The organism is Azospirillum canadense (assembly GCF_025961225.1).
Classification (GTDB): Bacteria; Pseudomonadota; Alphaproteobacteria; order Azospirillales; family Azospirillaceae; genus Azospirillum; species Azospirillum canadense.
The window spans coordinates 544,835-602,505 of record NZ_JAOQNG010000004.1 but is presented as its reverse complement, the minus strand read 5'-3'; the positions used below and the strand labels follow the sequence as shown (position 1 = coordinate 602,505).

At 69.3% G+C, this 57,671-nt stretch carries 34 protein-coding genes (2 of these 34 running past the window's edge); 14 read left to right on the top strand and 20 right to left on the bottom strand.

What is annotated here, in order from left to right; all coding sequences use genetic code 11:
* The 4 genes from M2351_RS24245 to M2351_RS24230 all read right to left on the bottom strand — a co-directional run.
* Window positions 1-19,861, bottom strand: partial view of a VCBS domain-containing protein gene (locus tag M2351_RS24245; protein ID WP_264658618.1) — the 5' portion only. It extends 4,736 nt beyond the left edge of the window; the window shows 19,861 of its 24,597 coding nt (coding positions 1-19,861); the start codon lies at window positions 19,859-19,861; the stop codon falls past the left edge of the window.
* Between the two features lie 589 nt (window positions 19,862-20,450).
* Window positions 20,451-23,342: a PAS domain S-box protein gene (locus M2351_RS24240; RefSeq protein WP_264658617.1), complete on the bottom strand. Its 2,892-nt coding sequence runs from the start codon at window positions 23,340-23,342 to the stop codon at window positions 20,451-20,453.
* 5 nt (window positions 23,343-23,347) lie between these two features.
* Window positions 23,348-23,830 (bottom strand): response regulator, encoded by a 483-nt coding sequence (locus M2351_RS24235; RefSeq protein WP_264658616.1) that lies wholly within the window; start codon window positions 23,828-23,830, stop codon window positions 23,348-23,350.
* On the bottom strand, window positions 23,827-26,127 hold the full coding sequence (locus M2351_RS24230) for an ATP-binding protein (protein ID WP_264658615.1): 2,301 nt from the start codon (window positions 26,125-26,127) through the stop codon (window positions 23,827-23,829). Before M2351_RS24230 ends, M2351_RS24235 begins: the two co-directional genes overlap by 4 nt.
* A gap of 413 nt (window positions 26,128-26,540) precedes the next feature.
* Between M2351_RS24230 and M2351_RS24225 the strand changes: the two genes are divergently transcribed.
* Both M2351_RS24225 and M2351_RS24220 read left to right on the top strand, forming a co-directional pair.
* Window positions 26,541-26,921: a nuclear transport factor 2 family protein gene (locus M2351_RS24225; protein ID WP_264658614.1), complete on the top strand. Its 381-nt coding sequence runs from the start codon at window positions 26,541-26,543 to the stop codon at window positions 26,919-26,921.
* Between the two features lie 97 nt (window positions 26,922-27,018).
* The gene (locus tag M2351_RS24220) at window positions 27,019-27,855 is read left to right on the top strand and encodes a helix-turn-helix domain-containing protein (protein ID WP_264658613.1); all 837 of its coding nucleotides are present in this window, start codon (window positions 27,019-27,021) and stop codon (window positions 27,853-27,855) included.
* 16 nt (window positions 27,856-27,871) lie between these two features.
* On the opposite strand, the gene M2351_RS24215 is transcribed toward M2351_RS24220, so the two are convergent.
* The gene (locus M2351_RS24215; RefSeq protein WP_264658612.1) at window positions 27,872-28,972 is read right to left on the bottom strand and encodes a branched-chain amino acid ABC transporter substrate-binding protein; all 1,101 of its coding nucleotides are present in this window, start codon (window positions 28,970-28,972) and stop codon (window positions 27,872-27,874) included.
* Between the two features lie 198 nt (window positions 28,973-29,170).
* Here M2351_RS24215 and M2351_RS24210 point away from each other — a divergent pair, with 198 nt between their 5' ends.
* Both M2351_RS24210 and ccoG read left to right on the top strand, forming a co-directional pair.
* Window positions 29,171-29,878 (top strand): Crp/Fnr family transcriptional regulator, encoded by a 708-nt coding sequence (locus M2351_RS24210; RefSeq protein ID WP_264658611.1) that lies wholly within the window; start codon window positions 29,171-29,173, stop codon window positions 29,876-29,878.
* A 127-nt stretch (window positions 29,879-30,005) separates the two neighbouring features.
* Window positions 30,006-31,517, top strand: coding sequence for a cytochrome c oxidase accessory protein CcoG (gene ccoG / locus M2351_RS24205; protein WP_264658703.1), 1,512 nt, complete (start codon window positions 30,006-30,008; stop codon window positions 31,515-31,517).
* A 134-nt stretch (window positions 31,518-31,651) separates the two neighbouring features.
* On the opposite strand, the gene M2351_RS24200 is transcribed toward ccoG, so the two are convergent.
* The 4 genes from M2351_RS24200 to M2351_RS24185 are packed head-to-tail and all read right to left on the bottom strand — an operon-like array spanning window position 31,652 to window position 35,759.
* A complete protein-coding gene (locus M2351_RS24200; protein ID WP_264658610.1) occupies window positions 31,652-32,488 on the bottom strand; it encodes an ABC transporter permease in 837 nt (278 codons plus the stop codon).
* 5 nt (window positions 32,489-32,493) lie between these two features.
* Window positions 32,494-33,405: an ABC transporter permease gene (locus M2351_RS24195; protein ID WP_264658609.1), complete on the bottom strand. Its 912-nt coding sequence runs from the start codon at window positions 33,403-33,405 to the stop codon at window positions 32,494-32,496.
* Complete coding sequence (locus M2351_RS24190) at window positions 33,402-34,508, bottom strand: ABC transporter ATP-binding protein (RefSeq protein WP_264658608.1); 1,107 nt, start codon at window positions 34,506-34,508, stop codon at window positions 33,402-33,404. The genes M2351_RS24195 and M2351_RS24190 overlap by 4 nt, the downstream gene beginning before the upstream one ends.
* Window positions 34,509-34,559: 51 nt before the next feature.
* Window positions 34,560-35,759 (bottom strand): ABC transporter substrate-binding protein, encoded by a 1,200-nt coding sequence (locus tag M2351_RS24185; protein WP_264658607.1) that lies wholly within the window; start codon window positions 35,757-35,759, stop codon window positions 34,560-34,562.
* 316 nt (window positions 35,760-36,075) lie between these two features.
* Here M2351_RS24185 and M2351_RS24180 point away from each other — a divergent pair, with 316 nt between their 5' ends.
* The 3 genes from M2351_RS24180 to M2351_RS24170 all read left to right on the top strand — a co-directional run bounded on the left by M2351_RS24180 (window position 36,076) and on the right by M2351_RS24170 (window position 39,749).
* A complete protein-coding gene (locus M2351_RS24180) occupies window positions 36,076-37,137 on the top strand; it encodes an HlyD family secretion protein (protein WP_264658606.1) in 1,062 nt (353 codons plus the stop codon).
* Window positions 37,134-38,726 (top strand): MFS transporter, encoded by a 1,593-nt coding sequence (locus M2351_RS24175; RefSeq protein ID WP_264658605.1) that lies wholly within the window; start codon window positions 37,134-37,136, stop codon window positions 38,724-38,726. The genes M2351_RS24180 and M2351_RS24175 overlap by 4 nt, the downstream gene beginning before the upstream one ends.
* 87 nt (window positions 38,727-38,813) lie before the next feature.
* Entirely contained in the window at window positions 38,814-39,749 is a 936-nt protein-coding gene (locus M2351_RS24170) for a GH12 family glycosyl hydrolase domain-containing protein (protein ID WP_264658604.1), read from the top strand.
* A 4-nt stretch (window positions 39,750-39,753) separates the two neighbouring features.
* Here M2351_RS24170 and M2351_RS24165 read toward each other — a convergent pair whose 3' ends face one another.
* From M2351_RS24165 to M2351_RS24125, 9 genes are all read right to left on the bottom strand, one after another.
* Window positions 39,754-41,028: a CynX/NimT family MFS transporter gene (locus tag M2351_RS24165; protein WP_264658603.1), complete on the bottom strand. Its 1,275-nt coding sequence runs from the start codon at window positions 41,026-41,028 to the stop codon at window positions 39,754-39,756.
* 94 nt (window positions 41,029-41,122) lie between these two features.
* Window positions 41,123-41,707 (bottom strand): protocatechuate 3,4-dioxygenase subunit alpha, encoded by a 585-nt coding sequence (gene pcaG / locus M2351_RS24160; protein WP_264658602.1) that lies wholly within the window; start codon window positions 41,705-41,707, stop codon window positions 41,123-41,125.
* Between the two features lie 3 nt (window positions 41,708-41,710).
* Window positions 41,711-42,424, bottom strand: coding sequence for a protocatechuate 3,4-dioxygenase subunit beta (pcaH, locus tag M2351_RS24155; protein ID WP_264658601.1), 714 nt, complete (start codon window positions 42,422-42,424; stop codon window positions 41,711-41,713).
* Window positions 42,421-43,809 carry a 3-carboxy-cis,cis-muconate cycloisomerase gene (locus tag M2351_RS24150; RefSeq protein ID WP_264658600.1) on the bottom strand — a complete coding sequence of 463 codons (1,389 nt, stop codon included), beginning with the start codon at window positions 43,807-43,809 and terminating at the stop codon, window positions 42,421-42,423. The genes pcaH and M2351_RS24150 overlap by 4 nt, the downstream gene beginning before the upstream one ends.
* 5 nt (window positions 43,810-43,814) lie before the next feature.
* Window positions 43,815-44,210 (bottom strand): 4-carboxymuconolactone decarboxylase, encoded by a 396-nt coding sequence (pcaC, locus tag M2351_RS24145; protein ID WP_264658599.1) that lies wholly within the window; start codon window positions 44,208-44,210, stop codon window positions 43,815-43,817.
* Complete coding sequence (gene pcaD, locus M2351_RS24140) at window positions 44,200-44,997, bottom strand: 3-oxoadipate enol-lactonase (protein ID WP_264658598.1); 798 nt, start codon at window positions 44,995-44,997, stop codon at window positions 44,200-44,202. Before pcaD ends, pcaC begins: the two co-directional genes overlap by 11 nt.
* A 140-nt stretch (window positions 44,998-45,137) precedes the next feature.
* Window positions 45,138-46,337, bottom strand: a complete 1,200-nt coding sequence (gene pcaF, locus M2351_RS24135) for a 3-oxoadipyl-CoA thiolase (protein WP_264658597.1) — start codon at window positions 46,335-46,337, stop codon at window positions 45,138-45,140.
* Window positions 46,338-46,339: 2 nt separating this feature from the next.
* Entirely contained in the window at window positions 46,340-47,152 is an 813-nt protein-coding gene (locus M2351_RS24130; RefSeq protein WP_264658596.1) for a CoA-transferase subunit beta, read from the bottom strand.
* Window positions 47,152-48,018, bottom strand: coding sequence for a CoA transferase subunit A (locus tag M2351_RS24125; protein ID WP_264658595.1), 867 nt, complete (start codon window positions 48,016-48,018; stop codon window positions 47,152-47,154). The genes M2351_RS24130 and M2351_RS24125 overlap by 1 nt, the downstream gene beginning before the upstream one ends.
* A gap of 190 nt (window positions 48,019-48,208) precedes the next feature.
* Here M2351_RS24125 and M2351_RS24120 point away from each other — a divergent pair, with 190 nt between their 5' ends.
* The 6 genes from M2351_RS24120 (at window position 48,209) to M2351_RS24095 (ending at window position 53,986) form a co-directional block, all read left to right on the top strand.
* Window positions 48,209-49,066 (top strand): IclR family transcriptional regulator domain-containing protein, encoded by an 858-nt coding sequence (locus M2351_RS24120; protein WP_264658594.1) that lies wholly within the window; start codon window positions 48,209-48,211, stop codon window positions 49,064-49,066.
* A gap of 232 nt (window positions 49,067-49,298) precedes the next feature.
* Entirely contained in the window at window positions 49,299-50,495 is a 1,197-nt protein-coding gene (locus tag M2351_RS24115) for an ABC transporter substrate-binding protein (RefSeq protein WP_264658593.1), read from the top strand.
* 162 nt (window positions 50,496-50,657) lie between these two features.
* Entirely contained in the window at window positions 50,658-51,527 is an 870-nt protein-coding gene (locus M2351_RS24110; protein WP_264658592.1) for a branched-chain amino acid ABC transporter permease, read from the top strand.
* Window positions 51,524-52,531 (top strand): branched-chain amino acid ABC transporter permease, encoded by a 1,008-nt coding sequence (locus M2351_RS24105; RefSeq protein WP_264658591.1) that lies wholly within the window; start codon window positions 51,524-51,526, stop codon window positions 52,529-52,531. The genes M2351_RS24110 and M2351_RS24105 overlap by 4 nt, the downstream gene beginning before the upstream one ends.
* On the top strand, window positions 52,528-53,289 hold the full coding sequence (locus M2351_RS24100) for an ABC transporter ATP-binding protein (protein ID WP_264658590.1): 762 nt from the start codon (window positions 52,528-52,530) through the stop codon (window positions 53,287-53,289). Before M2351_RS24105 ends, M2351_RS24100 begins: the two co-directional genes overlap by 4 nt.
* Complete coding sequence (locus M2351_RS24095) at window positions 53,276-53,986, top strand: ABC transporter ATP-binding protein (protein WP_264658589.1); 711 nt, start codon at window positions 53,276-53,278, stop codon at window positions 53,984-53,986. Before M2351_RS24100 ends, M2351_RS24095 begins: the two co-directional genes overlap by 14 nt.
* A 30-nt stretch (window positions 53,987-54,016) precedes the next feature.
* On the opposite strand, the gene M2351_RS24090 is transcribed toward M2351_RS24095, so the two are convergent.
* Both M2351_RS24090 and pobA read right to left on the bottom strand, forming a co-directional pair.
* Complete coding sequence (locus M2351_RS24090) at window positions 54,017-54,391, bottom strand: hypothetical protein (RefSeq protein ID WP_264658588.1); 375 nt, start codon at window positions 54,389-54,391, stop codon at window positions 54,017-54,019.
* 86 nt (window positions 54,392-54,477) lie between these two features.
* On the bottom strand, window positions 54,478-55,686 hold the full coding sequence (gene pobA / locus M2351_RS24085) for a 4-hydroxybenzoate 3-monooxygenase (protein ID WP_264658587.1): 1,209 nt from the start codon (window positions 55,684-55,686) through the stop codon (window positions 54,478-54,480).
* Between the two features lie 253 nt (window positions 55,687-55,939).
* Between pobA and M2351_RS24080 the strand changes: the two genes are divergently transcribed.
* Window positions 55,940-57,671, top strand: partial view of a sigma-54-dependent Fis family transcriptional regulator gene (locus M2351_RS24080; RefSeq protein ID WP_264658586.1) — the 5' portion only. The gene runs 200 nt beyond the window's last position; only the first 1,732 of its 1,932 coding nucleotides appear in the window; the start codon lies at window positions 55,940-55,942; the stop codon falls past the right edge of the window.

Here is a 57,671-nt window from a genome sequence, read left to right as displayed (position 1 = left end):
CGTAGAGCGTCTGCGGCGCGATGGTGCCCAGCGAGTCGCGGTCGAAATCGTTGGCGAGCACGTTGCCGGTGGCCGGGGCCGCCCCGTCCTCCAGGATGCCGTTGCTGTCGTTCGCCGCCTCGATGGCGTCCTCCACCGCGGTGACGGAGGTGCCGAGCGTGACCGTGGCCGCGGACCATTGGTTGGTGCCGCCGATGGCCAGGGTCTGGCCGCTGGCGGCGGCGTTCACCGTGGTGTCGGACAGGCGCACCGTCAGGCCGCCCGGCGTGCCGTTCCAGTCCGCCGCCGGCACAAAGCGCAGGCTGGCGGTGGTCGGCAGGACCAGCGCATTGCTGTCCGACAGGTTGGCGGGCAGCTGAGTCCAAGTCGTGCCGTCGGTCGAATACCACCACTGGCCCTGGGCCGCCGTCGCGGCGTTGCCGACGATGGCGACGCCGGCCAACGTGTGGGTGCTGGCGTCGGCACCGCCGGTGACGCCCGTGCGGTCGTCCGCCGCGTCACCGTAGAGCGGGCCGAACAGGCTCGCCACCGTGGCGCCGAGGATCCCAGCGACCGGCGTATCCTCGGCGATGGCCGGCAGGATGGCCGTGCCGCTGGCGGTCGGTGCGTCGTTGACGTTGCCGACGGTGGGTTGCAGGTCGACGCTGCCCAGCGACCAGCGGCCGGTCAGGCCGGTGCCGCCGTCCACCGAAAGGTCCTTCAGGTCCGTGACGGAACCGCTGGCCGTAACCGGGTTGGCGGAGCCGTCGGCCAGCCGCAGGGTCAGCACGCCCGGCGCGCCGTGGAAATCGGTGGCCGGGACGAAGCGCACCTGCGTGGTGGCGTCGAGCACCAGCGCCGACGCGGCGGACAGGCCAGTGGTGGGGATGTTGGTCCAGGTCGTGCCGTTGGCGAGATACTGCCACGTGCCCTGCCCGGCCACCGACGCGTTGCCGACGATGGCGACGAAGCTGAGCGCAGTCGCGTCGGCGGAGCCACCCTTGGCGGTCTGGTCGTCGGTGGCGTCGGTGTAGCGGCCGGCCAGCAGGCTGGTGAAGGTGGCGCCGGTCGGGGTCGTGTCCTCCGTCACCGCGATGGCGACGGGGCCGCTGCCGGTGACCACCGGGCGGTCGTTCACCGCCGTGACGCTGGTCGCCAACGTCAGCTGGTTGGCCGCGTCGGCGATGTGGCTCTCGGCGCCCGTCGCCGTGGCGCCGCTGAGGTCCACGACCGTGCCGCCGCTGAGCGCAGCACCACCGTCCTCGACAAGGCGGATCCCGAGCTGCGGCGCCGGGCCGTTGAAATCGCCGGCCGGCTGGAAGCGCAGCCGGTCCCCGGACCCGAGCAGCAGCGCGGTGGCGGGCGTCCGGTCGCCGACATCGATCCAGGTGCCGGTGCCGCCGATCTGGTACTGCCACTGCCCCTTGGCCGTGTCGGCGATCCCAGACACGATGGCGATGCCGGCGAAGCTGTTGGCGCTGCTGCCGTTCGTCACGGCATCGGGCGCGTCCGTCAGGCGGGTGGCGAACAGGTTGCCCACTGTGGAGCCGGTGTTGGCCGTGCCGTCGATGTCCTCCGCCACCGGAGCCAGCGTGACGGCGGCGGTCGAGGTCGCCGTCGGGGCGTCGTTCACCGCCTGCACCGTAAAGGTGACGGTGTCCACGTCCTGCAAGGCACCACCGCTGCCGTAGTTGCCACGGTCGTTGGTGGTGATGGTGATGCTGTCGGTGCCGTTGAAGTTTGCGTCGCCTTTGTAGGTGACGGACGCCAGCAGCGCTTGCAGGTTGGCGAGCGTGCCGGTCGCCGTCACTGTGGCGTCGGTGACGCCGTCGCCGCTGGTGAAGGTCACCCCGGCCCGGCTGGTCGCGTCACCCAGCGTCAGCACGCCGTGCTGCGCGGTCAGGGTGATGGTCAGCGTGCGGTTGGCGACGTCCGGATTCTCGTTCACGTCGACGTCGGCGATGGAGAAGGCGTTCGACCCGCTGAAGGTGAAGGCCGTGTCTTCCCGAATGCCGGTCAGCGTGGTGGGCACCGTGTTGACCGGCGCGTCGTTGACCGCGCTGACACGGGCGGTCAGCACCACGGTGCGGTCGCTGAACTGGTCGTTGTCGCCCTTGTTGCGGTCGCCGTCGGTGGTGTTCGCGTCGTCGGCGGTGGTGTCCGTGTCGGTGCTCGTGCGGTCCCACAGCTTCAGCGTCAGCCGCGCCCCGGCGTCGCCGTTGAACAGGGCGGTCGGCACGAAGCGGACGCGGTCGGTCGGGTTCAGCAGAAGCGCCGCGGTGGCCGAGGTGCCGGCCGGGATGTCGGTCCAGCTCGTGCCGTCCGTCGAATACTGCCACCGCCCGTCTGTGTTGAGCACGCCCGTGACGGCGAGGCCCAGCCCGTCGGTCGGCGTGCCGACGCCGCCCGCGCGGTTGTCCGCGTCGTGGGCATCGGCGCCCAGCAGGGCGACCAGCGAGGAGACCGTGTCGCCGCCGTTGGAGTAGGTGCCGGTGCCGTTCCACTCCGTGATGGTGGTGCCGAGGATGGTGCTGCCATCGGCGCGATCAATCACCGGGGCGTCGTTCTCCGGCGTGACCAGGACGGTGTTGGTGAACAGGCCGGTCGCGGTCTGGGTGGTGGCCGCCCCGACGGCGCCGTTGCGCACGTCCACCGAGACGGTGCGGATGGCCGCGGCCCCGCCGACCGGGTCGTCGCTGCCGTTGACGAAGGCGATCTGGCGGATCAGCGCCTGCACCGCCGCCGGTACGGCGTTGCCGTTCAGCGCGACGGTCAGCGGCGTGGCCGCGTCGGTGCCGCCCGAAAGCGTGCCGATGACGACCGGCGCTCCGGCGCCCGCCCCGTCGGCGTCCCACAGCACGTTGGCGCCGGACACACTGATCCAGTTGGACGCCGCGTCGCCGCTGCCGACCACGACCAGCCGGTCGGACGCCTGCCCGCCGCTGGTGAAGCTTGCGGTGACTACGCCTCCGTTGAAAGTGGAGTTGTCGTTGTCGGTGATGGTCACCGCCGCGTCGTTGAACAGCCGCTGCGGGGCCGCGTTCTCGGCGTAGGCGAGCCGGGTCAGGATCGGGGCGGTGCCCGTGCGAATCGGCTCGTTGACCGGGACGATGGTGACGGAGGTGGTGGCGGTCGCCGCAAGCGCGCTGCCGTCGCCCTGGTTCACCTGCGCCGCGCCGTTGCGGTCGTCCACCGTCAGGTCTATGGACACCGGTCCGGCCGACACGCCGTCCACATTCTCGCTGAGGTTCGTGTAGGTGACCGCCTGGACGACCCGGCTGGCGACATCCTGCGTCACCGCCGCCGTGCCGCCCAGCGTGATGCGCAGACGGCCAGCGGTCGTCGTGTCGATGCTGCCGATGACCAGGTCGTCCGACGGATCCGCCGTGCCGTTGGCGAGCCGCAGCTCCGTCCCCACGGCGTAGATGGAGTTGGTGGTGGCGGCGCTGCCGCTGAAGCCGAAGCGGTCGTCGGCGTTCGGCGTGCCGCCGCTGCGCTGGAACGTCAGGGTCACGCCGCGGTAGTCGTTCGGCCCGCCGCTCGCGTCGCCGATGTCGGCGTCCAGCAGCGTGGCGTCGGCGTCCAGCACGACGGCCGCGCCATCCTCCGTGAAGGTTGGGCCGCTGGCGCCGAAGCTGCTGATGACCGGCCGGTCGTTCTCCGGCACCACGGTCAGGGCCAGCGTCGTCGTGCCGGCGATCCCGGCGCCGCCGTCGTTGACGGAGATGGTCAGGGTGCGCGGGCCCGGCGTTGGGCGGTCGCTGCTGTTCTGGTAGGTCAGCGCCTCGATCACGCGCTCGACATTGGCGACGGTGCCGTAGGTGGCCGCGTCAGCGCCGTTGATGGCGATGGTCAACGTGGCCCCGTTGCCGCCCGACAGGGTGCCGACGCTGCGCCAGTCGCCGTTGGCGTAGACCTGGACGGTCGTGCCGCCGCTCAGCCGCACGGCGCCATCCGTCGCCGTCACCGTCGTGGGCAGCGACAGCACGTCGTCGGCCGCGAGGCCGGAGACGGTGATGGAGCCGCCGACGTAGTTCGGGCTGTCGGCGTCGTTCAGCGTCACCGCCGCCGGGTTGCCGATCAGCGCCACCGGCGCGCCGCCGGTCACGTTCACCGCGTTCTCCCGTGCCGTCAGGTCCTGGTAGCTGCCGGAGAAACGCGGCTGGTCGTTGACCGCGACGAAGGAGATGGTGGTGGTCGGCAGGTTGCTCACCCGCTCGTCGTCCGCCGCGATGGCGTCGTCCGTGCCGGCGTCGGTCACCTGCACCTTGACCGTGCGCGTGCCCGACGGGTTGTCGCTGGTGTTGCTGTAGGTGATGCCCTGCAGCAGGCTGGCAAAGTCCGCCTTCGTGTCCACCGTGGCGGTCGAGCCGGCGCCGAGCGCGCGGATGTCCACCTGACGGTCGCTGCCGGCCGTCGCGATGGTCACGCTGAAGCGGCCGAGCGCCCCGGCGTCCACGATCTGCGCGGTGACATCCGTGCCGATGGCGAAGCGCGTGCCGCCGATGGTCAGGAACTCGTGTGCGCCGTCGGCGACGGAGCCGACGGTCAGCACCATCCGCGTCAGGTTGGCGTTGTCCACGTCGGCCAGGGTGGCCGCGGCGGCGATGGCCAGCTCCGGCTCCGTACCGTTGGCGACCTCAGTGTAGGTGACCGCGTTGTCGGACCCGGCGGCGGCGCCGTTCAGGTCGACCACCGGCGCCTCGTTGGTCGTCACCACCGTCACCGTGGCCGTCGCCGTGTTGCTGGCGAGGCCGGTGCCGACCGGCGTGCCGTCGTCGTTGCTGCCGGCGTCCGTCACCTGCACGGCGAAGCCGCGGGTGCTGCCGGTGTTCGGCTTGTCGGACGTGTCGCGGTAGGTGATGCCGGATAGCAGGGTCGCCGTGTCGGCCAGAGCCATGGCGCCGCCGCTGGCGGGCGTGATGGTGATGGTGGCACCGGTGCCGCTGGCGACCACGCTGACCTGGAAGCTGGTGGCGCCGGCCGTAACAGTGACCGGGCTGCCCGTGCTGGTGGCGAGCGCGAAGTCGGTGCCGCCGATGCGCAGGATCTCGGCGTTGCCGTCCAGGATGTTGCCGGCGGTGATGGTCAGGCTGGCGAGTTTGCCGCTGTCCGGGTCGGACAGGGTCGCCGACGGCCAGAGCGCGCTGCCTGTGCTGCTGTCGGTGCCGTCCACCTCCGTGTAGGTCAGGGTGGTGCCGGTTCCGGCGACCGCGCCATTCAGGTCCACCACCGGCGCGTCGTTCAGGCCGTTGATGGTGATGGTCAGCGTCGCCGTCTTCGCCGCGCCGAGCTTGCCGGTGTCGTTCACCGTGTAGGTGAAGACGTCGGTGCGCGTCTGCCCGTCGCGCAGGAACTGCACCGACGCGGTGTCGAGTTGATAGGTGTAGGAGCCGTCCGCGTTCAGCGTCAGTTGCCCCCAGGTCCCGGTGACCGCGCTGCCGACGCCGGTGCCGTTGGTCAGCGCCGTACCGGTGTTGCCGGTGGCCACGCCCTGAACGCTCAGCGTCTGTTCCAGGTCCACGTCGCTGTCGTTGGACAGCACGCCGGTGGCCGCGGTCTTGGAGACGCTGGCCGTGTCCTCGGTCAGGCTGTTGGTGTCGTTGGTCGGCACCGTGTCGTCGCTGACCGGGGCGACGTTCAGGATGATCACGCCGGTGCGCGTCGCCGCCGTGGCCCCCTGGTCGGAGCTGTAGGCGGTGATGGTCAGCGTCGGTGCGGTCTTGCCCGGCTGCTGCGCGTTCCAGTCCTGCGGCGGCCGGATGGTCAGGGTTGCCAGCTTGTCGCCGGTCAGCACGCCCGTGTTGAAGGTGCCGTCGCCGTTGGCGACCAGGGTCAGCGGCGTGCCGTTGTCCTTCACCACCCAGCCGGCCGGGATGCCGTCCAGCTTGAAGCTGATGGTCTCGTCCACGCCCAGCGTGTCGGTCTCGCCGATCACCGTGGCGATGGAAATGTCGCTGTCCTCGTTCCCCGTCACGGTGATGGCGGAGGACGGATTGAGCGTACCGTTGATGGTCAGGTCGGGCGTGTCGGAAACCGGATTGACGGTGATCGTCTTGGTCGCCGTGCCGCTCAGCACACCGGTACCGCCGTTCCCGCCGTCGTTGACTGTCAGCGTCAGCGTGTCGGACCCGCTGTAGTCGTGGGTCGGGGCGTAGGTCAGGTTCTGCAGCGCCGTGTTGATGGCCGTGATCGTCCCGCTCAGCGTCAGCGTCGCCGCACCGTTGCCGCTGGTCAGCGTGCTGGTGTCGCTGCCCAGCGTCAGCGTGCCGTGCGCCACCCCCACCGTCACCGTGATCGTCGCGTTCGCCACGCTGCCGAACGGCACGTCCAGCGCGTCGCTCACCGCCAGCGTGCTGCCCAGCGCCAGCGTGCTGTCCTCGTTCACCGTGTAGGTCCCGGTGATCGCCGCCGCCGGCGCGTCGTTCACCGGCGTCACCGTCACCACGAAGCTGCGCGTCGTCTTCAGCTTGGCGTCGGTCGAGCCGCCCGAGGTGTCGACATACTCGTAGTCGCCGTTGCCCGTGGTCGCGTCGTTGCCGTCGCCCTCCAGCGTCGCCGGGCGGCCGCCCAGGTTGCCCAGGTCCTCCACCACCACCGTCACGGTGATCGCGCCGTTCCAGTCCGCCGCCGTCGCCCCGCCCACCACCGGGTAGGCGATGGTCAGCGCCTTCAGCCGCGCGTTCAACTGCGCCAGCGTGATGCCGGTGAAGGTCAGCGTGCTGGTCCCGGTGCCCGCCACCGTGCCGCCGCTGCCGCCCACCGCGCTGAAGGTGCCGGTGCTCAACGTCACCGTCGCCTTGATCGCCTGGCTGGTCACGCCGTCGACCTCGGCCACGGTGATGTTGGCGTTGGTCGCGTCCAGGACCAGCGTCGCCGCACCCTCGCCCACCGTGACGTTGCTGGCGGTGACGCGCGGCGCGTCGTTCTCCGGGTTCACCGTGACGGCGATGGTCGCCGCCTGCGTGGTGCCCGCCCCGCCGGCCTCGGTCAGCGTGACGCTCAGCGTGCGCGACAAGGTCGGCGCGTCGGAGCCGTTGCGGTAGGTCAGCGCCCCGATCAGCGCCTCGACCCGCGCCTTGGTGGCGTTGGCGTTCAGCGTGATGGTGAAGGTGGTGGAGGTGTCGGTGGAGACCGTGCCGATCTGCACCCAGGCCGCACCGTCGTAGGCGTAGACGCCGGTGCCGGCGCCCGAGCTGTCGCGCCAGATCTGGTTGGTGGCCGGGTTCGCCGGCGCGCTCGCCGCCGCGGGAATGGAGACGTGGTCCTCGCCCGAAACCATGCCGGTGACGGTCAGCGTGCCGTTGTTGTAGGCCGTGCTGTCGGCGTCCACCAGGGTGATCACACCGTCCGCGTCCAGCCGCGCCGCCGCCTTGATCGCGTCCTCGCCGAACGTCGCCGTCGTGCTCAGCCCCGTGATCCGCGGCTGGTCGTTGTTCGCCACGATGGTGATCGTGGTGCGCGGCGTGTTGCTGTCGAGGCCGGTCGCGCTGGCGTCATCGTCGTTGGCGTCCGTGACATAGACGTCCACGGTCCGGCTGGTGCCCGTGGGATCGTCGTCGGTGTTGAGGTAGGTGATCCCCCGCAGAAGCGTCTGGAAGGCGGCGACCGTCGCCATGTTGCCGCTGCCCGGCAGGATGGTGAAGGTTCCCGTCGACGCGACGTAGCTGACCTTGAACGCGCCGGCAGTGACGTTGGAGTAGTCCTGGTTCAGCGTGAAGGACACGCCGCCGATGGTCAGCGTCTCGAAGGCCCCGTCCTGGAGGCCGCCGACCACCAGGTGCATGCTGGACAGGTTGCTGTTGTCCGGGTCGCTCAGCGTCGCCGAGGCCGCGATGTTCACCGCAGCCGGGGTCCCGTTGGCCGGGTCGGTGAAGGTGACCGTGTTGTCGGATCCGGCACTCGCGCCGTTCAGGTCCACCACCGGCGGGTCGTTCACCGGGGTGAACTGGATGGTCGCCGACACGAAGGGCGACGGGTTGGTGGACAGTGCCGAACCGCCGGACTGGTTGTTGTTGGCGCCGTCGCTGAAGGTGAAGTTCACCGTCCGGCTGTTGTGCGTTCCGTTCGCGGTCGGGTTATCGCTGGTGGTGCGGTAGGCGATCGCCTGGATCACCGCCTGCACGGCCGCCGCGTCGGCGCTGCTGTTGAGCGTGATGCTCAGCGCCGTGCTGCCGCTGCCGCCCGCCACCGTGCCGACAACCGTGCCGTCGACCTTGACCTGGCCGGAGGCATAGGTGACCGCCTTGCCCGAATAGGTGCCGTCGACGACGGTCAGCGTGTCGCCCGTGTACCACGTGGCCATGGTGGCGCCGATGACGCCGCCACCGAAATTGTCGCTCGCCAGATACAGGAAGTCGGCCGCGTCGTCGACCGCGCTGACGGTCACCAGCAGCTGCGAACTCGACCCGGTGCCGACGCCCGCCGCCTCCGCCAGCGAAATGGGGGAACCCAGCGCGGCGGCCGTGATGGTGGGCGCGTCGTTCACCGGCGTGACGGTCACGCCGATGGCGGTCGTGGCGTCGCCCGACCAGCGGCTCGTCGCACCCAGGCTGCCGGTCAGGTCGACGCCGACCGACACGGCGGTGATCGCAGCCCCCTCCCCGTCGGCAACGCGGACGGACAGCGGCGTCACCGTGCCGTTGAAGTCCGTTCCGGGCAGAAAGCGCAGCTGCGCCGCGGCCGGCAGGATCAGCGCCGAAGCATCGCTGTAGGTGTTCGCGGCGATGGTCGTCCAGGTCTCGACACCGCCGTCGTTGTAATCGCCGTCCTGGTTGGCGTCGTACCGGTACTGCCAGACACCCTGCGTGGCCGGCGTGGTGTTGCCGACGATCGCGATGCCCGCCAACGCGGTCGAGTCGTTCCCGCCGCCCACGGCGGTTTGGTCGTCGGCGGCGTCGGAGTATTTGCCGGTGAAGAGGCTGCTCACCGTGCTGCCGGTCGGGCTGGCCGTGTCCTCGGCCACGTTCGGCAGGTTGGTGTCGCTGGCCGTCGGCCGGTCGTTGACCTTGACCACCGACGTGTTCAGGGTGACGGCGTTGCTGCTGTTGCTGTAGGCCGTCGATCCGCCGCCGCTTCCGATGTTGACGGTGGAGCCGGCCGTCGGGGGCGTGCCGGTATCGTCGATCAGGCGAACCGTCAATCCGGTCGGGGTGCCGAACCAGTTGGCGTTGGGCAGGAAGCGGATGGCGTCGTACTTGTCGAGGATCAGGGCGCTCGACGTCGTCTGGCTGCCGATGGTGATCCAGGAGCCGTCTAGGGTGCCGTCGTTGTCGGTGTCCAGGCGGTACTGCCAGACGCCGCCCGACACTGTGCCACTGCTGACCACGGCCACGCCGTAGAACTGGTTGGCGCCGGACGCGCCGGCAGCGTCCACCGCGTCGCTGAAGCTGCCCGCGAACAGCGTGCTGACCGTCGCGCCGGGGGGGCTGGCGGTGTCTTCCTGCGTGTTCGGCAAGGTGGTGACCGTCGCAGCGCCGCTGCGGATCGGCGCGTCGTTCACGTTGGAGACGGTGACGGTGATCGTGCGGGTGGTGGTCAGGCTGGCCGAGCTGCCGTCGGTGTAGGACACCTGGCCCGGGTTGCTGGTCGCGTCGGTGCCCAGGCCGCTCAGATCGCCCGGTCGCTGGCCGGTGTTGCCCATGTCCGTCACCGCGACGGTGACGGTGAAGGACCCGTTCCAATCCGCGCTGGTCGCGGGGCCACCGGCGCCGTCCGGATCGGGCAGCGTGATGGTCAGGGCGCGCAGGCTGGTCTGGATGTTGGCAAGACTGCCGGTGAGCGTGATGGTGTTGGTGTTGAGCGCCGACGTGAGCGTCGCCGGACCGCCGACGGCGGTGAAGGTGCCGGCCGTGGTCGTGACGGTGACGGTCAGGTTGATGGCGCCGTTGGTGTCGGCGTCGGTGAGCGTGAAGGCCCCGTCCGTCGCGTTCAGGACGATGGTCGTGACGCCTTCGGTCTTCGTCACGTTGCCGGCGCTGATCACCACCGGGTCGTTGACGCCGGAGATGTAGACGCTGCGTTCCGCGTACGCCGTGTTCAGGGCAAGGCCGGGCGCGAGGCTCAACACCGAGGTAGTGGTCGCGTAAGGGTCGATCACGATGGCAGCGATGGCGGACGGCGTGCCCGACGGACCATCCAGCTGCTGGTTGAGGGCGCCGCCGTTGGCGGTGGCGCTGACGGTGCCGCTCGCGTCGCTGGTCCGGTCGTCCACAATGACCTGCAGCGTCAGCGTCGTGTCGTCGCGCGCGCCGTTGGAGTTCGCCACGGTCAGGGTCAGGCTGCGCAGTGCCGCCGCGACCTCCGCGATGGTCCCGCGCAGGATCAGCGGGCGGCCCTGGCCGTCGAAGGCCCCGGCACCGCGGTCGACGACGGTGAGCGAGCCGGACGTCGTGTAGCCGATGGTGATTCCGCCATAGGCGGCCGTGTCCGCCAGCGGCACGCCGCTGCCGTCGAGCAGGCGGACGATCACCTGCACGACCTGACCCGTCTGGGTCGGATCATCCACGTCGGTGATCACCGAGGAGAGCGCCGGGAATCCGGTGATGGTCACAGCACTGCTGCGGTCGATGACGATCTGGCCCGACCCGATGTTGAGCGTGGGATCGTCGTTCACGTCGACGAAGTCGGTCAGGGCGATGGTTCCCTGCGCCACCTGCGCGACGTTGCTGGAACCGGAACCGGCGCCATAGGTGCCGAGGTCACTGACCGTGACCGTCAGCGCATCGGCGCCGTTGTAGTTGCTGTCGCCAAGGTACCAGACGCCGGCGTTCAGGAAGGCCTTCACGTCCGCGATCTTGCCGGTGACCGTCACCGTCGCGGTTCCGTCGCCGGTGATCGTGACGTTGGTCCCCGTGGTCTGGGCCGAACCCGCCGTTCCGACGTCCACCGTCCCGTGGGCGGCGGACAGCGTGACCTGGATGTTGGAATTGGTCAGCCGCGCCTCGATGTCGTCGAAGTCCACCGTCCGGCCGGAGCCGATCACCTGGATGCGCACGTCCTCGGTCGGCTGGATGGCGCCGGGCAGGCCGATGGTCGGCTGGTCGTTGCTGGACGACGCGAAGATGCGCACGGTGCCGATGGCGACGTTGGCGGTCAGCCCCGTGAAGTCGCCGCTGGTAAAGTCCGGGTTCGTCCCGGGCACCGCCGTGTTGGCGACGGAGACGCTGCCCGACGCGTTCTTCAGGCCGCCGTTGGCGCCGCCGGTCAGCGTGCCGTCGTCGGCGCGTGCCCGGTCGTCGATGATCACCTCGACCGTGTAGTAGGCGTTCCGGTCGGTGTCGAAGCCGATGTGCAGCCCCGCGAGCGCCGCGTTCACCTGCGCCAGCGAGCCCTTCATCACCAGCACGCGCCCGTTGCCGTCGTACGCGGCGCCGGCGCCTGCCCCGTCCGGATCGATCAGCGTCACCGTTGCCCCGGCGCCCGGCTGGATGGTGATGCCGGTGTAGTCGGTCAGCAGCGCGTTGCCCGCGTCGCGCAGGCGGACGATCGCCGTGACGATGTCGGTCTCGTCCACCGGGTTGGAGCGGTCGGTGCTCTGGTAGTCCGGGGAGGAGGTGATGTCCGGGTCGGCGGCGACGAAGCCGGTGATCGGGTTGTTGCCGATGGTCGTGCTGATGACCGGAATATCCGCCGCCGGGCTGGTCAAGGTCGGCGCCTGGTTGACCGGGGTGATGTAAACCCACGCTTCGCGCGCGGTCTGCTCCTTGTCGCCGTCGGACAGGGTGAAGACGAAGCGGTCGTCGTAGGTCGTCGCGGCGTTGGACTGGTAGCTCTCCCCGCCGCCATGGACGTAGTAGATGTAGCCGTTGGCGACGTCCTGCTGCGTGAAGCTGGAACCCACGCCGATGACGGTGAAGGTCGTGCCGTTGGTCGACCGCATCAGCTGGCCGTAGCTGGTCGCCGTGGTCAGGCGGTACTGCACCTGCACGGCGGTGCTGTCCGGATCGTAGGCCTGCAGCATCGCCGCGGTGATCTGGACGCGGCTGCCCTCCTCGACCGTGATCGGGTCGTTGGTCGGCGCGCCGCCGATGGCGTTCGGCGCGTCCACGCCGATGGTGGGATCGGCCTGCGCCGGGGTCCCGGCGATCTGCGGCCCGTCGTTGACGTTGGTCAGCACGAAGCTGACGGTCGCCGGGCTGCTCGCCAGCCCCCAGCGGTCGACCGCCGTTACCGAGAAGGAGTCGGCGCGCGTCTCGCCACCGTTGTGGATGTAGCGCAGGCCGGTCGTGCCCGCGCTGCCGGTGAGCAGCGACGCGTTGTAGAGCGTGCCCATCTGCACGTCCACCCAGGCGGTGCCGTTGTAGACCTGCAGCGTGCCGTGCGCCGGCAGGGCCGTTACCTGGAACTGGAGCGGGTTAGACGCCGAGTGGTTGAGCGCGAAGTTGTTGTCGTAGACGCCGCCCGGCGTCGGGTTCTCCAGGTAGGACTCGTTCACCGCGTCGTCGGGGTCGGCGAAGGACAGCATCGACGTGGTGATGTAGGAGGTGTCGCCCTCCTTGATCGTCTGGTCGGAGGAGCCGGTGGCGGTCGGCGCGTCGTTGACCGGCGTCGTGAAGACGCTGAAGGTCCCGACCGTGCGGACCGGGGCACGGGTCACCGGATCGACGGCGCCGGTGGAGACCGAGAACTGGAAGGTCGACAGGAAGCCTTCGCCGTCCGACGGGACGAAGCGCACGTTGCCGGCGTCGAGGTCCGCCTGCGTGAAGGTGCCGTAGGCGCTGAGCGTCTGCCAGCTGCCGTTCACCTTGATCTGCAACGACCCGTACCAGTCGCTGCCGTTGGCACCCAGCTTCAGCACCGTGTAGACGATCTGCGCTGTGGAGGTGCCGGCCGCGCTGTAGCTCAGCATCACCGGGGTGGTGTTGTCGCCGTCGTTGCCCAGGATCAGTCCGCCGGTGGCGCTGCCCTCCAGGATCGTGCCGGCGTTGACGGCGCTGTTCGGGTTCTGGCCGACGAACAGGATCTGCGACGGCTCCGCGGACGGCGGCGGCGGCGCGTCGTCGTTGCGGATGGTGCCGATCGCCGTGGCGCCGGACCCGTTGATCGTGCCGTTGCTCGCCGAGATCAGCTGGACCGTGAAGGTCTCGTTCGTCTCCACCGTAGTGTCGCCGGCCACGTTCACGGTGATGGTGGCGGTGGCCGCGCCGACCGCGAAGGTCACCGTGCCGGACGGGAAGACGCCGTTTTCGAAGTCCGAGGCCAGCGCCGGGACGCCGCCGCTGCCCACCACCGACCAGGCCACCGTGGTGGCGCGCGTCAAGTCGCCGGCGCGGGTGACGGTGAAGGTGAAGGGCGTGGTGCCGCTCTGCCCCTCATAGGCGGCGACGGCGGGCGTGGTGATGCTGACGCTGGGCGGCGCCGGATCGTCGTTCAGGACGGTGCCGCTGGCCGACGCCCCACCGCTGGCGATGCGGGCGCCGACGGCGCTGGACAGCACGACGTCGAAGCTCTCGTCGCCCTCGAACAGCAGGTCGCCGTTGACGGTGATGATGATGGTCTTGCTGGTTTCGCCGGCGGCAAAGACCACCTGCCCGCTGGTCGGCCCGGAGATGTCGGCGGCGTCGGTGCTGGTGTGGCGCAGCGTCCAGTCCACGAAGCTGGTGCTGGTGGTGTCGCCCGACCGCGTGACGGTGAAGGTGAAGCTGGTGGTCCCGCTGTTGCCTTCCGCCTTCGACGCGTCGGTGGCGGCGATGGCCACCGTCGGCACGATGTCCGGATCGTCGTTGAGGATGGTCGCGGTGGCGGTGGCGTGGTCTATGATGCCGTTGCTGGCCGACAGCAGCGTGACGGTGAAGGGCTCGTCGCCTTCCTGCGCGGTGTCGCCGGTGACCGAGATGGTGATGGTGGCCGACGTCTCGCCGGCGGCGAAGACGACCGTGCCCGAGGGCAGCGCGCCGCCGAAGTCGGCGGCGTTCACCGCGTCGCCGGTCAGCTGCCAGACGACCGACGTGCTGTCGGCGGTCGAGCCCGTGCGCGTGACCGTGAAGGTGAAGGTCGTGACGCCGGAGTTGCCCTCCAGCTTGACCAGCCCGGCGTCCACGATGGCGACGTGCGGCACCGGGTCGTCGTCGAGGATCGTCGCCTCGGCCACGCCCGTGCCGATGGCGGCACCGGTCGCGTTGCCGAGCGTGACGGTGAAGATCTCGTCCGGTTCGGCCAGCAGGTCGCCGTTCACCGTGACGACGATGGTCTGCGACGCCTCGCCGGGGTTGAAGGTCAGCGTGCCGTGCGGCAGGGCTCCGCCGAAGTCCGCGAGGTCGGCCGGGTTCACCGCCCCCCCCGCGACCGTCCAGTCGACCGACGCGCTGCCGCTGAGGTTGCCGGTGCGGGTGATGGTGAACAGGTAGCTGCGTGACGTCCCGGTGCCGCCCTCCACCTGCGACCCGTTGATCGCCACGATGTCGAACTGCGGCAGGGTCGTGCCGTCGTCGTTCGCGATGACGCTCGACGCCGTCGCGGCGGCGATGGTGCCGGCGCTGGGGTTGGAGAGGGTGACGGTGAAGCCCTCGTTCGCCTCCGCCACCGTGTCACCGGCGACGTTCACCGTGATGGTCGCGGTCGTGTGGCCGGCGAGGATCGTCACGGTCCCGAAGGGCAGCACCCCGCCGACGAAGTCCGCGCCGTCCACACCCGGCCCGGACACGGCCCAGTTCAGCGTGACGTCGGCCGAGCTGTCGCCGGTGCGGGTGACGGTGAAGGTGAAGGGCGTCGTTCCGCTGTTGCCCTCCGCGCGCTGGATCTGGTCGGCGCCGATGGTGAAGATCTGGCCGTCGTCGTTGACAATGCGCGCGGTCGCCGACCCGCCGTTGTTGGCGATGGACACGCCGTTCGGGTTGGACAGGGTGACGGTGAAGGTCTCGTCCGGCTCGATGTCCGTGTCGCCGTTGACGAGGATCTGGAAGGTCTTCGACGTCTCGTTGGCGCCGAATGTCACGGTGCCCGACGGCAGCACGCCGTTCAGGAAGTCGGCCGCGTCCGCGGTGCCGCCGGTGATGCTCCAGGCCACGGTGGCAGTGCCGGTGGTGTCGCCGGTACGGGTGACGGTGTAGGTGATCGCCCGCGTGCCGCTGTTGCCCTCCACGACCTGGTTCAGATCCGCCGTGATGGTCACGGTGGCGTAGGGGTAGTCGTCGTTGACGATCAGCGAGGTCGCGGCCGCGGTGGCGATGCGTGCGCCGCTGGCGTTGCTCAGCGTGACGGTCAGCGTCTCGTCCAGCTCCGCCTGCGTGTCGCCGGCGACCGCGATGGTGATGGTCTTGGTCGTCTCGCCGTTTGCGAAGTCGATGTGGCCGGACGGAATCGTCCCGCCGAAGTCCGCGGCGTCGACCATGCCGCCGACGCTCCAGTCCACGCCGGCAGCACCGGTCGCGGTGCTGCGCGTGACGGTGAAGGTGAAGTTGCGCGTCCCGCTGTTGCCCTCCACCATGGCGCCCTGGTCGGCGCGGATGGACAGCGTCGGCACGGAATCGTCATTCAGGATCGTCGCCGTGGCGGTCCCGGCCCCGATGGTGCCGTAGTGCGCGTTCGACAGCGTGACCGTGAAGGCCTCGTCCGGCTCGACCTGGGTGTCGCCGCGCACGATGACGGAGATGGTCCGCGACACTTCGTTGGCGGCGAAGGTGATGGTGCCGTTCGGCAGCACGCCCGCGTAGAAGTCCGCCGCGTTCACCACGCCGCCGCCCACCGCCCAGTCGACGCTGCCGGGCTGGGAGGTGTTGCCGGTCCGCGTCACCACGAAGGTGAAGGCGACGGCGCCGCTGTCGCCCTCCGCCAGCTGGTTGGTGACCGCCGTGATGTCCAGGCGCGGCAGAGAAGCCGGATCGTCGTCCAGGATCGTCGCCTGCGCCTCGGGCGTCTCCAGCGTGCCGTTGGTCGGGTTGCTGAGCTGGACCTTGAAGACCTCGTTGCCCTCGACGGTCTGGTCGCCCGCGACGCTGACGGTGATTGTCTTCACCGTTTCGCCGGCCGCGAAGGTGATCGTCCCGTGCGGGAGGGTGGCCTGGCCGAAATCCGCGGCGTCGATGCCCGCCGACACCCCGATGACGGCCCAGTCCACGGTGGTCGCCTGCCCCAGCTTGCCCGTGCGGGACACCGTGAAGGTCAGCGTCCTGGTTCCGCTGTCGCCTTCCAGGATCGCCACGCTGCCCGCGTCGGTCTCCACCGACAGGCCCGGCGCCGGATCGTCGTCGACGATGGTGGCCAGCGCTGCGGCGGTGGTCAGCACCCCGCCCGCCGGGTTGGCAAGGCGCAGCTGGAAGGTCTCGTCCGGTTCGGCAAGGGTATCGCCCTGGACCTCGACCGTGATGGTCTTCACGGTTTCGCCGGCCAGGAAGGTGACCGTCCCGCCGGGGAAGGTCCCGCCCGCGAAATCGCTCGCCGACGCGGGGTAGTCGCCCACCCCCTCGACCAGATAGTCGACGGTGGTCGCCCCGGTGGTGACGCCGGCGCGGGTGATGGTGAAGGTGTAGCTGCGGGTGCCGCTGTTGCCTTCGAACTGGGTGGCTGCGGCGGGTGCGATCGACACCGACAGGCCGGTGTCGTCGTTGACGATGGTGGTCGACGCACTGCCGACGGCGATCTGGCCCTGCACCGGGTTGGACAGCGTGACCGTCATCACCTCGTCCGGCTCGACCACCGTGTCGCCGACCAGCGTCAGCGTGATCAGGGCGGTCGACTGGTTCGCCGCGAACACGACGGTGCCGCTGAGCGGCGACGTGACGTCGGTGCCGTCCACGCCCCCGACCGTGTACTGCACGCTGCCGGCCGTGCTGATGTCGCCGACGCGGGTGACGGTGTAGGTGACCGTCTGCGTGCCGCTGTCGCCTTCCGCGAGCGACGGCGTGCCGGCTGTGACGATGTAGCTCGCCGTGGCGGCGCCGGCGCCTTGGGCCAGCGCGATGTTGAAGCTGAAGATGCGGAAGGAATCGCTGGCGGACGGCCCCACATAGATGCCGCCCTGGCGGGTGAAGCTGGTGCCGTCGGCGTTCCAGCGCAGTGCCATGGCGTTGTCCGACACCGCGAAGGTGAAGTCGTCGGCGGTCAGCGCGCCGGCCATGTTCACCGCGGTCTGCAGATAGACGACCCGGCCGTCGATCACGTCCTGCAGGCTGAAGGTGCCGCCAGATTCCACCAGCGCGCCGTTGCGCAGGATGCGCCCGTAGCTGGGGCTGTCCACCACGGCGAAGGTGATGGAGGAGGCCGGGCTGTCGCTGTCCGTCACGTTGAGCATGGCGGTGGTCAGCGTGACGCGGAAGTTGTCGCCGCTCGTCAGCAGATCGCCGTCGGCGCCGCCGGCGGTGACCGTCGCCGCCAAAGTGCTGGTGTTCACCCAGGTCGGGTCGTCGTTGACCGGCCGGATGGTCAGCGTGATCGCCTGGGAGATGCTGGCGGGGACCCCGGTGCCGCCGCCGGCGTCCTTGATCACGACGTTGAAGCTGTCGGTCGACGCGACGGTCGGCTCCGTCCCGTCGTGGGCGTAATGCAGGCCGGACAGCTGGTCCTGCGCGATCAGCACCGTGTCATGGCCGAGGTCGAGTTGCGCACCGCCCGGAATGACGTAGGTCGCCAAGTTTTGGTTGGTCAGCGTGTAGACGGTGCCGTTGATCGTCAGCGTGCCGGTGAAGATCAGCGATCCGTGCTGCGGCAGCGAGCTGAGCTGGATGGTCAGCGTGTCGCCAGGGTCGCCGCCGGCGTTGGCGACGATGAAATTGCCGATCGAGGATTCCGGGGCGCTGGCCGGCACGCCCTCGTACACGCTGCCGCCGGCCGTGGTCAGCACCGGCGCCTGGTTCACCGGGGTGACCGCGATGTTGACCGTGCTGATGTGGGCCGACGAATAGGATTGCGGCGTCGCGCCGTCGTTGACCGACACCTGGAAGCTGTCGGCGGTGTTCTGGTCGGCGCCGGTTGCCTTGTGGATGTAGACCAGCCGGTGGTTGACGACGTCGTCCTGCGTGAAGATCGACCCGACGCCGAGCAGCTGGCCGCCCAGCGTCAGCGTGCCGTAGGCCGGCAGCGCCTCCAGCCGGTAGACCAGCTGGGTGTTCGATTGGGTGCCGGCGGTGACCTCGGGGTCGGCGACGGTCAGGTTTCCGGCGGTGATCTCGACGTTGCCGCCTTCCGTCACCGTCACCTGGGACGTGGTCAGGACGGTCGGGTCGTTGGAGGGGGAGACGCTGACCGCAATGGTCTTGGTGACGGTGAAGGGGCCCGGAGACGCCTCGTCGTCGGTCACCGTGATGGTGATGGTCGTGGACGCCGCCGTGTTGCCGAGTTCGGTGTCGGCGGCCACGAAGCGCAGGCCGGCCAGCCAGGCGTTGACGGCCGCCGCCTTGCCGGTGAAGGTCAGGCTGGACGCCCCGGTGGTCCCGGACGGGGCCGTGTCGTCGAGGTGGCCGACGGTCGTGCCGGGCAGGCTGACCGTGACGGTCAGGGTCCCGTCCTCCAGGTCGGCCACCGTCCAGCCGCCGAGCGAGGCGCGGTCGGCGCCCGCGACGTTCAGCACGCTCGGCTCGATCACCGTGATGGTGTCGCCGCCGACCGGCGACGTGATGGTCGGCGGCGCCAGCAGGTGCTGCCAGGCGGCCTCCGCGGTGGCGGACAGGGCGATGCGCGATTCGATCGGGCCGGTGCTGACCTCCAGCGTCCAGTCGCCGCCGAGAGCCGCGGCCCCCGTCGCGTCGTCCGACGCGGCGACGTCCGCCCCGGTCAGGTCGGCGAGCCGCGCCATCAGGGCGGTTCCGGCGCCGCCCTGCCCGACGTCGCAGCCGAGCAGCAGGATGTCGGCGTCCTCGGTGAAGGAGGCCTTCCAGGCGGCGATCGCGTCGGCGGTGGCGCCCTCCAGGCTGGCCGCGGTCAGCGTGTCGCGGCCAAGCGTGACGCTGCCCGCCTCGCCGTGCGCGACGATCTGCAGCGACGCTACATGGCCGCCGGCCAAGGCTTGCTGGATGCGGGCGATCGGGTCGTCGTTGACGCCGATGACAATCGTCTCGACCTCCGACGGCAGATCGCCCAGCAGGATCTCCGGATTCTGCACCCGGGCGTCGATGACGACGATGCGGCGGTCGGCGGCCGTGACGGAGTCGGCTCTGCCGGCGTCCGACACCGTCAGGTCGTCGGTGGCGGTGACCCGGGTGCCCGTCAGGTCGGCGAGCGTTCCGGCCAGCCGCTGGCCGCCAGAGGTGGTGTCGACCCCGTGGAGTTGGATGGCGGCGCCGTCGGCCAGATGGTCGCGCCAGGACGCCACCTCGTCCGCCCGGCCGGTCAGGGACGTGGTGGTCAGGATGTCGCGGCCGACCGGCAGGCCGGCCCCGTTGCCGTGCGACAGGATGTGGATGGATTGCAGGCCGCTGGTGCCGGACAGCGCCTCGGTGATCTGCTGGATGCCGTCGCGGGTGCTGTCGAGGGTGACGACCCGCGTGTCGGCACCGAGACCGGCGACGGCCTCCGCCGCCCCCGGCGTCCGCGGATCGACAAACACAAGTTGCAGAATGCCCGTCGTAGCGTTGGCCGGATGCGCCAAGTCGTCCTTCGCGGGGACGGCGCCGGTTGCCGGCACCGGGGCGTCGGATCCTGCCGGAGCCGCATGGTCCGCGCCGGGCTCGCGCGCGTGGGCCTGATCGCCCGCCGGTTCCGTCGCGCCCACAGTCTTGGCCAAGTCCTGCGCTTGCCCAGCCTTGGCGGCGGTGGAAGCGGGATCAGTCAAGGAGTCGTGGCTGTGGTCAACGACGTCGACGGTCGTCGCCACGACCGAGGCGTCGAACACCATCCGCGGTTCAAGCGCCAATCGGAGGGAATGCTTGGAGGATGGCGGCGTCACCTTCCGCCGATCGGCGGACTTCCGGGAATTGTTCTTCCCACCGGTCGAGCGCGACTCAGCCATGATTTGACCATCCCCTGCAATGTTCTTTCATACCGTCGCCAACCCTGCACACGGCATGTCTTGAACGGGACCCCCGCTTTCTTCCCGATCCGTGGTGGCGCCGGTCTCTGTCCGACCGGGATCCGGGAATCGCGCAAGGGCTACACCGTTCGTATCACTACGAAGTTACCAGGGAATGTCTAAAATCCAATGAAATTATTGCGCGAAGCTGCGTCAGCAGCACACTACAATTGGTACCTTTTCGTCGCAATTTGTCGAATTTCGCAGAGAAACCACGAAAAGGCGCGTGCATCGCGCTGGCACAGGCGCAACCGAAAGGCTATGCGCCCGCCATTTCGTCGGCTGCATTTAGCGTCACATCCAGGCTTTATCGCCCTTGATCAACCTCTCAGTTGACCAGCGACCGCGCTGTTGTACGCTGTTTGAAGTTACACCCGCGCTGGTAGCGCATTTTTCTGCGCCACCCGTCGAATGTATTGGAATCGAACCCTGCGCGCCGCTGCCGAAGCGCTTGCCGTCGCAGTCGGGTTTTGAAACGAAGGCGTTTGCCGGACGCCTTCAAACCGGCCCCCTTCAAACGCCTTCGGGATCAGTCGGCGCGGCGTTCCTGAGCCGTGTGGCGGAAAGGAAGACCGCCCAGATCGCCGCCTGTCCCGGACAGCATGTCGGCCACGCGGGCGACCAGCGCTCCGGTCTCGAAAGGCTTCTGCAGCACCTCGCAACCGGGTTCCAGGATGCCGGTGCCCAGCGTCGCGTCGTAGGCGTAGCCGGTCATGAACAGAACGCCCAGATCCGGCCGCCGGACCCGCACCGCCTCGGCCAGTTGGCGCCCGTTCATGCCCGGCAGGCCGACATCGGTCACCAGAAGGTCGGCACGGACGCCGCCGTCCAGCAGTTCCAGCGCCTCCGCCCCGCTCGACGCCTCGATCACCTCCAGCCCGGCGTCCTCCAGGGCTTGGACGGCGACCATGCGGACCAGCGCCTCGTCCTCCACGATCAGGATGGTGCCGGCCGTGTCGTCCGCGCCGGCGCCGTCATCGGCGGGCTTGCGCGTGCAGTCACCGACGGACTTCAGGACCTCGACCGGATGATCGGCCCGTTCCACGAGGCAGCGCGGAAGATAGAGGCTGACCGTCGTGCCGCGGCCCGGCTGGCTTTCGATGCGCACGAGGCCGTGCGACTGGTTGACGAAGCCGTACACCTGGCTGAGGCCAAGGCCGGTGCCCTGCCCGATCGGCTTGGTGGTGAAGAACGGATCGAAGGCGCGGCTGATCACGTCCGGCGGCATGCCGCTGCCAGTGTCGCCGACCGACAAATGCACATAGTCGCCGGGCTTGGAGCCGAGCGGCAGTTCCTTGTCCGACAGATGGACGTTTTCGGCCGCGATGGTGATGCGGCCACCCGTCGGCATGGCGTCGCGGGCGTTCACGGCCAGGTTCAGCAGCGCGATCTCCAGCTGGTTCGCGTCGCACCAGGCCGGCCAAACGTCGTGGGCCATGCGGGCCTCGATGGTGATCTGCTCGCCCACCGTACGGCGCAGCAGGTCTTCCATCCCGCGCACCAGCTTGTCCGGTTCCGTGGTGTCGGGCCGCAGCGGCTGGCGCCGGGCGAAGGCCAACAGCCGCTGTGTCAGGGCCGCCGCGCGCGTCGCCCCGGCCTTGGCGTTGGAAGCGTAGCCCCGCAGGGTCTCCACGTCGCCGGAGCCCAGCCGGGTGATCAGCAGCTCCAGATTGCCTGTGATCGCGGTCAGCAGGTTGTTGAAGTCGTGGGCGATGCCGCCGGTCAACTGGCCCAGGGCGTCCATCTTCTGGGCGTGCCGCAACGCCTCCTCGGCGCGTTCCCGTTCGGCCTCCGCGCGCAGGCGCGCGGTGACGTCGACGATGGCCCCCATGGTGCGCAGGAAGTCGCCCCGCTCGTCCTTCTCGATCCGGGCGGACACCAGGATGTCCGCCACCTCCCCGGACCGCTTGATGAAGCGGTAGGGCAGGTCGCGGACCATGCCTTCGCGCATCAGCGCGGGCCAGCGCTCGGTCCGGTGGAGCCGCGCGCACTCCTCCGGCATGAATTCGGTGACGTGGCGGCCAAGGACCTGCTCGCGGTCGTCGTAGCCCATGAACTCCAGCCAGCGGTCGCTGACGCTGAGCAGCCGGCCCTGCGCATCGAGCGAATGCAAGGGTACCGGCGTCTTGGCGTAGAGCGTGCTGAGGTCGGCCTGCGCGCGTTCCCGTTCCGCCACCTCAGCGCGCAGCCGCTCGTTGGCCGCGACCAGCTCCGCCGTGCGCGCCTCGACCAGCCGCTCCAGGTCCTTCTGGCTGTCGGCCAGGGCCTTGCGCGCGGCGATCGCGTCGTCGATGTCGGTGCAGGTGCCGAACCAGCGCATGATCCGCCCGGCGTCATCGCGCAGCTGCTGCGCGCGGCCGAGATGCCAGCGGTACAGGCCGTCGGACCGGCGCAGCCGGTATTCGATCTCATAGCCATCGCCCGTGCGGGCGGACTGTGTCCAGCAGGCCACCGTCCGCGCCCGGTCGTCGGGGTGCAGCACCGCGATCCAGCCGTCGCCGACCGACCGGCGCATGGACATGCCGGTGTAGTCGCACCAGTTCTCGTTGAAATAGTCGGGGGCGCCATCGGGCGCGGCCGTCCACACCAGCTGGGGCATGGCGTTGGTGATCGTGCGGAACCGCGCCTCGCTTTCGCGCAGCGCCGCCTCGGCCGCGCGGCGCTCGGTCACGTCGCGCACCACCACCGAATAGGCGATGTGCGCGCCGCTGCTGTCGCTCACCGTGGTCAGGACGCAGGAGCCCCAGAAGCGCCGTCCGCTGCGCGCGGCGTGGCGCCATTCAACCTCATGGCGGCCGGTCGCGGCGGCCTGGGCGAGCGCGCTGTCGATCTCGTGCCGGCCGCGGTCCTCCGGCGCGAAGAGCATGGCCAGCGGACGGTCCAGCACCTCCGCCTCGGCGTGGCCGAACAGGCGCCGGCTGCCCTCGTTCCACGACGTGACGCGGCCGCCCAGGTCGAGCGTGAAGATTGCGTAGTCGCGGATGTCGTCGATGGCCTGGTGCAGCCGGCTCAGGCTTTCCTTGGCGCGCTGCCGGTCGGCGAGCGTTCGCGCCTCCTCGATGGCTCGGCCAACCGCGGCGGGCAGCCGCGCCAGCCGGTGCTTCAGGACATAGTCGCGGGCCCCCTGCTTCAGCGCCTCGACCGCCGTTTCCTCCCCCATCCGGCCGGACAGGAACAGGAACGGCGTCTGCGGCACCCGCTCCTTCGCGATGCGCAGCGCCTCCATCCCGTCGAAGGCCGGCAGCGAGAAATCGGCCAGGATCAGGTCGTAGCGTTGGGCATCCAGCGCCGCGGTGAAGGCGGCGCGCGTGTCCACGCGGCTGACGTTGCAGTGGATGCCGGCCTTCATCAGGTGGGCGCAGGCCAGTTCGCAGTCGAGCGGACTGTCCTCCAGGTGGAGGATCGATACGGAGGCCGGCATGCCCGTCAGCCGCCCTTCCCCGACGCCGCGCCGGAGGTTCCCCGCCGATGGCAGCCGACCGGCGGCTCGTTCAGGATGGCCCAGAAGGCGCCCAGGTCGCGGATGGCCTCGAAGAAGGCCTTGAAGTCCACGGGCTTCACGACGAAGGCGTTGACGCCCGCCTTGTAGCTGCGCACGAGGTCGCTTTCCTCGCGCGACGCCGTCAGCATGACGATGGGGACATGGCGGGTTTCCGGGTCGCTCTTCACCTGCTCCAGCACCTCCAGCCCGTCGACCTTCGGCAGCTTGAGGTCGAGCAGCACCACGGCCGGCAGCATGGTCGGCTTTCCGGTCGCCGGGTCGCGGCGGGTCAGCAGGTCGAGCGCCTCCTCCCCGTCGCGCGCCACAATGACGTCGTTGGCGAGCTGGCATTTTTCCAGCGCCGCCAGCGTCAGCTCCAGATCCCGCGGGTTGTCTTCGACCAGCAGGATGGGTTTCAGGTCACTCATTCTGGCCTCGCTGGCGTGTCTCGCGGGTCCGGTTTGGTGGGGTCCGGTTTGTCGGGATCGGGCTTGGGCAGCGTGAAGAAGAACGTGGCGCCTTCGTCCAGGCGCCCTTCGGCCCACGTCCGGCCGCCATGCCGATCGACGGCACGGCGCACGTTGGCCAACCCGATGCCGATGCCTTCGAACTCCTCGTTGCGATGAAGCCGCTGGAACACGCCGAACAGCTTCTTCTCGTACGCCTGATTGAAGCCGACGCCGTTGTCCCGCACGTAGAACAGCGTCTCCTTCGGCCGGTCCTCGCAACCCACGGCGATGCGCGCGGGTTCCCGTCCTCGCGTGTATTTGATCGCGTTTGACAAAAGATTTTGCAGGACCAGCCGCATCATGGTGGGGTCGCCCCGCACCGCCGGCAGCGGCCCGACGTCCCATTGGATGGCCCGCCCCGTCGCTTCCGGGGCCAGCGTCTCCCGCACCTCGCCGACCAGCCCGCCCATGTCGATGGACACCGGCGTCAGCTCGCTCCGCCCCATCTGGGAGAAGTGCAGCAGGTTGTCCACCAGCGAGCCCGCCGTGTTGGCGGCGTCCACGATGGTGTCCAGGTAGCGGCGCCCGGTCGCGCTGAGCTGATCGGATTCCAGTTCCTGCAGCAGCTCGGCGTAGCCGACGATGTGCCGGAAGGGTGCCCGCAAGTCGTGCGAGACGGAGTAGGAGAAGGACTCCAGCTCCTTGTTGGACCGGGTGAGTTCGCGGGACAGCGCCGCCAGCTCCTCCGCCTTGCGCAGGACGATGCCGATGATGGCGTGGCGCAGCTCCGCGGCCGTCTCGCGCTCCGCCGGGGTCCAGGGCAGCGCCCGGTGGCGCACCGTTTCCTTCCACGCCTCGAAGGAGGTGCGCGGGTGAAGGCGGGTGGCGCCCGGCTCGTGACCTTCCGGCTTGCGCGGGTCGCCGCCCCAGCGGACGGTGCGCACGACCTCCGGCCGAAACCACAGGATGTAGCTGGCGTGCAGCTTCGACACGGCGATGGCCAGCAGGCCCGCCGCCTTGTCCTCGAAGCCCGCGGCCGGCGGGTGGAACGTCGTCAGGCTGTCGGTTTCGAACTGCTCCGGCTCGCCCTGCTCGGACAGCCAGGAGACGAGCCCCATCACTTCCCGGGCGGTCGGCGTCTCGCCGATCAGCGTGCAGGTCTGCTCGAACACCACGGCGGCGCCGGTGGCGGCCGCGAAGCGCAGCAGGTCGTCCGGAACTTCGGTCAGGCCTGCGATGAACGGGTCCGCCTGGGCCATGGCGGCGAGAAGCCGCGCCTGGATGGCCTTCAGCGCGATGCGGTGCTCGGCGTCGCGACGGTCCTCCACCGCGGCGATGCGCACCGACAGGATCTGGGCGATCAGGTCGCAGGCCGAGCGCAGGGCGTAGGACACCTGGAGCGGGTCCCGGTGATGGCAGGAGATCAACCCCCACAGGCGCCCGTGCAGCAGGATCGACACGGACATGGACGACGCCGTCTCCATGTTCCGCATGTACTCGACATGGACTGGCGACACGCTGCGCAGCACGGAGAAGCTGAGGTCCAGCGGCTGGCCGGTGCGCGGGTTGAGCCCCGGCAAGACCGGCACCGGCGTATAGCCGGAATCGGGGATCAGGCGCTGCCGGTTCAGCCGGTACAGCTCGCGCGCCTGGGCGGGGATGTCCGTGGCGGGAAAACGAAGGTCCAGGTAGGACGGCAGGCGGCCGTTGCCGTCCTCCGCCACGACCGTGCCGTGCCAGTCGGCGTCGAAGCGGTAGACCAGCACGCGGTCGAAGCCGGTCAGCGCGCGCACCTCCTGCGCGGCGCAGGCCAGGATGTCCTCCGGCGCGTTCAGCGCGTCCAGCCGCTCGATGGTTTCGCGCATCCGCGGGTAGACATGGTCGAGCCGGCTGGTCGCCTCGTCGGTCAGCCGTTCCAGTTCGACGACGACCGTGCCGTCTTCGGCGGCGTGGGCGAGGATCTGGACCATGCCGATCGCCGGAAGCGCGGTGAGACCGACCGGCACGGGCCGGCTGGGGAACCCGCGCGTCGCCAGGAAATCGGCCAGGGGACCGGAAAGCTCCGCACAGACCACCTCGTCCACCGGCCGGCCCAGCGCATCCTCCACCGCCATGCACAGGGCGGGGCCGGCATTGGCGCTCGCCTGCGTCAGCGTGAAGGCCGCTCCGTCGGCGCCATCGGAAAGCGCCAGCAGCAAGCCATGGGGCTGGATGCTGCCCGGGATGTGGATTGGCTCCCGACTGCACGCATTGAGATCAAGATCGTCAGTCGCCATGACATCCCGTACGCTTGAAAAGGCAATAAAGCAAAAAAAGGCTCCCTGGTCCGAGGTCGATCTGCGCTTGCCCGCCGAAAAGCGGCGGAATTTCCGCCGAAGACCCCGATGAAGACGTTGTGAAACCGGAAAGCCATGCAAGGTCGGAAGGCCAAGAATTGAATTGGCCATTCCATCTCTGGATATCAATCACCTTTCGTGGCGGCAATACCACCAAGGCCCGAGAAGCCGGAGATTGGTCTTATACCATCTCAGACCATCCACAACGTAAGCGCGACCGTGGATCCGACGAACACCCGCTCCGTCGGCGCGGCGTTCGTTACCTGTCACGTAATCGCGCGTCGGCCGCGGGACGGCGATGCTGTGGCCATCCGGACGATCCCGGACCACCGCCAATCAGAGAGGAACGCCCCATGACCAACGCCACCGAACAGGCCGGCCGGACCGCCCAGCAGTACCTCGCCACCTGGAACGAAACCGATCCGGCCCGCCGTCGCGCCATGATCGCGCAGGGCTGGGCCGAGGACGCCCGCTACGTCGATCCGATGATGCAGGGGACTGGCCATGCGGAAATCGACGCCATGATCGCCGCCGTCCAGGACCGGTTCCCGGGTTTCCGCTTCGCGCTGCACGGCACGCCGGACGGTCATGGCGACCGGGTGCGCTTTTCCTGGTCGCTCGGGCCGGCGGAGGTCGAGCCCCTGGCGATCGGAACCGATTTCGTCCAGCTGTCCCCCGATGGGCGGATCGCCTCGGTCACCGGCTTCCTGGACCAGATTCCAGCCGCCGCCTGACGGCCTGCCCCGGTGCATCAGCATCGTTGCACCACCGGTGCGCCGGGGCTGCTACCCTGGGATCCCAAGACAAGAAACGCAAAGGGAGGGCATTTCCATGCTGCAGAACGCCACCCGGCTCCGGCCGATCCCCCGGACCGTGCCGCGCCAGCCGGTCGGCGAGTTGCTGCGCGATTGGCGGAAACGGCGCGGCCTCAGCCAGCTCGACCTCGCCTGCGAGGCCGACGTCTCCACGCGGCATGTCAGCTTCCTGGAGACTGGGCGCGCGCAGCCCAGCCGGACCATGCTGCTCCACCTGTCGGAACGGCTGGACATCCCGTTGCGCGACCGCAACGCGCTGCTCGTCGCCGCGGGCTTCGCGCCGGTCTTTTCCGAGCACCGGCTGGACGATCCGGAGATGCAGGCCGCCCGGCAGGCCGTGGACCTCGTGCTGGCGGGGCACGAGCCGCACCCGGCGCTGGCCGTGGACCGGCACTGGACCCTGGTGGCGGCGAACCGGGCGGTCGCTCCGTTGCTTGCCGGCGCGGCGCCGGACCTGCTATGCCCGCCGGTGAACGTGCTGCGGCTCAGCCTGCATCCCGCAGGCGTGGCGCCGCGGATCGAGAACCTGGCGCAATGGCGGTCCCACATCCTGCACCGGCTGGCGCGCCAGATCGACGCCAGCGCCGACCCGGCCCTGGTTGCCCTGCTTGAAGAATTGAAAGCCTACCCGGCCCCGGACACGCAGGGCCGAAGCGAGGCGCAATCGCCCCATGAAGGCGTGGTCGTGCCGTTGCGCCTGCGCACAGACTCCGGGACGCTCAGCTTCTTCAGCACGACGACGGTCTTCGGCACAGCGGTGGACGTCACCCTGTCCGAACTGGCCATCGAGGCCTTCTTCCCCGCCGACGCAGCCACGGCGGAGGCGATGCGCCAAGCGCTCGACCCGCCGTGACACGCCCCAGAAAGTTTTACTGCATCGTGCCGTACTTGCCGTCCTTCCACTCGTAGAGGACGTACTGCGGCTTCGTCACGTCGCCCTTCTTGTCGAACTGGATTTCGCCGACGACGGTGTCGAAGGTGCCGCCGTGCAGGGCGGTGGACAGCTTCTTGCCGTCGGCCGCACCAGCCTTCTTCAGCCCCTCTGCGATCACCTGGACGGCGGCGTAGCTGTAGAAAGCGAAGTTGCCGGGGTCGGGCAGGCCGGCTTCCTTGAACTTGTCGACCAGGGCGCGGGCCGCCGGATTGCTGAGGGCGGCGGCGCTGTCGGTGAACAGCGTGCCTTCGCCGGCCGGGCCGGTGATCGACCAGTATTCGGGGTTGTTCAGCCCGTCGCCCGCCACATACTGGGCCTTCAGCCCCATCTCCCGCGACTGGCGGACGATCAGGCCCAGTTCCGGGTGGTAGCCGCCGTAGAAGACGGCGTCGACGGCCTTGTCCTTCAGGTTGGAGATCAGCGCCGAGAAGTCCTTCTCGCCGGCGTTGACGGAGGTGCGGTAGGCGACCTTCACGCCCGCCTCCTCCAGCGTCTTGGCGACGACGTCGGCAAGGCCCTTGCCGTAGGACTGCTTGTCGTCGATGACCGCGATGTTCTTGCCCTTGAACTTGTCCGCCAGGAAGCGGCCGGACACCACGCCCTGCTGGTCGTCGCGCCCGCAGACGCGGAACACGTTGTCGTAGCCGCGGTCGGTCAGCGTCGGGTTGGTGGCGGTCGGCGTCACCATGATCACGCCTTCCTCGTGGTAGACCTCGGACGCCGGGATCGCCGAGCCGGAGCAGAGATGGCCGTCCACCGCAACCACCTTGTCGGTGACGAAGCGGTTGGCGACGGCCACCGCCTGGCGCGGGTCGCAGGCGTCGTCGCCGACCTTCAGCACCAGCTGCTGGCCCAAAACCCCGCCCTTGGCGTTGATGTCCTTGATCGCCAGCTGGGCGCCGTAGACGGTCTGCTGGCCAAGCGCGGCGACGGCGCCGGTGGTGGCGGTGCCGAGCCCGATCGCGATGTCGGCATGGGCCGGCGAAAGGCCGGCCATCAGGGCGAGGCCGCTGGCGACGGCGATTCTGCTGAACATCGTTGTCCTCCCTTCCAAAACGGTGCATTGCCTTAAACAACGGCAGCGGCGCCTTGTCGAGCCGCTTCTCAAAGCACTATTGCAAGTCTGGTTATCGCGCGCATCGGTAGCGTTTGCGCCTTGAAGCACGTACACTGCCGGGTAGGTGCCTGTGTGGGTGCCCAAGTGGGTGTAGGGCGTGGCGGAAGGCGTGCAAGGGTGAACCGGAACGGAATCGAGGCCGCGCGGATGGGCACGGCGCGATGCAGCCATTGCGCGGTGCGCGACCTGGTCCTGTTCGGCGACCTGACGGATCCCGACTTCGACCTGATTCACATCCCGATCGACGAGCTGAAGTTCCCGCCCGGCGCGACCCTGTACAGCGCGGGCGAGGACGGCGGCCCGCTCTTCACCATCCGCAGCGGGCTGGTGAAGCTGGTCCAGTTCCTGCCTGACGGCACGCAGCGCATCGTGCGTCTGCTCCGCCCCGGCGCCGTCGCCGGGCTGGAGGTGCTGGTCGGCCGCCCCTACGAACACACCGCCGTCGCGTTGCAGGAGACGGAGACCTGCCGCCTGCCCCGCGCCGTGGTGGAACGACTCAGCAAGGAGACGCCGCGCCTGCACGCCCGCCTGATGGAGCGCTGGTACCAATCGTTGCACCAGGCCGACGAATGGCTGACCGAGCTGTCCACCGGCAGCGCGCGTCGCCGGCTCGCCCGGCTGTTCCTGAAGCTCGCCGCCGACCGCCCGGGGGAGCCGGTTCTGCTGTCCGGACGGGAGGACCTGGGCGCCATGCTCGGCGTCGGGATGGAGACGGCCAGCCGCACCATTGCGGAGTTCAAGCGCGCCGGGCTGGTGACCGAACGGGCGCCGAATGTCTTCGACTGCGATGGTCCGGCGCTGGAGGCGGTGGCGCTGGACGGGTAGGGCGCTCGTCTCCCAACAAAATTCCACCTTCCCGCCCCGCCCTTTGCGGATTCGCAAAGGCAACGCTTTTCACCGTCCCTAGCCTACGGCACGGCCACCTGTCCCGGCCGAACGACGGACGAGCATGATGAGCGTCACCAGCACCGAACCCGAATCCGCATCGGCACCCGCTTCCACACCCGCTTCCCTTCCCGCTTCTGCGCAGGCCGTCCCGCGCAAAAGCAGCCTCTACGCCAAATACAGCAAGATCTACCCGAAGTCGGTGGCCGGTACCTTCCGTCGCCTGAAGTGGCTCGCCCTGATCGTCCTGCTGGGCATCTACTACGTCACGCCCTGGATCCGCTGGGACCGCGGGCCGGGCGCGCCGGACCAGGCGGTGCTGGTCGACCTGCCCGGCCGCCGCCTGTATTTCTTCTTCATCGAGCTGTGGCCCCAGCAGGTCTATTACCTGACCGGCACGCTGATCCTGGGGGCGGTCGGGCTGTTCCTGGCAACGGCGCTCGCCGGGCGCGTCTGGTGCGGCTACGCCTGTCCGCAGACGGTGTGGAGCGACCTGTATCTCTGGGTCGAACGCCGGATCGAGGGCGACCGCGGTGACCGCATCCGGCTGGACCACGCGCCCTGGTCGCCGGCGAAGCTGTGGACGAAGGCCGCCAAGCACGCGGCGTGGCTGCTGATCGCACTGGCGACCGGCGGGGCCTGGGTCTTCTACTTCAACGACGCGCCGACGCTCGTCCATGACCTCGTGCGCTTCGACGCGTCCAGCAACGTCCTGCTGTTCATAGGCCTGTTCACCGGGACGACCTACCTGCTGGCCGGCTTCGCGCGGGAGCAGGTGTGCATCTACATGTGCCCCTGGCCGCGTTTCCAGGCCGCCATGCAGGACGAGGAAAGCCTCGTCGTCACCTACGAGGACTGGCGCGGCGAGGGTCGCGCCCACCTGAAGCGGGCGCAGAGCTGGGAGGAGCGGCGCGCCCAGGGGAACGGCGACTGCATCGACTGCGGATCTTGCGTCCATGTCTGCCCGACCGGCGTGGACATCCGTAACGGTCCACAGATGGCCTGCATCGGCTGCGGCCTGTGCGTGGACGCCTGCAACGATGTCATGGCGAAGATCGGCCGCCCCGGCGACCTGATCCGCTTCGACTCGCTGAACGCGCAGATCGCGCGGGCCAACGGCACGGCGCCGAAATTCAAGCCGATCCGCCCGCGCACGATCATCTACACGCTGATCCTGACCGTCGTCGGCGGGCTGATGGCCATCGGGCTGATCCTGAAGCCAAAGGTGGACGTGAACATCCTGCGCGACCGCGCGCCGCTGTTCGTGACCCTGGCCAACGGCGACATCCAGAACGCCTACACGGTCAAGGTCCTGAACATGACCCGCGCTGCCCAGAACTATCGCCTGACCGTCACGGGCCTGCCCGGCGCCACGCTGTCGCTGGCGGGCGGGGACGGCGAGGCGTTCGGCCAAGCGGTCGACGTCCACGCCGACCCGGACAGCGTCGCCACCCACCGCGTGCTCGTCCGCATCCCGAAAGACGCGGTCCGGCAGACCTCCACCCCCACCGCCTTCACCGTCACCCGCCAACCCGACGGCTTGGCCGTCCGGCACGACACCGTCTTCCTCGCCCCCTGACCTTTTCCATGACAGGAGACCTATCATGAACCTCGATGCCCCCGCCTACATCGCTCTCGCCGGTGCCGCCAGCGTCATCGTCGTCACCATCGGCGTCTTCGTGTTCCTGCTGACCCGCAAGGGCAAGTAGGCTCTTACGACGTCTTCTTGACGCGGGTGACGAGCTGCGTCGGATCGACGAAGCGCAGCGCGATGAACAGCCAGACCAGCGTGGTCGCCATGTAGATCATCGCCATGGCGTCCACCGACTGGCCGGCCCGCACGCCCGCCGCGAAGACCGAGTAGTACAGTGCCACGACCAGCGTCTGGCTGCTCGGCCCCGCGGTCAGGAAGGTCAGTTCGAACATGGCGACGGTGCGCACCAGCACCAGCAGCCCGGCCGCCAGCATGCCCGGCGCCAGCAGCGGCACCAACACGTGCAGGAAGACGCGCAACGTGTTGGCGCCGAAGACGCGGGCCGCGGATTCCAGCTTCGGGTCGATCTGCTCGATGAAAGGCGTCATCACCAGGATGACGAAGGGCACCGTGGGGACGAGGTTGGCCAGGATCACGCCCGTCATGGTCCCGGCGAGGTGCAGCTGGTACAGCACCGTCGCCATCGGGATGCCGTAGGTGATCGGCGGCACCAGCAGTGGCAGCACGAACAGCAGCGTCACCAGCCGCTTGCCCGCGAACTCCCGCCGCGCCAGCGTATAGGCGGCCGGCACGCCGATCAGCAGCGACAGCACGACCACCGCCAGCACCACCTCCATGGTGACCAGCAGCACGTCGCTCAGCTGGAACTCGTCCCAGGCCGCGAAGTACCAGCGGGTGGTGTAGCCCGGCGGGAACCAGGTGCCGAGCCAGCGCGTGGCGAAGCTGTTCACCGCCACCGCTCCAATGAGCGCCAGCAGGTTCACCACGAAGAAGCCGATGGTCAGCCAGACGAGGCTGTTCCAGGCCTTGGACATCAAGGTCGCGCCGCGCGCCATCCCCGTCACCCCTTCCCGCTGCCCATCGGGCCACGATAGAACAGCCGCCGCCCGGCCAGCACCGCCACCACCACGACCAGCTGCACCGCCGCCATGATCATCGCGATGGCCGAGGCCATCGAATAGTCGTACTGCTCGAACGCCGCTTGATAGGCAGCGATGGAGATGACCCGCGTCGGCCCCGCTGGCGCCCCGAGCAGCACCGCCGACGGGAAGACCGAATAGGCCTGCACGAAGGCCAGGCAGAAGGCGATCGCCAGGCCGGGAACCAGCAACGGCAGGAAGATGTGGCGGAACTGCCGGCTGGGGCCGGCGCCCAGCGTCGCCGCCGCCGCGGGCAACGCCGGGTCGATGCCGGTGACATAGGACAGCGTCAGCAGGAAGACGAAGGGGAAGCCGGTGATCACCAGTGACAGGAAGACGCCCCAATAGTTGTGCGTCAGGCGCACCGGCCCGCTGCTCAGCCCCAACTCGATCAGCGTGCGGTTCAGCCAGCCCTGCGGCCCCAGGTAGGTCAGCAGCCCTTCCGCAACCAGCACGGTCCCCAGCGTGATCGGAATGACCAGGATGGTCGTCAGCGCGCGCTGCCAGCGCAGATTCCGCACCCGGAAGGCGATGGGCATGGCCAGCGCCATGTTCAGCACCGTGGCGGGCAGGGCCAGCCACATGGTCGTCCCGATGGTGTCGTAGAGGTACGGGTCGCTGAAGAAGGCCGTGTAGTTGGAGAAGGCGCCGCCCTTCATCGGCTCGAAGGACAGGATCAGGCCGTAGATGAAGGGGTAGATGAACAGCAGCAGGACGAACAGCGCGGCCGGCACCACAAGCAACGTCGTGCGGTCCCAGCCGGCCGCCGCCATGCGGCGGCGCAGAGTCGGCCTCGCAGCCGCCGGGGGATGGTCCGCGACGTGGATCGTCATGCGCCCTCCTCCGCAGCGAAGACCAGCACACGTTCCGGTGCCGCGCGCAGATGCACCGGCTCGTCGAGATGGAGCCGTTGGTGCGAGCGGAAATGCAGCATCAGGCCGGTGGGGGTCAGCGCCGTGGCCGCGTATTCGCGCCCGATGAACTCCACGCTTTCCACGACGCCGGAAATGGCGTCCTCACCCTCCGGACCGGGCAGCACGTCTTCCGGACGGATGGCGACCGCGGCGCGGCGTCCGCTGCCCAGCGCTTCTCGGGGCATTCCGACGACGCGCAGATCGTGCCGGCGCACGGCCACGCGCTCCCCTTGGCCGCCATCCTGCCAGTGGTCAAGCTCGCCTTCGAACACGTTGCGGTAGCCCATGAAGCGCGCGACGTCCAGCGTCGCCGGGCGGGCGTACAGCTCCTCCGGCGTGCCGATCTGGCGCACCCGCCCCTCGCGCAGGACGACGATGCGGTCGGCCAGCGACAGCGCCTCGTCCTGGTCGTGGGTGACGTAGACGGTGGAACGGCCAAGCTCCTGGTGGATGCGGCGGATCTCGTGCCGCATCTCCAGCCGAAGCCGGGCGTCCAGGTTCGACAGCGGCTCGTCCATCAGGACCAGCGGCGGCTGCACGACGATGGCCCGCGCGATGGCGACGCGCTGCTGCTGGCCGCCGGACAGCTGCCCGGGCAACTTGGTCCCGTGCGCCTCCAGCTGGACCAGCCGGATCGCCGCGTCGATGCGCGCCTCCGCTTCCGCCTTCGGCACGCCGCGCATGGCGAGCCCGAAGCCGATGTTCTTGCGCACGGTCATGTGCGGGAACAGGGCGTAGTTCTGGAAGACCATGCCGAAGCCGCGCCGCTCCGGCGGCAACTCGTCGATGCGGCGGTCGTCCACCCAGATGCTGCCCCCGGTCAGAGACAGCAGCCCGGCGACGCAGTTCAGCGCCGTCGACTTGCCGCAGCCCGACGGACCCAGGAAGGCGATGAACTCGCCCCGCCGGATCGTCAGGTCCAGGTCCTGCAGCGCCATCACTCCATCGAAGCCGCGGCTGACCCGGTCCAGCCGGATCTCCCCGAACTCACCGTGCTGTCGAGCGCCCTCGGCGCGTGGCATGGGCGGTGTCCTTGTTGTTGGATCGTTCCAATTCGCGGTGCCCCCACCCCATCACTTCGTCTTCGCCGCCCCGATCCGCTCGTCCCACAGGCGGAAGGCGTCGACCAGGCCCTTGGCGTCGAGCGGCAGCTCGATGGGGTTGTCGGCGATCAGCTTGTCGTATTCGGGCCGGCCGAACTCCTTGATCGCTTCCTGGCTCTCGGCCGGGGCCATCGCCAGCGTCACGTCCTTCACGGCCGGGCCGGGGTAGAAGTAGCCCTCGTCGTAGGCGTAGGCCTGCTGCTCCGGCTTCAACATGAAGGCCATGAGGTCGAGGACGACGGCCAGCTTCTCCGGCGGCAGGCCCTTCGGCACGACCATGTAGTGGGCGTCGGCCACCCAGTGGAAGCCGTTCAGGGCCGCCACCTTGGCCTCCTTCGGCACGGTGCCGAGCACGCGCGGGTTGATGTCCCAGCCCGTGGTCGTGGCCACCATGTCGCGGGATCCCTCGCCCAGCTCCTTCATCGTCGCCGTCGTGCCCGACGGGTAATATTCGATGCAGGAGTTGAGGTCCTTCAGGTAGGCCCAGGTCTTCTCCCAGCCGTTGACCGGGTCCTTCGGATCCTTGTCGCCCAACAGGTAGGGCAGCCCCATCAGGAAGGTGCGGCCGGGGCCGGAGTTGGCCGGGCGGGCGTACATGAACTTGCCGGGATTGGCCTTGCACCAGGCCAGCAGCTCGTCCGGGGTCTTCGGCGGGGTCTTCACCCGCTCCGGCGCGTATTCCAGCAGCGGGCCGGAGGGGTAATAGGTGACCACGATCCCCTGGTTGCCGGCCAGCCCCTGCATCTTCCCCGCGGCGGGCAGGTAGTTCGCCTCCAGGTTCGGGAACTTCTCGGCGTAGTTGGGCAGGAGCGGGGTCCACAGCCCCTGCTCGATGCCGGCGGCGAGGCCGTCGGTGCCGGTCAGCACCAGGTCGATGTCCACGCGGCCGGCGTTCTGCTGCGCCTTGATCTTGCCCGCGAGTTCCGGCGCCGGGGCCTTGGTGAAGGTGAAGCGCGAGACGCGGGTGGGGTTGGCCTTCCGATAATTCTCGATGGCCTTCTGGGTCAGCGCCAGGTTGCCCGCGACGTCGATGACGTTGATCGTCACCGGCTCCTTCGGGAAGGCCGGAAGCTCCGCCTGTGCCGGCACACCGGCGCAAATGCCCGTTACGAACAGGCCGGTCGCCGCGAACCCCGCCAGCACCGAACGCCGGCCGCTGTTGCGTCCCATGATCCCTCCTCCCATCCTCGGTTATGCTTTTGGGGAAGCCTAGCGACGGCTTTGATCGATTGTCAAACTATTCGATGACTTTACCATTTCGGCGCTAACCATCGGGTCACCCCGGCCCCGGGGAGATGAATCGTCGGCCGAAACGTTGTCTTCGCCGACGGCAGCCCCAACACTCAGCGTCATGACCCAGACCGACTCCGACGCCCAAGACGCAACCCCTGTGCCCGCAGCCACCAAGCAAAGCCCCGACCCGCCGCCCCCGCCTGCCGCGACACCGGGCGCCAGCGGACAGCCGGTGGCCTGGAGTCCGTGGATCGTGCGGGCGGCCGTCTTCGGGCTGGCGCTGGTCCTGGTCGTCGCCTTCTTTACGCGCTGGGATCTCTGGGTCGGTTCCAGCATCCGGCAGACGACCAACGACGCCTACCTGCAATCCGACACCACGCCCATTGCGGCCCAGGTGTCGGGCGTGGTCCGCTCGGTTCCGGTCGCCGACTTCCAGCGGGTGAAGACCGGCGACCTGCTGGCCGAGATCGTGGACGCCGACTACCGCGCCAAGGTCGCCCAGGCGGAGGCCGCGCTGAACGCCGCCATCGCCGCCATCCAGGCGCTCGACGCCCAGAAGATCACGCAGCGGACCCTCATTGAGCAGGCCAAGGCCAACGTGAAGGGGCTGGAGGCCGACGCCTGGCGCACCCGCCACGAGGAGGACCGCCAGACCGAGCTGGCCGAACGCGGGCTCGCCGGCACCCAGCAGGCGCTCCAGCAGGCCCAGGCGGCGGCCCAGCGCGCCGCTGCGGCGCTGGAGGCCGGGCGCGCGCAGATCGACCAGCAGACCGCGATCCTTCAGGGACTCGACGCCCAGGCGCAGCAGGCCCAGGCCACGCGCGAGCAACGCGACGCCGAACTGGCGCTCGCCCGCATCAGCCTGGGCTACACCCGGATCACCGCCCCGGCGGACGGCATGGTCGGGCAGCGGCAGGTGCGGCCCGGCCAGTATGTGGGTCCGGGCAGCCAGATCATCACGCTGGTGCCCCTGCCCCGGGTCTGGGTCGTCGCGAACTACAAGGAAACCCAGATGACCCGGATCCGCATCGGCCAGCCGGCCAGCGTCCGGGTCGACGCCTATCCGGACGCGGACCTGCACGGCCATGTGGAGGCCTATTCACCGGCCAGCGGCAGCCAGTTCGCCCTGCTGCCGCCGGAGAACGCGACCGGCAACTTCACCAAGATCGTGCAGCGCATCCCCGTAAAGATCGTGCTGGACGAGCCGAACCCGCTGGAGGACCTGCTGCGCCCCGGCATGTCGGTGGTGGTGACCATCGACACCAGCAACGCCGGGTCCCGCCATCTCGCCTCCGCCAGCGAGGGCGGGTCGTGACCGACCAGATCGCCGATGGGGCTCTGCCGGCGGTTCCCCGCCCCCGCTTTCGGTTGCCGCTGGGACCGGCGATCACCACCCACCCCTACATCGGCATCCTGGCGGTGCTGCTGGGCGCCATCATCTCGACCCTGACCTCGCGGATCACCGCCTTCGGGCTGTCCGACATCCGCGGCGCCATCGGCGCCGGCTACGACGAGGGGGCGTGGATCACGACATCCTACACGGTGGCGCAGATGCTGGTGGCGCCGGGCGCCGCCTTCCTGGGCGTGGTCTTCGGGCCGCGGCGGGTGCTTCTGGTCTCCTCCGCCACCTACGGGCTCGCCGTTCTGGCGCTGCCGCTGACCGGCTCGTTGCCGGGCGTGCTGGTTTGCCAAGTGCTGGCCGGCCTGTCGTCGGGCACCTTCATCCCGCTGACCATCGGCTTCATCGTCCGCAATCTGCCGCCGCAGTTCCTCGTCTACGGCCTCGCCATCTACGCCATGAACGTGGAGCTGTCGCTGAACGTCTCCGCCTCCATCGAAGGCTGGGTGTCGGAGAATCTAAACTGGCACTGGATCTTCTGGGACACTGCCCTGCTCGCCCCGCTGATGTGGATCTGCGTCTGGTTCGGCATGCCGGCGGAGCGCACGCGGACCGACCTGCTGAAAAGCGGGGACTGGTGGGGCATCGCCTACGCCAGCATCGGATTCGCACTGGTCTACGCCGCACTCGACCAGGGAAACCGACTGGACTGGCTGAACTCCGGCCTGATCAACGGCCTGCTGCTGGCAGGCCTGCTGCTGGTCGCCGCCTTCGTCGTGCAGGAGATGACCTGCGACAACCCCTGGATCAACTTCCGCGCCCTGGTCCAGGGCAACATCCTTCTGCTGTGTCTGCTGCTGGTCATGGTCCGGCTGGTCATGCTGTCCACCGCCTACATCATCCCGCAATACCTGATTACCGTGCACAATTTCCGCGGGCTGGAGGTCGGCGACACGCTTCTGCTGATCGCGCTGCCGCAGTTCCTGCTGGCGCCGGTCGTCGGCACGCTGCTGCGCTACGCCGACCCGCGCGTGGTCATGGCCGTGGGCTTCGCCGCCGTGGGAATGGCCTGCTTCCTTGCCTCGCACCTGACCGCGGAGTGGGTCAGCGAGACCTTCCTGCCCTCGCAGATGCTCCAGGCCTTCGGCCAGTCCTTCGCCTTGACGTCGTTGGTCTTCTTCAACGTGAAGAACCTGAACCAGACGCACATCCTGACGTTGGGTGCGCTGCTGCAGACCTCCCGCCTGCTGGGGGGCGAGCTGGGGGCGGCCTTCATCCAGACCTTCGTGCGGGTGCGGGAGCAGTTCCACTCCTTCACGCTGGGCATGAACATCGAGTCCGGCGATCCCGCCACCGTGCAGCGACTGGCCGGCACCGCCGCGCGGGTGGTCGCCCGCTCCGTCGGTCATGGCGAGGCTGCGGACCGCGCGGCGGCGCTGCTGGCCGCCACCGTGCGCTCGCAGTCCTACGTCCTGGCCTACATCGACGGCTTCGTCGTGATCGGCTGGTTCATCATCGGGGGCCTGCTGCTGATCGCGCTGCTCCGCCCCGCGCCGGGGAGCTGACCGCCGCCGCGATCATCCGCCGTCCCCGATGTTGAAGAAAACCCGCGCGCTTGGAGTGGCGCGGAGGAAGAGCCATCGAGGGATCCCATGCCGACCTTGTCCGGAAACTACGACAGTTTCGCCGCCAACGGCTGGGCCGTGAACGCCAACGTCTGGAATCCGGGACGCTACCAGAACGGCCGTGATTTCACCCAGACGATCACCGTCCCGGACGCCAACGCCACCACCCAGGGCGCCGCCACCGCAGGCACCGCTACCCCGGGCACCGCGTTTCCCAGCGGGACGGCCATCTCCTGGAGCTGGCCCTACGACAGCCGGCGCGCGCTGACCTACGACAACTACCCCGTGCGGGCCTATCCGGAGCTGACCTACGGCGCAAGCCCCTGGGGCAACGCCCCCTCCACCACGGTCAACCTGCCGGCGCGCATCGGCGACGTGCAGAACCTGGACATTGGCTACAACTTCGGCATCACGGGCGACCCCAGGCTCTACAACGTGGCCTTCAGCCTGTGGATCAGCGACGACCCGTCCAAGGGGCTGGCCGGCGTGACGGACGAGGTGATGGTGTGGGTCCACAGCGGCTACTTCACCCCGGCCGGCCAGCAGGTGGCGAAGCTTACGGACCAGACCGGGACGGCCACCCTGTGGAACAAGAAGGTCTTCAGCGGCGGGGTCGACACCAACCCGGTGAACTGGGAATACACGGCCGTCAAATACGACCAGGACCAGCTGGCCGGCACCTTCGACGTGGACGCGTTGATGAAGACGCTGGTCGACCGGGGAATCGTCGCCAGGGACGACTGGCTGCTGGGCGTCCAACTGGGCTCGGAGGTCACCGCGGGCGCGGGGTCGCTGAACATCGCGAACCTAGCCGTGAACTTCATGGGCGCACCGCCGCCCCCGACCATTCCCCCCGGCACCGTCGGCACGCCCGCGACACCGACACCAGCGCCGGCACCGGCTGCCGCCGCACTGCTCCCCCAGCCCGACAGCGGCGTTATCGCCCCGCCGACGCTCTCGTAACGGCCTATTCGGTCTCCAGCACCTGCCGATCGCGGCCGGCGGCGACGCCGAACAGCGTGGCGGCCAACGTGATCGCGATGACCAGGATGCCCGTCGCTCCCCAGCCGCCGGTGCGGTCGTGCAGCAGGCCCGCCGCCAGGGGCCCAAGGGAGGCGAGCGCGTAACCGACGCTCTGCGCCATGCCCGACAGTTGGGCGGCGATGTGCGAGTCGCCAGAGCGCAGCACGATGATGGTCAGGGCGATGGCGAAGGACCCGCCTTGCCCGATGCCCAGCAGCGCCGACCAGCCCCACAGCGACCAAAGCGGCGCGAACAGGCAGCCGAGCAGGCCGGCCAGCGTGCAGCCCAGCACGACCACCACGGCAAGGCTCTGCCCGCGCGACCGCGTCGCCAGGATGGGGGCCACCAGGGATGAGCCGACCTGCACCATGATGGAGGCCGAGACGACCAGCCCGGCGGTCACCGGTTCCACCCCGCGGTCGCGTAGGATCACCGCCAGCCAGCCGAAGACGATGTAGGCCAGCGAGGATTGCAGCCCCATGAACAGGGTCACCTGCCAAGCCAGCCGGTCGCGCCACAGCCCGCCCGCCAGCCGCGCGGCCCGCCGCGCCGCGTGCGCCGCCGGGGACGGGGCGAGAACGGCCCAGATCACCGCCGCCGCCAGGGCAGGCAATGCCCAGCAGGCGAGCGCCAGCGACCAGGACCCGTGCAGCGCACGCGCGAGCGGCAGCGTCGCCCCGGCCGCCAGCGCCGCCCCGGCGCAGAGGCCCATGGTGTAGACGCCGGTCATCAGCGCGGGATGGTTCGGGAAGTCCCGCTTCACGATGCCGGGCAGCAGCGCGCCGATGATGCCGATCCCGGCCCCGGCGGCGACGGCCCCCAGCGCCTGCGCCGGAAAGGCCGGCACCGCGCGCAACCCGATCCCCGCCGCCAGGACGATGAGGGTCAGCAGGACGACGCGCTCGCTGCCGTGCCGGCGGGCAAGCCCCGGCGCCAGCAGCCCGAACACGCCCAGGCACAGCACCGGCAGCGTGGTCAGCGCGCTGGCCATCGTCGCGGACAGGCCGGTGTCGCGCACCAACTCCGCCAGGATGGGCGCCACGCTCGACAGGGCCGGGCGCAGGTTCAGCGCCACCAGCACCAGCGCGACACCCAACAGAATCGGGTGCCGCGACGGCGGCGACGGTTCCGCGTCCTCCTCCGCATCAATGAGAAGCTCGTCGGCGAGTGTCGGCTCGGCCCGGTTATCCCCGTGCCGAACAATGTGCGTGCCGTGCATGATGACTCGAACGTGCGATCCGTGGGGCCGAATGCGAACGGCCACGCCGGACGTTCGGTCCGGCGTGGCGCGCTGGGCAGGGACCCTAACAGGATCAGGCGTCGAAGAACACGGTCTCGTCGTCGCCCTGGAGGTGGATGTCGAAGCGGTACGCGACACCGCCCCCCGTCTCCACCCGCTTGGCGACCAGGGTGGCGCGCCGATCCGCCGGCACGCTCTGCAGCAGCGCGTCCTCCGCGTTCGCCCCCGCCTCGTCGTCGAAATAGAGGCGGGTGAAGGCGTGGGAGAGCATTCCGCGGGCCAGCACCGTCACGTTGACGTGCGGCGCCTGCCCGTCGCCCAGCGCGCCCGGCTTCACCGTGTCGAACCAGTACTGGCCCTGCCCGTCTGTTCCCGTGCGGCCGAAGCCGGTGAAGTGCGGGTCAATCTCCACATGGTCGCGCGTGTCGGCGGGGTGGCGGTAGCGGCCCGCGGCGTTGGCCTGCCACAGCTCGATCACCGCGTCGACCACCGGCGCGCCGGTGCCGTCGAAGACGCGGCCCTCGATGCGGATGCGCTCGCCGCGCGTCTCCTGGTCCACCATGGTGCTGCTGCCCAGCCCGACGCGCCCATAGGATTGCGGTGTCAGCGCGTAGGCGAAGTATGGGCCGACGGTCTGGCTCGCGGTCTGTTTCAGCATGGCTCAGCCCTCCGTCGGGGTCTCGTTGCGTCCGCGCAGGACGATGTCGAACTCGTAGCCGAGCGCCCATTCCGGCTCGGTCACGTCGATGGAGAAGCGGGACACCAGCCGTTCCCGAGCCCCCTCCGGCACCCCGTTGTAGATGGGGTCGAGCGGCAGCAGCGGGTCACCGGGGAAATACATCTGGGTGACCAGCCGCGTCACGAAGGACGGCCCGAACAGCGAGAAATGGATGTGCGCCGGCCGCCACGCGTTGTGGTGGTTGCGCCAGGGGTAGGCGCCCGGCTTGATGCTGATGAAGCGGTAACGCCCGTTCTCGTCGGTCGCGCAGCGGCCGGCCCCGAAGAAGTTCGGATCGAGCGGCGCGTCGTGCTGGTCCCATTTGTGGACGTAGCGGCCGACGGAGTTGGCCTGCCAGACCTCCAGCAGCGTGTTGGGCACCGGGCGGCCGTCCTCGTCCAGCACGCGGCCGGTGACGATGATGCGCTCGCCCAGCGGCTCCCCGTTGACGCGGCCGTTGCGGGTCAGGTCGGCGTCGAGCGCGTCCAGGCTCTCGTGCCCGAAGACCGGCCCGGTCAGCTCCGACAGGGACGCCTTCATCGGAACCAGCGGTTTGCGCGGGGAGCGCAGGACGGTCGACTTGTACTCCGGGCTCAGGTACGGCGGGTGCTGGCTCCAGTCCCGCGGCCGGTAGCCGGGGGATTTTGCGTCGGTCATGGGTGTGTCCTCCTGAAAGTCTCTTCTTTTATGTTGCCAAGCCCCGCCAACACCCGGTCGATGAAGGCGTTCGCGGCGCCCACGTAGCCCAGCGGGTCGAACAGGCGATCGAGCGCGGCACCATCCAGCGCCTCCGTCACCCGCCTGTCCTCCTCCAGCACGGCGCGCAGGGGGCGTTTTTCCGATGCGGCGCGGCGGCTCGCCTCGGCGACGAGGCTATGGGCGACCATGCGCCCCATGCGGTCGCCGAGCGCCATGGTCACCGCCTCCGCCATGATCAGGCCCTGGGTCAGGTCGATGTTGCGGCGCATGCGCTCCGCGTCGATCTCCAGCCCGCCGAAGGCCTCGGCCGCGTGGTGGGCAGCGCCGGCGACCAGCCGGCACAGGTCCGGCAGCGCCTGCCATTCCGCGTGCCAGCCGCCGAGGCCCCGCTCATGCTCCTGCACCATGCCGGCGAGCAAGCCGCCGACCAGCGCCGGTGCGCGCACCGCCGTGGACAACAGCACGGCGGAGGCCACCGGATTGCGCTTGTGCGGCATGGTGGAGGAGCCACCGCGGCCGGGTGCCGCCGGCTCGAAAGCCTCGCCCACCTCCACCTGCATCATGAGTGACAGATCACGCCCCAGCGTGCCGAGCGTCCCAGCCAGCAGCCCGAGCGCGGTCGCCAGTTCCACCACCCGGTCGCGGCTCGCGTGCCAGGGCAGCGCCGGCAGGGGCAGGTCCAATTCCTTCGCCAGGGCCTTCGCCACCGCCATGCCCCGGTCGCCCAGCGCGGCCAGAGTCCCCGCCGCCCCGCCGAACTGGAGCGCCAGCCTCCCCCGCGCCGCCGCCAGCCGCTCCCGGTCGCGGGTCAGCGCGTCGAGCCACCCCGCGGCCTTCAGCCCGAAGGTGGTCGGCAGCGCGTGCTGAAGCCAAGTGCGGGCGACCATCGGCGTGGCTCGGTGCTTGTCCGCCAACGTGGCGAGGCTGCCGCACAGCCGCTCCAGGTCGGCGTCCAACGCATCGACGAAGGCGCGGAGTTGGAGCACCAGCCCCGTGTCCATGGCGTCCTGGCTGGTGGCGCCCCAGTGGACGTAGCGCGAGGCTTCCTCGTCCGCCTCCTTCACCTTGCGGGTCAGGTGCTTGACCATCGGGATCGCCGTGTTGCCGGCCAGCGCCGCCTCGGCCCCGAGCGCGTTCAGGTCATAGAGCGACGCGTCGCAAGCCTTGGCGATGGCCGCCACCGCCGTGCCGGGAATGACGCCGACCGCGGCCTCCACGCGGGCCAGTGCCGCCTCGAAGTCCAGCATCCCCTGTAATCGGGCGCGCGGCGCGAAGAGGCGGGCGGCCTTCTCCGTGGTGAACAGCGGGTCGAGGAGCGGATCGCCCCAGGCGACATCGTCCATGGCGGTCAGGCCTCCTGCCGGTCCTCGTCTTCCATCTCCGCATAGATCCGCTTGGCGAGCGCGATGGCGGAGTTCGCTGCCGGGACCCCGGCGTAGACGGCGGCCTGGATCAGGATTTCCTTCACCTCCTCGCGGGTCACGCCGGTGTTGCGCGTGGCGCGGATGTGCAGGGCCAGTTCATGCTCCTGCCCCAGGGCGGCCAGCATGGCGATGGTCAGCATGCTGCGCGTCCGCACGTCCAGCCCCGGCCGGGTCCAGACGGAGCCCCAGGCGGTCTGCGTGATGAAGCGCTGGAAATCCCGGTCGAAGTCCGTCGCGCGCTGGGTGGAGCGCTCCACATGCGCCTCCCCCAGGACGGCGCGGCGGACCGCCATCCCGTTCTCGTACAGGTCATCGGCCATGGCCGGTCGCTCCCAGGAAGTCCAGGATCAGGGCGTTCATCGCGTCCGGCCGCTCCACGCAGGGGATGTGCGCGGCGTCCGGCAGGACGGCGAGGCGGGCGCCGGGGATGGTCGCGGCCAGTTGCTCGGCCTGCGCGGGCGGGGTCGCCACGTCATGCTCCCCGACAATGACCAGCGTCGGGCAAGCGATGCGGCGGTCGTCCTCCGTCAGGTCGGCGTCGCGGATCGCCCTGGAGCAGCCGATGTAGCCCTCCGCTGTGGTCCGCGCGACCATGGTGACGTAGCCGCGCACGCGGCCTTCCTGCTCCGTGCGGAACCGTTGCGTGAACCAGCGCGCCATCACGCCGGACGCGATGGCCTCCATGCCGCGCTCCTCGATGGCGGCGATGCGCGTGTCCCAGACCTCCGGCGGGCCGATGACGCTGGCGGTGTCGCACAGGATCAGCGAGAGCACCCGCTGAGGCGCCTTCGCGGCCAGCCGTTGCGCCATCATCCCGCCGATGCTGAGCCCGCAGACATGCGCCCGTTCGATGCCCAGCGCATCCAGCAGGCTGAGCGCGTCGTCGGCCAGCGTATCCATGCTGTAGGCGCTGGGCGTCGCGTCGGTCAGCCCGTGCCCGCGCATGTCGTAGCGCAGCACGCGGTAACGCTTGACGAGGTCCGGCACCATGTCGTCCCAGATGTGGAAGCTGGTGCCGATGGAATTTGCGAACAGGATGACCGGAGCATCCGACGGACCTGCGAGGTCATAATGGACCGTGATGCCCCCAGCAGCGATGAACGCCATGCGTTTCCCTCCTCTTCTTCTTAATCCCCTCTCCCCCTGGGGAGAGGGTTAGGGTGAGGGGGTTGCGCTTTTGCCGAACGTACCAGCGAAGCCTTGCCCCCACTCCAACCCTCCCCCGCTGGGCGGGGGAGGGAGATTGGTCACACCCGCTCGATCAGAAGGGCGATGCCCTGGCCGACGCCGATGCACATGGTGCACAGGGCGTAGCGCCCACCGGTCCGCTCCAGCTGGTACAGCGCCGCGGTGGCGAGCCGCGCGCCGCTCATGCCAAGGGGGTGGCCGAGCGCGATGGCGCCGCCGTTGGGGTTCACATGCTCGGCATCGTCCGGCAGCCCAAGTTCTCGCAGCACCGCAAGCCCCTGGGAGGCGAAGGCCTCGTTCAGTTCGACCAGATCGACCTTGCCGATGGGCAGGCCGACCCGCTCCAGCAGCTTTTTCGTGGCCGGGGCCGGGCCGATGCCCATGATGCGCGGCGGCACGCCGGCCGTGGCCGCCCCGACGATGCGGGCGCGCGGGGTCAGGCCGTGGCGCTTGGCGGCGGCTTCCGACGCGACCAGCACCGCGCAGGCGCCGTCGTTGACGCCAGACGCATTGCCGGCGGTCACCGTGCCGTTCGGGCGGACGATGGGCTTCAGCTTGGCAAGCGCCTCCAGCGAGGTCTCGCGCGGGTGCTCATCCACGCTGACGACCGTGTCACCTTTGCGACCCTTCACCGTGACCGGCACGATCTCCTGCGCCATCAGCCCGTCGCGGATCGCACGGGCGGCGCGTTGCTGGCTGCGGAGCGCGAAGGCGTCCTGGTCGGCGCGCGACACGCCGAAATCCTCGGCCACGTTCTCGCCCGTTTCCGGCATGGAATCCACGCCGTATTCCGCCTTCATCCGGGGATTGACGAAGCGCCAGCCGATGGTGGTGTCGTACATCTCCGCGGCGCGGGAGTAGGCCGTATCCGCCTTGCCCATGACGAAGGGGGCGCGGCTCATGCTCTCAACGCCGCCGGCGATCATCAGCGCCGTCTCGCCGGCCTTGATGGCGCGGCCCGCGGTGGCGATAGCGTCGAGGCCGGAGCCGCACAGGCGGTTGATGGTGCTGCCCGGCACCACGTCCGGCAGCCCGGCCAGCAGCGCGGACATACGGGCGACGTTGCGGTTGTCCTCGCCGGCATGGTTGGCGCAGCCGTAGATCACGTCGTCCACCGCGGCCCAGTCCACGCCCGGGTTGCGCGCCATCAGGGCGGCGATGGACACGGCGCCCAGGTCGTCGGCGCGCACGGCGGACAGGGACCCGGCGTAGCGGCCGATCGGCGTGCGGATGGCGTCACAGAGGAATGCGTCGGTCATGATTATCCTTCCCCACCAGCGGATTGGCCGTGGGCTTTGGCGGTGTGGGCCAGGAGGTCGCGCAGGGCCTCCAGTTCATGAGACTGCGGAACCGCGGTGGTCGTCAGGTCCGGGCTGACCTTCAGGTCCCAGCCGGTGGCAGCCTTCACCTGCTCCACCGTCACGCCCGGATGAACGCTGGTCAGCGTCAATTCCCTAGTCACCGGATCCGGCGTCAGGATGCCAAGGTCGGTGATGACCGCGGCCGGTCCCTTGCCCGGAATGCCCGCCTTCTCCCGCGCGTCCCCGCCGTCGAGGTAGCCGGCCGACGTGATGAAGGGCAGCTTGTTGACGAAGGCCTTCGTGCTCTGCTTCAGCACGATGAAGACCTCCTTCGCTTGGGAGGCGATCTCCGGCGCGCCGCCGGCGCCCGGCAGGCGGACCTTCGGGTTCGCGTAGTCGCCGATCACCGTCGTGTTGATGTTGGCGAAGCGGTCAACCTGCGCCGCCCCCAGGAAGCCGACGTCGATGCGCCCGCCCTGCAGCCAATAGCGGAAGATCTCCGGCGTGCTGACGACCGTGTCGGCGGTCAGCGCCAGTTCGCCGTCGCCGATGGACAGCGGCAGCACCGTCGGCTTGGCGCCGATCGGGCCGGATTCATAGATCAGCACCACGTCCGGCGCGTGGGTCAGCCGCGCGAGGTTGGCGGCGGTGGAGGGCAGACCGATGCCGACGAAGCAGACCGTGCCGTCCTTCAGCAGGCGGCTGGCCGCGACGGTCATGATCTCGGTCGCGGTGAATTCCAGAACGCCAGTGTTGGTTTTGAGAGCGTCCATCACACCGCCTCCTTGCTCTTCGTCGTCTCGGCGAAGACGCGCTTGAACTCCTCGAAATCCGCGGTGTTGCGGACGTGGCGGTCGATCCAGGCCGTGAAGGCCTCGCGCGAGCGGGAGATGGCGTCCCAGGCCTGGTAGAAGCGGTTGTCGCGCTCGTAATAGTCCTGGGCGTAGGATGGGTAGGCGCCGCCCGGCACGTGGCAGACCGCCGCGACGGCCCAGCGCGGCAGAACGCAGGCGTTGGGCGGGGCGTCCAATTCGTCCACCACCTCCTCCACCGTGACGATGGCGCGCTTGGCGGCCAGCACCGCCTCCTTCTGCACGCCGACGATGCCCCACAGCAGCACGTTGCCGCGCCGGTCGGCCTTCTGCGCGTGGATCACCGTCACGTCCGGCCGGATCGAGGGGATCGCCGCCAGCTTCTCCCCCGTGAAGGGGCATTCGATGAAGCGGATGTTCGGGTTGACCTTCGGCAGGTCGGAGCCGGTGTAGCCGCGCAGCACCGCGAAGGGCAGGTTCGAGGCGCCGGCGACATAGGCGTTCGCTAGGGCCGCGTGGCTGTGCTCCTCATAGGCCAGCGGCCGGGGCCAGCCCTGCTCGATGGCGTCGCGGAAGCGGTGGAGCGACCCCACGCCCGGATTGCCGCCCCAGGAGAAGATCAGCTTCGATGCACAGCCGGAGCCGATGATCTGGTCGTAGATCAGGTCCGGCGTCATGCGGACCAGCGTCAGGTCCGTCTTGCCCTGGCGGATGATTTCGTGCCCGGCGGCGTGCGGGATGAGGTGGGTGAACCCCTCCAGCGCCACGGTGTCGCCGTTCTGGATGATGTCGGATACCGCCTCGTGCAGAGGCGTGAGCCGCGCCATGAGACAACCCTCCCAAGCATGCGGTGAAAAGTTGGTGCGATTACCGCACTCATGTTCATTCTTCGCACATCATGAAAGCCGCCCTTGACCCTTGTCAAGGGCGAATATGGCTGTTATTGTTCGCTTATCGCCCATAATGCCGGGAAATCCCAGTATTTCAGCGGTCCCAACAAGTTACCAGGGAAACAAAATGGCTGGGATGAAAAAGACGCATGGGGGAACCCCGCCCACTCCGGCGGAAGCCGCCGAAAGCCCGGGTTCCGACCGCGAGGAGGGCGCCGGCGACCCGAACTTCATGACGTCGCTGGCCCGTGGCCTGTCGGTGATCCGGGCCTTCACGGAACGCAGCCCGAACCTGACCATCGCCGACATCGCGAAGATCACCGGGCTGCCGCGCGCCGCCGCGCGCCGCTGCCTGCTGACGCTGATGCAGCTGGGCTATGTCGGGACGGACGGGCGGACCTTCTTCCTGAAGCCGAAGATCCTGGCGCTGGGCTATTCCTTCCTGTCCTCGGCCCCGCTGGCGACCATCCTCGACCCGCTGATCGAGCAGGTCAGCGGTGCGCTCCAGGAATCCAGTTCCGCCGCCGTGCTGGACGAGGACGAGGTCGTCTACATCGCCCGCGCCGCCACCAAACGCATCATGTCCGTCGGCCTGAACGTCGGCAGCCGCCTGCCCGCCTATTGCACCTCCATGGGGCGCGTCCTGCTGGCCCACCTGCCGGAGGCGGAGTTGGACGCCTATTTCGCGCGCGTCGAACTGAAGGCCTTCACCGAACGCACCATCACCAACCCGGACGTGCTGCGGCGCGAGTTCGAGCGGGTGCGCGAGCGCGGTTTCGCCCTCGTGGACCAGGAACTGGAGCTGGGACTGCGCTCCGTCGCCGTGCCGGTGCGAACGGCGTCGGGCACCGTGGTCGCGGCCATCAACGCCAGCACCCAGGCCGCCCGCGTCACCTGTCCGGAGATGGAGGCGCGCTTCCTGCCCCCGCTGCACCACGCGGCCGAGGAGGCGCGGGTGCTGCTGGTCCGCAGCCATGTGAACTGACAAGTTAGTGCGATAAACGCACAATCAGATAAATATCGCACTTGACGGGGCCGGGCGCCGCGCTTAGGCTTTTCGCAACGCTGCGACGGGAACCGTCGCGCGCCGCCCGATAAGACACTAAAGTCCCGTCAACCCTGGCCAACAGGGTGGCGGGCAGAAGCGGCGATGGAAAGCGGCGAGACACCGGCCCCATCCATGGAATGGGGTCCGGAACAACGAATTGGGAGGGACGATGACCAAGACATTGCGCAGGGCTCTGCTCGGGGCCGTGTTCGTGACGGCGTCCGGCGCGGCGCTCTGCGGCGGTACGACCTGGGCCGCGACCATCAAGGTGGGCGTGATCGCCCCCTTCTCCGGCCCCTTCGCGACAGCCGGCCAGACCTTCAAGCAGGGCATCGAGATTTATCAGGCCCAGCACGGCAAAACGGTCGGCGGCGACACCATCGAGTTCGTCTACAAGGACCTGGACCAAGCCAATCCGGCGCAGAGCAAGGCCCTGGCGCAGGAGTTGATCGTCAAGGAAAAGGTCGGCTACCTCGCCGGCTTCTTCTTCACGCCCGACGCGCTGGCGGTCGCCCCGCTGATCGACGAGGCGAACATTCCTTGCGTGATCTTCAACGCCGCGACGTCCGCCATCACCGAAAAATCGCCGCGCTATGTCCGCACCTCCTTCACGCTGTGGCAGAACACGGTGCCGCTGGCCGAGCACATGGCCAAGCAGGGCATCAAGAAGGTGGTGACCGCGGTCAGCGACTACGGCCCGGGCATCGACGGCGAAACGGCCTTCAAGCAGACTTTCGAGAAGGCCGGCGGGCAGGTCGTGGACAGCATCCGCATGCCGCTGAAGTCCACGGACTTCGCGCCCTTCATGCAGCGCATCAAGGATTCGGGGGCGGAGGCCATCTACGCCTTCCTGCCCGCCGGCCCGACCACGCTGGGCTTCGCCAAGGCCTTCAACGACACCGGCCTGAAGGCCGCGGGCATCAAGTTCTTCGGCCCCGGCGACATCACCCAGGAACCGGACCTGCCGGCGCTGGGCGACGCGGCGGTCGGCATCACGACCACCTTCAACTACAGCCAAGCCCACGATTCTGAGATGAACCGCCAACTCCTGGCGAAGGCCAAGGAGCTGTTCGGCTCGTCCGATCTGGTGACCTTCAGCACGGTCGGCGCCTACGACGGCACCCACGTCATCTACAAGATGGTCGAGGCGACGGGCGGCAAGCCTGACGGGTTGAAGGCGGTGGAGGCGGTCAAGGGCATGGCCTGGGACAGCCCGCGCGGTCCGCTGAAGATCGACCCCAACTCCCGCCACGTCACCCAGACCATCTACCTGCGCGTGACCGAGCGGAAGGACGGCAAGCTCCAGAACACGGAGATCGCCAGCTTCCCCGACCAGCCGGACTACGGCTACAAGGGCGGGAAGTAACCCTCTCCCGCTTCATTCCCCCTCTCCCCACCCAGAAATATTGGGGGCGGAGAGGGTCGGGGTGAGGGGGTTGCAGGGGGACCGAACAGTTCGGCAACAGCCGGACCCCCTCACCCTAACCCTCTCCCCAGAGGGGAGAGGGGATTAAGGCGGGAGTCCTTCATGGAAACGGTTTTCGGCATCGTCGTGGACGGCGTCGCCTACGGGATGATTCTGTTCATCATCTCGGTCGGGCTGTCGGTCACGCTGGGCCTGATGCGGGTGGTCAACCTTGCGCACGGTGCCTTCGCCATGGTCGCGGGCTACATCGCCTCCTACGCCGCACAGAGGCTCGGGCTGCCCTACGCGGCGGCGCTGGTCGTGGCGGTGCTGCTGACCGTGGTCGCCACGCTGCCGATGGAACGGCTGCTCTACCGCCGCATCTACGGCTCCGCCAACGAGCTGAGCCAGGTGCTGCTGACCATCGGCCTGACCTTCGTGATCGTGGCCGGCATCAACTACCTGTTCGGCCCCACGCTGAAGCGCATCCCGTTGCCCGACGCACTGCTCGGCACCGTGTCGATCGGGCCGAAGTCGATCCCGGCGCACCGCGCCTTCGTCATCGGCATGGGCGCCGCGACCATCCTCGGCCTCTGGTGGCTGCTGGAACGCACCGACTTCGGCATCAAGCTGCGCGCCGCCGTGGACGACCCCAACATGGCCGCCGCACTCGGCATCCGGACGGAGCGGCTGTACATGGCGACCTTCGCGCTGGGCACCGGGCTGGCGGCCATGGGCGGCGTGCTGGGGGCGGAGCTGCTGCCGCTGGAGCCCTACTACGCCATCCGTTACATCGTGCTGTTCCTGGCAGTGGTCGCCGTGGGCGGGGCCGGCAGCATCTTCGGCTCAGCCGCCGCGGCGCTGGCGCTGGGCATCGTGGACACGGCGGGCAAGTACCTGATCCCGAACTTCGGGGAGTTCTTCTTCTACGCCGCCCTGATCCTGATCCTGTTCCGCTGGCCGCACGGCTTCTTCCACGGGAGATCCGCATGAGCGCCGTGGCGACCAACCGGCCCCGGCGCGAGACGGCGGGCCGCCGGCTGCGGCGCGCCGCGCTGGACGGGGCCGCCGTGCCGGTCATGGCGGTGCTCGGGCTTGCCGCCTTCTGGCTGTTCCCCGACGACCTGGGGCTGATGACGCGCATCGCCGCGACGGCGCTCTACGTGCTGTCGCTCGACCTCGTGCTCGGTTTCGGCGGCATCGCCACGCTGGGGCAGGCGGCCATGTTCGGCACCGGCGCCTACGCCGCGGGCATCGCCGCGGTGAACCTCGTCAACGAACCGATCACCCTGCTGGCCATCGGCGGCGTCGCGGGCGGGCTGATCGCGCTGGTGACCGGTGCCTTGATCCTGCACGCCCGCGGCCTGACCCTGCTGATGCTGACCATCGCCGTCGTGCAGATCGTGCAGGAGGTCGCCAACAAGGCCCGCGACTGGACCGGCGGCAGCGACGGCCTGTCGGGTATCGACCCGGCCCCGGTGCTGGGCCTGTTCCGCTTCGACCTATACGGTCGCACCTCCTACCTGTTCGCGCTGGCGGTGCTGATCGTGGGCTATCTGGTGGCGCGGCGCATCGTGCGCTCCCCCTTCGGGCTGGCCTGCCGCGGCGTGAAGGAGGATCCGCTGCGCGTCGCCGCGCTCGGCGGTTCGCCCAAGCGCTACCTCGTGACGCTCTACGCCGTCGCCGGGGTGTTCGCCGGGGTGGCCGGGGCGCTGACCGCGGTGACCAGCGGCATCGTCGGGCTGGACAGCGCCAGCTTCTCCTGGTCGGCGGAGGCGCTGGTCATGCTGGTGTTGGGCGGAACCGGGCGGCTCTATGGTGCTGTCATCGGCACGGTCGCTTTCATGACGATTCACCACATCCTCGCCTCCAGCGACCCGTTCCACTGGATGCTGTTCATCGGCCTGTTCCTGATGGCCATCGTCCTGTTCGCGCCGGGTGGCATCACCTCCGGCATTGAACGCGTCGTCCACCGCCTGAAAAGAGGCCGCGCATGACCACGGCGCTGCTGGAGGTCGAGGGGCTGAGCAAGAATTTCGGCGGCCTCCAGGTCTCCTCCGACATCACGCTGGACCTGAAGGCGGGCGATCGTTGCGCGCTGATCGGGCCGAACGGGGCGGGCAAGACGACCTTCGTGAACCTCGTCACCGGCGTCCTGGCGCCGACCGCCGGCACCATCCGGCTGGAGGGGCAGGATGTCACCACGCTGTCCGCGGAGGCGCGGGTGCGCCGCGGCCTGATCCGCTCCTTCCAGGTGGCCCGCCTGTTCCGCAGCATGACGGTGCGGGAGCATCTGGAACTGGCCGTCCTTGAACGCGAGCGGAAGACCTTCCGCCTTTTCGCTTCGGTCCGGCGGATGCCGGGTCTGGCCGATGAGGTTGCCGGGCTGCTCGACGCCATGGGCCTGGGCGCCGCGGCGGAGACTCCGGTCGGCACGCTGGCCTACGGGCAGCAGCGGCTGCTGGAAATCGCGCTGGCGCTCGCGCTGAAGCCCAAGGTGCTGATCCTGGACGAGCCCGCGGCCGGCGTGCCGCATTCGGAAAGCCACCGCATCCTCGACGCGCTGGACCGGCTGCCCGCCGACCTCGCCGTGCTGATGATTGAGCACGACATGGACCTGGTCTTCCGCTTCGCCCGGCGCATCATCGTGCTGGCGCAGGGGCGCCTGCTGTGCAGCGGCACCGCGCAGGAGATCGCCGCCGATCCGCGCGTGCGCGACGTTTATCTGGGGAGCCGCGCGCATGTCCACCAATAGAGGCCGCCTGGAAATCGCCGGCCTGACCGCCGGCTATGGCCAGACCCGCATCATCGAAAACCTGTCCCTGACCGTGCCCGCCGGTGGGCGCCTTGCCCTGCTGGGGCGCAACGGAGTCGGCAAGACGACGACGCTCGCCACGCTGGTCGGGCAGACCACGCGCCACGGCGGCACCATCACGCTGGATGGGGTGGAGTTGGGCCGGCTTGGCTCCTCGGCACGGGCGGCGGCGGGGCTGGGCTACGTCCCGCAGACGCGTGACGTCTTTCGCTCCCTGACCGTCGAGGAAAACCTCGTCACCGGCCTGAAGGGCCGCCCGCGCTCCGCGCTGGAGGAGGCCTACGCCCTGTTCCCCCGCCTCGGCGAGCGGCGCCGCAACGGCGGCGGCGAGTTGTCCGGCGGGGAGCAGCAGATGCTGTCGGTCGCCCGCGCTCTGCTCGGCCAGCCGACCGTGTTGCTGCTGGACGAACCGCTGGAGGGTCTGGCCCCTGTGATCTGCGACCTGCTGATGCAGGCCCTGTCGCGGCTGTCCATGAGCGTGATCCTGGTGGAACAGCAAGTCGACCGCGCCCTGGATTTCGCCGAAGAGGTGGTTATGCTCGACCGCGGCCGGGTGGTGCATCAAGGTCCGGCGGCGGAGGCGAGGGCCGACCACGCGCTGCTGGAACGGCACCTGGGCGTGGTGCCGGCGGGGTGACGGGAGAGTGGTCGTCTTGGGCTCTCCTCCCTACCCCTCCCCCAGTCCCTCCATCGTCCCGGCGTTCGGGCACACCCGGCGGTGGGCGTCCAGGTCATCATCGCTCAGCAGGCGTCGGCAGGCCCGTGTGATGCCGCAATGGGCGCAGGTGCGCTGAAGGTCGTGCATCACCTCCCTCTGCTCACGGTCGAGGGCGTCCGCGTCGATGCCGTGGCAGGCGAGCGCCAGCGGCAGAAGTTCGTTCACATGGCGGGCGTGGAGGATGTCGAGCAGATCGGCGTCGCTCATCCCGGTGTCGTCCCGCAGACGGCTGCGGTCGTGCGGGTCCAGCGCTTCAAGCTCCCCGGTGCCGGCCACCTCCCGGATCAGGCGGGCCAGCCAACCCTTGGACGGCATCACGGTCATGGCGGCCTCCTGCGTTGCTTATCGAACGCTAGATCCGCCGCCGGGGGCGGAGCCTTGATCCACGTCAAGGCCCCGGCGCCTACTCCTTAATCGATCGGCAGCCCCACATAGTTTTCGGCAAGCGCGGTGGCCGCCGCGCGAGAATGGACGACGTAGTCTAGGTCAGCCAAGTGTATTCGCTGCTCAAACGGAGTCTCGGCCTCGTTCCGGTGCAGCATGGTCGTCATGTACCAGGAGAAGCGTTCCGCCTTCCAGATGCGGCGGAGCGCGGTGGCCGAGTATTGCTCCAGCCGCTCCATCCGGCCCGACCGGTAATAGTCCACCAGCCCGCGCGACAGCACCACCACGTCGGCGACCGCGAGGTTCAGCCCCTTCGCCCCCGTGGGCGGCACGATGTGCGCGGCGTCGCCGGCGATGAACAGGCGGCCGTGCTGCATCGGGTCGCAGACGAAGCTGCGCATGGCGATGATGCCCTTCTGGAAGATCGGCCCCTCCGTCAAGCTCCAGCCGTCCTTCGTCGCCAGCCGGGCGTGCAATTCCGACCAGATGCGGTCGTCCGACCAGTTGGCGATGTCGTCCTTCGGATCGCACTGGATGTAGAGGCGCTGGATTTCCGGCGAGCGGGTGCTGAGCAGGGCGAAGCCGCGCTCGTGGTTCGCGTAAATCAGCTCCGGGTAGGAAGGCGGCGCCTCCGTCAGGATGCCCAGCCAGCCGAACGGGTAGACCTTCTGGTATTCGGTCCGCGCCGCTTCGGGAATCGCCGGACGGCTCGGCCCATGGAACCCGTCGCAGCCGGCGATGAAGTCGCAGTGGATTTCCTCCACCTCACCGTCCCGATCCCGCCGGTACCGGATTTTCGGACGGTCGGTGTCGAGGTCGTGCAGGCTGGTCTCGCCAACGTTGAAGACGATCTCGCCGCCGTCCTCCAGCCGCGCCGCGACGAGATCGCGGATCACCTCGTGCTGGGCGTAGACGGTGACGCGCTTGCCGCCGGTCAGGCCCTCCATGTCGATGTGGTGGCTCTTGCCGTTGAAGCGCAGCGTAATGCCGGAATGGAAATGCGCCTCCCGCATCATGCGGGCGCCGAGGCCCATCTCGTTCATCAGGTCGACCGTCCACTGCTCCAGCACGCCGGCGCGGATGGTGCCCTCGATCTCGGCGCGATTGCGATTCTCGACGATGACGGACTCGATGCCCTGGCGGTGGAGAAGATGCGCCAGGAACAGGCCGGCCGGCCCCGCCCCAATGATTCCGACCTGGGTGCGGCGCACGCGGGCTCTGCCACGGTTCACCATGCTCTGTCTCCTCCCATCGGCGCCGGACGTTATTGTTCGTTACACCAACATTTTCAAAGATGATGCACCCGACGGGGAAGCGCAACGGATCCTCTTGGTGCCTTGGTGCCAAGGTGGTGAATCCCCACCGGCCGGCCGCCCCGGAATGATGCTTTTGCCCAGGTTGCGCCAAGCTTCAGCCCGTTGATACCATTGCCGCCAAATGTCCGCTTGGCGAACCAAGCGATAATAGGATGGCTTGGGAGGATCGACGATGGACCGCGCGCAGACGGCGCACATCGACGAGCTTGTCCGCGTCTCGGAAGGGCGGGCGTCGGAGCGTGACGCCGTCATCCGGGATTCCTGGCGCCGCTGCGTCGCCGACCACAAGCTCGACCCGGCGGTGCGGCGCGAGGCCTACATCCTGCCGCATGAGCGGCTGCGCGTGCACCGCGACGCTATGGACGAGTTCCTGCGGATGGCCCGCTTCGGGCTGGAGGCGCTGTACCGGCAGGTGGCTGGCATGGGCTATGTGCTGCTGCTGACCGACAGCAACGGCATCACCGTCGACTTCATCGGCGACCCGACCTTCGACAACCACCTGCGTCGCGCCGGGCTCTATCTGGGCGCGGACTGGAACGAGGGGCGCGCCGGCACCTGCGCGGTCGGCACCTGCATCGCCACGGGCGAGCCGCTGACCGTCCACCAGACCGACCATTTCGACGCCACCCACATTGCCCTGACCTGCACGGCCTCGCCCGTCTACGACAGCGGCGGGGAACTGGCCGCCGTGCTGGACATCTCCGCGCTCCGCTCGCCAGAGCCGAAGATCAGCCAGCACTTGGCGCTCCAGATGGTCCGCGCCTACACGCACAAGATCGAGAACGCCAACCTCTACAACAACTTCCGGCGGGAGTGGGTGGTTAAGCTCTCCGCCTCGCAGGAGTTCGCGGAGGTCGATCCGGACGTGGTGATCGCGCTGGACGGGGCCGGGCGCATCATCGGCTTCAACCACCGCGCCGCCGAGGTCCTCCTACCGGGCGACAACGGCGGGATGCCGCTGCTCGGCCGATCCTTCGCCGACCTGTTCGAGGCGGAGGTGGGCGACCTCGTGCGCTTCGTACGCTCCATGCCGTCCGACCAGCGCACGCTGCGGCTGCGGCGCTGCGGCACCTCCCTGTTCGCGCAGGCCATGCCGCCGCCGACCGTCGCCGTTCCGCGGCCCCGCCCCGTTGAGGAAGCCACGCTTCCCGAACCGCTCCAGGCCGTGTCGGGCGGCGACCCGGCGTTGCAGTCCATGCTCGGGCGCGCGGCGAAGCTGGTGAACACGCGCATGAGCCTGCTGATCCACGGCGAGACCGGTACCGGCAAGGAGCATTTCGCCAAGGCCCTGCACCGGGCGAGCGTGCGGGCGCGCAAGCCCTTCGTCGCGGTGAACTGCGCCGCCCTGCCGGAATCCCTGATTGAGAGCGAGTTGTTCGGGCACGAGGCCGGCTCCTTCACCGGCGCGGCGGCACGCGGCAAGAAGGGGCTGGTGCTAGAGGCCGACGGCGGCACGCTGTTCCTGGACGAGATCGGCGACATGCCGCTGTCCTCGCAAACCCGCCTGCTGCGCGTGCTGGCGGAGCGGGAGGTGACGCCCGTCGGGCGCACCCGCGCCGTGTCGGTGGACGTGCGGGTCATCGCAGCGACACACCGCAACTTGGTCGACCTCGTGAAGGTCGGCTCCTTCCGCGACGATCTGTATTTCCGGCTGAACGGCGCGGTCTTCACCCTGCCGCCGCTGCGCCAGCGTGGCGACCTCGACTGGCTGATCGGGCGGCTGCTGGCCGAGCGGGTGGAGCGCGAAGCCGTCGACTACGCCCTCTCCGCTCCAGCGCTGGAGGCGCTGCGCGCCTACAGCTGGCCCGGCAACGTGCGGGAGTTGGTCAACGTGCTCGACTACGCCTGCGCCGTCTGCGAGGGCGGGCGCATCGAGTTGGACGATCTGCCGGACCCGGTGCAGC

Coding starts and splice junctions, on each gene's coding strand:
- M2351_RS24110 (WP_264658592.1), top strand. CDS start 50,658: ATGGAAACGGTTTTCGGCATCGTCGTGGACGGCGTCGCCTACGGGATG.
- M2351_RS24215 (WP_264658612.1), bottom strand. CDS start 28,972: ATGTTCAGCAGAATCGCCGTCGCCAGCGGCCTCGCCCTGATGGCCGGC.
- M2351_RS24100 (WP_264658590.1), top strand. CDS start 52,528: ATGACCACGGCGCTGCTGGAGGTCGAGGGGCTGAGCAAGAATTTCGGC.
- M2351_RS24095 (WP_264658589.1), top strand. CDS start 53,276: ATGTCCACCAATAGAGGCCGCCTGGAAATCGCCGGCCTGACCGCCGGC.
- M2351_RS24150 (WP_264658600.1), bottom strand. CDS start 43,809: ATGGACGATGTCGCCTGGGGCGATCCGCTCCTCGACCCGCTGTTCACC.
- pcaF (WP_264658597.1), bottom strand. CDS start 46,337: ATGACCGACGCATTCCTCTGTGACGCCATCCGCACGCCGATCGGCCGC.
- M2351_RS24230 (WP_264658615.1), bottom strand. CDS start 26,127: ATGGCGACTGACGATCTTGATCTCAATGCGTGCAGTCGGGAGCCAATC.
- M2351_RS24105 (WP_264658591.1), top strand. CDS start 51,524: ATGAGCGCCGTGGCGACCAACCGGCCCCGGCGCGAGACGGCGGGCCGC.
- pcaG (WP_264658602.1), bottom strand. CDS start 41,707: ATGCTGAAACAGACCGCGAGCCAGACCGTCGGCCCATACTTCGCCTAC.
- M2351_RS24170 (WP_264658604.1), top strand. CDS start 38,814: ATGCCGACCTTGTCCGGAAACTACGACAGTTTCGCCGCCAACGGCTGG.
- pobA (WP_264658587.1), bottom strand. CDS start 55,686: ATGGTGAACCGTGGCAGAGCCCGCGTGCGCCGCACCCAGGTCGGAATC.
- M2351_RS24240 (WP_264658617.1), bottom strand. CDS start 23,342: ATGCCGGCCTCCGTATCGATCCTCCACCTGGAGGACAGTCCGCTCGAC.
- M2351_RS24190 (WP_264658608.1), bottom strand. CDS start 34,508: ATGCCACGCGCCGAGGGCGCTCGACAGCACGGTGAGTTCGGGGAGATC.
- M2351_RS24200 (WP_264658610.1), bottom strand. CDS start 32,488: ATGGCGCGCGGCGCGACCTTGATGTCCAAGGCCTGGAACAGCCTCGTC.
- M2351_RS24165 (WP_264658603.1), bottom strand. CDS start 41,028: ATGCACGGCACGCACATTGTTCGGCACGGGGATAACCGGGCCGAGCCG.
- pcaD (WP_264658598.1), bottom strand. CDS start 44,997: ATGGCGTTCATCGCTGCTGGGGGCATCACGGTCCATTATGACCTCGCA.
- M2351_RS24185 (WP_264658607.1), bottom strand. CDS start 35,759: ATGGGACGCAACAGCGGCCGGCGTTCGGTGCTGGCGGGGTTCGCGGCG.
- M2351_RS24125 (WP_264658595.1), bottom strand. CDS start 48,018: ATGGCGCGGCTCACGCCTCTGCACGAGGCGGTATCCGACATCATCCAG.
- M2351_RS24115 (WP_264658593.1), top strand. CDS start 49,299: ATGACCAAGACATTGCGCAGGGCTCTGCTCGGGGCCGTGTTCGTGACG.
- pcaH (WP_264658601.1), bottom strand. CDS start 42,424: ATGACCGACGCAAAATCCCCCGGCTACCGGCCGCGGGACTGGAGCCAG.
- pcaC (WP_264658599.1), bottom strand. CDS start 44,210: ATGGCCGATGACCTGTACGAGAACGGGATGGCGGTCCGCCGCGCCGTC.
- M2351_RS24195 (WP_264658609.1), bottom strand. CDS start 33,405: ATGACGATCCACGTCGCGGACCATCCCCCGGCGGCTGCGAGGCCGACT.
- M2351_RS24130 (WP_264658596.1), bottom strand. CDS start 47,152: ATGGACGCTCTCAAAACCAACACTGGCGTTCTGGAATTCACCGCGACC.
- M2351_RS24235 (WP_264658616.1), bottom strand. CDS start 23,830: ATGAGTGACCTGAAACCCATCCTGCTGGTCGAAGACAACCCGCGGGAT.
- ccoG (WP_264658703.1), top strand. CDS start 30,006: ATGAGCGTCACCAGCACCGAACCCGAATCCGCATCGGCACCCGCTTCC.
- M2351_RS24120 (WP_264658594.1), top strand. CDS start 48,209: ATGGCTGGGATGAAAAAGACGCATGGGGGAACCCCGCCCACTCCGGCG.
- M2351_RS24220 (WP_264658613.1), top strand. CDS start 27,019: ATGCTGCAGAACGCCACCCGGCTCCGGCCGATCCCCCGGACCGTGCCG.
- M2351_RS24225 (WP_264658614.1), top strand. CDS start 26,541: ATGACCAACGCCACCGAACAGGCCGGCCGGACCGCCCAGCAGTACCTC.
- M2351_RS24090 (WP_264658588.1), bottom strand. CDS start 54,391: ATGACCGTGATGCCGTCCAAGGGTTGGCTGGCCCGCCTGATCCGGGAG.